Annotated in this window: 50 protein-coding genes and 3 tRNA genes (1 of these 53 cut by a window edge); 34 read left to right on the plus strand and 19 right to left on the minus strand. The window is 67.8% G+C overall.

The annotated features are described in order from the left end of the window. On the minus strand, positions 1-360 hold the beginning of the coding sequence (gene deoC, locus ACW9TB_RS27550; protein WP_472751019.1) for a deoxyribose-phosphate aldolase. The gene continues 579 nt to the left of window position 1, outside the view; only the first 360 of its 939 coding nucleotides appear in the window; its start codon is at positions 358-360; its stop codon lies beyond the left edge, outside the window. Positions 361-535: 175 nt separating this feature from the next. Then, the gene (locus ACW9TB_RS27555) at positions 536-838 is read right to left on the minus strand and encodes a hypothetical protein (RefSeq protein ID WP_472750972.1); all 303 of its coding nucleotides are present in this window, start codon (positions 836-838) and stop codon (positions 536-538) included. Positions 839-1,660: 822 nt separating this feature from the next. Here ACW9TB_RS27555 and ACW9TB_RS27560 point away from each other — a divergent pair. The 3 genes from ACW9TB_RS27560 to ACW9TB_RS27570 all read left to right on the plus strand — a co-directional run bounded on the left by ACW9TB_RS27560 (position 1,661) and on the right by ACW9TB_RS27570 (position 5,712). After that, a complete protein-coding gene (locus ACW9TB_RS27560) occupies positions 1,661-1,822 on the plus strand; it encodes a hypothetical protein (protein WP_472750973.1) in 162 nt (53 codons plus the stop codon). A 124-nt stretch (positions 1,823-1,946) separates the two neighbouring features. After that, the gene (locus ACW9TB_RS27565) at positions 1,947-4,835 is read left to right on the plus strand and encodes a helix-turn-helix transcriptional regulator (protein ID WP_472750974.1); all 2,889 of its coding nucleotides are present in this window, start codon (positions 1,947-1,949) and stop codon (positions 4,833-4,835) included. A gap of 250 nt (positions 4,836-5,085) precedes the next feature. After that, positions 5,086-5,712 (plus strand): hypothetical protein, encoded by a 627-nt coding sequence (locus tag ACW9TB_RS27570; RefSeq protein ID WP_472750975.1) that lies wholly within the window; start codon positions 5,086-5,088, stop codon positions 5,710-5,712. Here ACW9TB_RS27570 and ACW9TB_RS27575 read toward each other — a convergent pair whose 3' ends face one another. The 8 genes from ACW9TB_RS27575 to ACW9TB_RS27610 all read right to left on the minus strand — a co-directional run bounded on the left by ACW9TB_RS27575 (position 5,713) and on the right by ACW9TB_RS27610 (position 10,895). After that, positions 5,713-6,282 (minus strand): TMEM165/GDT1 family protein, encoded by a 570-nt coding sequence (locus ACW9TB_RS27575; protein WP_472750976.1) that lies wholly within the window; start codon positions 6,280-6,282, stop codon positions 5,713-5,715. Between the two features lie 382 nt (positions 6,283-6,664). Continuing rightward, the gene (locus ACW9TB_RS27580; protein ID WP_472750977.1) at positions 6,665-7,702 is read right to left on the minus strand and encodes a UDP-N-acetylmuramate dehydrogenase; all 1,038 of its coding nucleotides are present in this window, start codon (positions 7,700-7,702) and stop codon (positions 6,665-6,667) included. 41 nt (positions 7,703-7,743) lie between these two features. Then, entirely contained in the window at positions 7,744-8,979 is a 1,236-nt protein-coding gene (locus ACW9TB_RS27585) for a glycosyltransferase family 2 protein (RefSeq protein WP_472750978.1), read from the minus strand. 139 nt (positions 8,980-9,118) lie between these two features. After that, positions 9,119-9,547, minus strand: a complete 429-nt coding sequence (locus ACW9TB_RS27590; RefSeq protein ID WP_472750979.1) for a MaoC family dehydratase — start codon at positions 9,545-9,547, stop codon at positions 9,119-9,121. Between the two features lies 1 nt (position 9,548). Further along, the gene (locus ACW9TB_RS27595; protein WP_472750980.1) at positions 9,549-9,995 is read right to left on the minus strand and encodes a MaoC family dehydratase N-terminal domain-containing protein; all 447 of its coding nucleotides are present in this window, start codon (positions 9,993-9,995) and stop codon (positions 9,549-9,551) included. 298 nt (positions 9,996-10,293) lie between these two features. Beyond that, positions 10,294-10,458, minus strand: coding sequence for a 50S ribosomal protein L33 (gene rpmG, locus ACW9TB_RS27600; protein WP_030921771.1), 165 nt, complete (start codon positions 10,456-10,458; stop codon positions 10,294-10,296). Positions 10,459-10,536: 78 nt separating this feature from the next. Continuing rightward, positions 10,537-10,610 (minus strand) — tRNA-Met (locus tag ACW9TB_RS27605). Between the two features lie 212 nt (positions 10,611-10,822). Next, positions 10,823-10,895: transfer RNA gene (locus tag ACW9TB_RS27610), tRNA-Thr, on the minus strand. Positions 10,896-11,239: 344 nt separating this feature from the next. Between ACW9TB_RS27610 and ACW9TB_RS27615 the strand changes: the two genes are divergently transcribed. The 3 genes from ACW9TB_RS27615 (at position 11,240) to ACW9TB_RS27625 (ending at position 14,500) form a co-directional block, all read left to right on the plus strand. After that, positions 11,240-12,826: a molybdopterin-dependent oxidoreductase gene (locus ACW9TB_RS27615; protein WP_472750981.1), complete on the plus strand. Its 1,587-nt coding sequence runs from the start codon at positions 11,240-11,242 to the stop codon at positions 12,824-12,826. Positions 12,827-12,879: 53 nt separating this feature from the next. Next, positions 12,880-13,518 (plus strand): fasciclin domain-containing protein, encoded by a 639-nt coding sequence (locus ACW9TB_RS27620; protein ID WP_472750982.1) that lies wholly within the window; start codon positions 12,880-12,882, stop codon positions 13,516-13,518. A gap of 340 nt (positions 13,519-13,858) precedes the next feature. After that, complete coding sequence (locus ACW9TB_RS27625; protein ID WP_472750983.1) at positions 13,859-14,500, plus strand: hemerythrin domain-containing protein; 642 nt, start codon at positions 13,859-13,861, stop codon at positions 14,498-14,500. 27 nt (positions 14,501-14,527) lie between these two features. On the opposite strand, the gene ACW9TB_RS27630 is transcribed toward ACW9TB_RS27625, so the two are convergent. Continuing rightward, positions 14,528-17,920 carry a BTAD domain-containing putative transcriptional regulator gene (locus tag ACW9TB_RS27630; RefSeq protein ID WP_472750984.1) on the minus strand — a complete coding sequence of 1,131 codons (3,393 nt, stop codon included), beginning with the start codon at positions 17,918-17,920 and terminating at the stop codon, positions 14,528-14,530. A gap of 96 nt (positions 17,921-18,016) precedes the next feature. Here ACW9TB_RS27630 and ACW9TB_RS27635 point away from each other — a divergent pair, with 96 nt between their 5' ends. The 3 genes from ACW9TB_RS27635 (at position 18,017) to ACW9TB_RS27645 (ending at position 20,516) form a co-directional block, all read left to right on the plus strand. Next, complete coding sequence (locus ACW9TB_RS27635; RefSeq protein ID WP_472750985.1) at positions 18,017-18,328, plus strand: hypothetical protein; 312 nt, start codon at positions 18,017-18,019, stop codon at positions 18,326-18,328. Between the two features lie 417 nt (positions 18,329-18,745). After that, on the plus strand, positions 18,746-19,867 hold the full coding sequence (locus ACW9TB_RS27640) for a glycosyltransferase family 2 protein (protein ID WP_472750986.1): 1,122 nt from the start codon (positions 18,746-18,748) through the stop codon (positions 19,865-19,867). Between the two features lie 400 nt (positions 19,868-20,267). Further along, positions 20,268-20,516: a hypothetical protein gene (locus ACW9TB_RS27645; protein ID WP_472750987.1), complete on the plus strand. Its 249-nt coding sequence runs from the start codon at positions 20,268-20,270 to the stop codon at positions 20,514-20,516. A gap of 100 nt (positions 20,517-20,616) precedes the next feature. On the opposite strand, the gene ACW9TB_RS27650 is transcribed toward ACW9TB_RS27645, so the two are convergent. Then, complete coding sequence (locus tag ACW9TB_RS27650) at positions 20,617-21,609, minus strand: zinc-binding dehydrogenase (protein WP_472750988.1); 993 nt, start codon at positions 21,607-21,609, stop codon at positions 20,617-20,619. Positions 21,610-21,709: 100 nt separating this feature from the next. Here ACW9TB_RS27650 and ACW9TB_RS27655 point away from each other — a divergent pair, with 100 nt between their 5' ends. From ACW9TB_RS27655 to ACW9TB_RS27685, 7 genes are all read left to right on the plus strand, one after another. Next, positions 21,710-22,411 (plus strand): TetR/AcrR family transcriptional regulator, encoded by a 702-nt coding sequence (locus ACW9TB_RS27655; RefSeq protein ID WP_472750989.1) that lies wholly within the window; start codon positions 21,710-21,712, stop codon positions 22,409-22,411. 146 nt (positions 22,412-22,557) lie between these two features. Further along, positions 22,558-23,853: a PP2C family protein-serine/threonine phosphatase gene (locus tag ACW9TB_RS27660; protein WP_472750990.1), complete on the plus strand. Its 1,296-nt coding sequence runs from the start codon at positions 22,558-22,560 to the stop codon at positions 23,851-23,853. Between the two features lie 397 nt (positions 23,854-24,250). After that, positions 24,251-25,504 carry a glycosyltransferase family 2 protein gene (locus ACW9TB_RS27665; RefSeq protein WP_472750991.1) on the plus strand — a complete coding sequence of 418 codons (1,254 nt, stop codon included), beginning with the start codon at positions 24,251-24,253 and terminating at the stop codon, positions 25,502-25,504. Position 25,505: 1 nt separating this feature from the next. Next, positions 25,506-27,812: a right-handed parallel beta-helix repeat-containing protein gene (locus tag ACW9TB_RS27670; RefSeq protein ID WP_472750992.1), complete on the plus strand. Its 2,307-nt coding sequence runs from the start codon at positions 25,506-25,508 to the stop codon at positions 27,810-27,812. After that, positions 27,809-29,779 carry a right-handed parallel beta-helix repeat-containing protein gene (locus tag ACW9TB_RS27675; protein WP_472750993.1) on the plus strand — a complete coding sequence of 657 codons (1,971 nt, stop codon included), beginning with the start codon at positions 27,809-27,811 and terminating at the stop codon, positions 29,777-29,779. The genes ACW9TB_RS27670 and ACW9TB_RS27675 overlap by 4 nt, the downstream gene beginning before the upstream one ends. Continuing rightward, positions 29,763-30,953 carry a right-handed parallel beta-helix repeat-containing protein gene (locus ACW9TB_RS27680; RefSeq protein ID WP_472750994.1) on the plus strand — a complete coding sequence of 397 codons (1,191 nt, stop codon included), beginning with the start codon at positions 29,763-29,765 and terminating at the stop codon, positions 30,951-30,953. The genes ACW9TB_RS27675 and ACW9TB_RS27680 overlap by 17 nt, the downstream gene beginning before the upstream one ends. A gap of 36 nt (positions 30,954-30,989) precedes the next feature. Next, the gene (locus ACW9TB_RS27685; protein ID WP_472750995.1) at positions 30,990-32,321 is read left to right on the plus strand and encodes a UDP-glucose dehydrogenase family protein; all 1,332 of its coding nucleotides are present in this window, start codon (positions 30,990-30,992) and stop codon (positions 32,319-32,321) included. 239 nt (positions 32,322-32,560) lie between these two features. On the opposite strand, the gene ACW9TB_RS27690 is transcribed toward ACW9TB_RS27685, so the two are convergent. The 3 genes from ACW9TB_RS27690 to ACW9TB_RS27700 form a co-directional block, all read right to left on the minus strand. Further along, positions 32,561-33,757 carry a hypothetical protein gene (locus tag ACW9TB_RS27690; RefSeq protein ID WP_472750996.1) on the minus strand — a complete coding sequence of 399 codons (1,197 nt, stop codon included), beginning with the start codon at positions 33,755-33,757 and terminating at the stop codon, positions 32,561-32,563. Further along, the gene (locus tag ACW9TB_RS27695; RefSeq protein WP_472750997.1) at positions 33,754-34,275 is read right to left on the minus strand and encodes a SigE family RNA polymerase sigma factor; all 522 of its coding nucleotides are present in this window, start codon (positions 34,273-34,275) and stop codon (positions 33,754-33,756) included. The genes ACW9TB_RS27690 and ACW9TB_RS27695 overlap by 4 nt, the downstream gene beginning before the upstream one ends. 137 nt (positions 34,276-34,412) lie before the next feature. Next, entirely contained in the window at positions 34,413-35,039 is a 627-nt protein-coding gene (locus ACW9TB_RS27700) for a TetR/AcrR family transcriptional regulator (RefSeq protein WP_472750998.1), read from the minus strand. 82 nt (positions 35,040-35,121) lie between these two features. On the opposite strand from ACW9TB_RS27700, the gene ACW9TB_RS27705 reads away from it, so the two are divergent. From ACW9TB_RS27705 to ACW9TB_RS27715, 3 genes are all read left to right on the plus strand, one after another. Further along, entirely contained in the window at positions 35,122-36,294 is a 1,173-nt protein-coding gene (locus tag ACW9TB_RS27705; protein ID WP_472750999.1) for a DUF418 domain-containing protein, read from the plus strand. An 890-nt stretch (positions 36,295-37,184) separates the two neighbouring features. Further along, on the plus strand, positions 37,185-37,562 hold the full coding sequence (locus ACW9TB_RS27710; RefSeq protein WP_472751000.1) for a cupin domain-containing protein: 378 nt from the start codon (positions 37,185-37,187) through the stop codon (positions 37,560-37,562). Positions 37,563-37,626: 64 nt separating this feature from the next. Next, entirely contained in the window at positions 37,627-37,926 is a 300-nt protein-coding gene (locus tag ACW9TB_RS27715) for a hypothetical protein (RefSeq protein ID WP_472751001.1), read from the plus strand. Positions 37,927-38,127: 201 nt separating this feature from the next. Here the strand turns inward: ACW9TB_RS27715 and ACW9TB_RS27720 are convergent, their stop codons facing one another. Next, positions 38,128-38,349, minus strand: coding sequence for a hypothetical protein (locus ACW9TB_RS27720; protein WP_472751002.1), 222 nt, complete (start codon positions 38,347-38,349; stop codon positions 38,128-38,130). 852 nt (positions 38,350-39,201) lie between these two features. Between ACW9TB_RS27720 and ACW9TB_RS27725 the strand changes: the two genes are divergently transcribed. From ACW9TB_RS27725 to ACW9TB_RS27740, 4 genes are all read left to right on the plus strand, one after another. Further along, a complete protein-coding gene (locus tag ACW9TB_RS27725; RefSeq protein WP_472751003.1) occupies positions 39,202-39,549 on the plus strand; it encodes a hypothetical protein in 348 nt (115 codons plus the stop codon). Between the two features lie 1,209 nt (positions 39,550-40,758). Further along, positions 40,759-43,758 carry an HD domain-containing protein gene (locus ACW9TB_RS27730; RefSeq protein ID WP_472751004.1) on the plus strand — a complete coding sequence of 1,000 codons (3,000 nt, stop codon included), beginning with the start codon at positions 40,759-40,761 and terminating at the stop codon, positions 43,756-43,758. Next, a complete protein-coding gene (locus ACW9TB_RS27735) occupies positions 43,751-44,365 on the plus strand; it encodes an SLATT domain-containing protein (protein WP_472751005.1) in 615 nt (204 codons plus the stop codon). Before ACW9TB_RS27730 ends, ACW9TB_RS27735 begins: the two co-directional genes overlap by 8 nt. 241 nt (positions 44,366-44,606) lie before the next feature. Further along, the gene (locus ACW9TB_RS27740; protein ID WP_362515015.1) at positions 44,607-45,167 is read left to right on the plus strand and encodes an NUDIX hydrolase; all 561 of its coding nucleotides are present in this window, start codon (positions 44,607-44,609) and stop codon (positions 45,165-45,167) included. Here ACW9TB_RS27740 and ACW9TB_RS27745 read toward each other — a convergent pair. After that, complete coding sequence (locus ACW9TB_RS27745; RefSeq protein ID WP_472751006.1) at positions 45,148-46,152, minus strand: XRE family transcriptional regulator; 1,005 nt, start codon at positions 46,150-46,152, stop codon at positions 45,148-45,150. The two genes, ACW9TB_RS27740 and ACW9TB_RS27745, sit on opposite strands and share 20 nt — an antisense overlap. Before the next feature lie 333 nt (positions 46,153-46,485). Between ACW9TB_RS27745 and ACW9TB_RS27750 the strand changes: the two genes are divergently transcribed. The 3 genes from ACW9TB_RS27750 to ACW9TB_RS27760 all read left to right on the plus strand — a co-directional run bounded on the left by ACW9TB_RS27750 (position 46,486) and on the right by ACW9TB_RS27760 (position 48,000). Next, positions 46,486-46,893: a hypothetical protein gene (locus ACW9TB_RS27750; protein WP_344915006.1), complete on the plus strand. Its 408-nt coding sequence runs from the start codon at positions 46,486-46,488 to the stop codon at positions 46,891-46,893. A gap of 143 nt (positions 46,894-47,036) precedes the next feature. Beyond that, positions 47,037-47,192: a hypothetical protein gene (locus tag ACW9TB_RS27755; RefSeq protein ID WP_472751007.1), complete on the plus strand. Its 156-nt coding sequence runs from the start codon at positions 47,037-47,039 to the stop codon at positions 47,190-47,192. A 91-nt stretch (positions 47,193-47,283) separates the two neighbouring features. Continuing rightward, entirely contained in the window at positions 47,284-48,000 is a 717-nt protein-coding gene (locus ACW9TB_RS27760; RefSeq protein ID WP_472751008.1) for a GntR family transcriptional regulator, read from the plus strand. Here ACW9TB_RS27760 and ACW9TB_RS27765 read toward each other — a convergent pair whose 3' ends face one another. Further along, a complete protein-coding gene (locus ACW9TB_RS27765) occupies positions 48,001-48,513 on the minus strand; it encodes a DUF4265 domain-containing protein (RefSeq protein ID WP_472751009.1) in 513 nt (170 codons plus the stop codon). It abuts the gene before it with no gap. Between the two features lie 188 nt (positions 48,514-48,701). On the opposite strand from ACW9TB_RS27765, the gene ACW9TB_RS27770 reads away from it, so the two are divergent. The 8 genes from ACW9TB_RS27770 to ACW9TB_RS27805 all read left to right on the plus strand — a co-directional run bounded on the left by ACW9TB_RS27770 (position 48,702) and on the right by ACW9TB_RS27805 (position 54,538). Beyond that, entirely contained in the window at positions 48,702-49,151 is a 450-nt protein-coding gene (locus ACW9TB_RS27770; RefSeq protein ID WP_472751010.1) for a plasmid replication, integration and excision activator, read from the plus strand. Beyond that, positions 49,148-49,474 (plus strand): hypothetical protein, encoded by a 327-nt coding sequence (locus ACW9TB_RS27775; RefSeq protein ID WP_472751011.1) that lies wholly within the window; start codon positions 49,148-49,150, stop codon positions 49,472-49,474. Before ACW9TB_RS27770 ends, ACW9TB_RS27775 begins: the two co-directional genes overlap by 4 nt. An 87-nt stretch (positions 49,475-49,561) precedes the next feature. Next, entirely contained in the window at positions 49,562-50,974 is a 1,413-nt protein-coding gene (locus ACW9TB_RS27780; protein ID WP_472751012.1) for an FtsK/SpoIIIE domain-containing protein, read from the plus strand. After that, positions 50,971-51,174: a hypothetical protein gene (locus ACW9TB_RS27785; RefSeq protein ID WP_472751013.1), complete on the plus strand. Its 204-nt coding sequence runs from the start codon at positions 50,971-50,973 to the stop codon at positions 51,172-51,174. Before ACW9TB_RS27780 ends, ACW9TB_RS27785 begins: the two co-directional genes overlap by 4 nt. Further along, entirely contained in the window at positions 51,167-51,325 is a 159-nt protein-coding gene (locus ACW9TB_RS27790) for a hypothetical protein (protein WP_472751014.1), read from the plus strand. Before ACW9TB_RS27785 ends, ACW9TB_RS27790 begins: the two co-directional genes overlap by 8 nt. Next, entirely contained in the window at positions 51,322-52,983 is a 1,662-nt protein-coding gene (locus ACW9TB_RS27795) for a replication initiator (protein ID WP_472751015.1), read from the plus strand. The genes ACW9TB_RS27790 and ACW9TB_RS27795 overlap by 4 nt, the downstream gene beginning before the upstream one ends. 23 nt (positions 52,984-53,006) lie before the next feature. Continuing rightward, the gene (locus ACW9TB_RS27800) at positions 53,007-53,177 is read left to right on the plus strand and encodes a helix-turn-helix transcriptional regulator (RefSeq protein WP_362515482.1); all 171 of its coding nucleotides are present in this window, start codon (positions 53,007-53,009) and stop codon (positions 53,175-53,177) included. Next, the gene (locus ACW9TB_RS27805; protein ID WP_472751016.1) at positions 53,174-54,538 is read left to right on the plus strand and encodes a tyrosine-type recombinase/integrase; all 1,365 of its coding nucleotides are present in this window, start codon (positions 53,174-53,176) and stop codon (positions 54,536-54,538) included. The genes ACW9TB_RS27800 and ACW9TB_RS27805 overlap by 4 nt, the downstream gene beginning before the upstream one ends. 230 nt (positions 54,539-54,768) lie before the next feature. Here ACW9TB_RS27805 and ACW9TB_RS27810 read toward each other — a convergent pair. After that, positions 54,769-54,853, minus strand: a tRNA-Tyr gene (locus ACW9TB_RS27810). Positions 54,854-55,179 lie beyond the last annotated feature (326 nt).

A 55,179-nucleotide genomic window follows, 5' to 3' on the forward strand; every position in this document is an offset into this window, starting at 1 on the left:
CGCGACGCTGGCCACCTTGACCCCGGAGCCCTTCAGGGCCGCCGCGGCCCCGGCGACCATGTCGGGATAGACGCACACCGCGGCCACCTTGGGCACGGAGGGGTCGGCCGGGTCGGGGTGGACGGCCTTGGCGCACATCGCGCGGACCTTACCCGGGGTGTCGGCGCCCTCCAGGGTCGTCAGGTCCACCATGCCGATGGCGAGGTCGATGGCCCGGGCCTTGGCGGTGGTCTTGATGGATCGGGTGCCGAGCGTCGCGGCGCGCTGGTCGGCGCCCACGCGATCGACACCGGGCAGGCCGTGCAGGAAGCTTCGCAGCGTGACGTTGGACGTTGCCACGTCGGCGAGCGAGGTCGTCATAGTTGACACCACTCCAGCATGCCTACTGGTGTGATTACTTCCAAACTGGACCCTGCACAGCAGGCTTGCCGGTTTTCGTCAACATCCGCCGATCGGCCCGCGCCCGGCGCGAACACCACCGGGCCCTCGTGTCACACGAGGGCCCGGTGGCAACGGCGTCAACGCGAAGGCGTGCTCAGACGAGACAGGCGAGAACCTGGGGCACCGTCACACCGGTGAGGCCGGCGATGAGGTTCAGAGCCGTGTTGAGAGGGAGCAGTCCGGCTCCGACCAGGGCGAGAATCGGCCCGGCAACGGTCTTGATGGTCGCGCACAGGTCAATCTGCGAGAGAGCCGGGTTCGGAGCCTCCGCGGTGGTGCTGGAGATGGCCGGGTTGGGAGTCGCAGCGGCGCTGGCGACAGAGGGAGTGCCGAGCACAGCCAGGCCGAGAGCGGCGACCGCGGCGGTGCGGACAGCGATTTTCTGAAGACGCATCATGAGAGTTCCCTTTCAACGAGACGGGCACCTTTGGGTGCCCGCACTGGTTGTGCTCATCACGTTGCCAAGGAAAACGAGCGCGAAGCAATGAATTAGAGTTATTTTATCCGGACGATCCAATATTTCGGGCCAAACATATAGATGTCGGCCTTCCCGATGAGACCATCGCGACACGAATTCACGCCCAACACCTGGCGACAGGGTGTCGTTCGCACAGAAACCTGCAGCTCAGGGCCATGTTTTCGGGAACAGGCGGGGACAGAACAACACCAATCCCACACGCCTTCCCGAGGAAACGGCGAACGGCGGAACGCCGGGAAGTCCTCCGGCTCGCCACGTTAAAGCACACTGCCATGTCATGAAATAGCAGCCTTACGGATAAGGGCTCGGCGATTACCGTAAATCGACGACAAGAATCCCGCCGACGACCGTCGCCTTTCGCTTTTCCGCACCGGGCGAGCCTTTCCTCGCCGCCTCCGGAGAATCCCCGCCGTCCCCGGGGAAAGCGCGCCGGGGCGGCGGGGGCTCCCCCGCGAGACACGCCCCGCCGAGGGCCGCGGACCCTCCCGCGAAGCCCTCACAAGGCCCTCCCGCGAGGCTCCCGCGAGGCCCTCCCGCGAGGCTCCGTAAGGCCCTCCCGCGAGGCGGATCCGCGTCGTCTAGGTAGTGCCGGGACACCCTAGGCCCCACCTAGGTAGTCGCCGGGCGGGAAGCGTCCGGGAGATAGGACATCCTCCCGATGTGGGACCGGGGGCCTTAGGACGAACCTTGAGTGTGTAAGGAAAGCGCGCCGCGAGGCGCCACACCAGGAAGGAACCCATCATGGGTCCCGAGCTCCACCTTCAGATGATCGCCCATCGGACCAGCGAACTCCGCGAGCAGGCCGACAACTACCGCCTCGCCCGTGAGGCCCAGGAGGACAAGAAGACCCACTCCCCCGAGAAGCGCCGCAGGGGCCTCTTCGGAAAGATCATCCCGGCATGACCTCGCCCCGAGAGCCCGGCCGCCCCCACTCGCCCGGCCGGGCCTCCCTGCCTCCCTGAGCCACTGATTTCACCAGGCGAAAAATAGGGAGATCACACCTTTAAGGCATGACATGCTGGCAGACATGGTGGGTCGGGCGGTAAGCCCCATCTTCGTGGGGCGGGAGAGGGAGCTCGCGGACCTGACCGAGGCATTCGAGCAGGCCCGCAAGGACGCGGCGGTGACCGTGCTGCTCGGCGGCGAGGCGGGCGTCGGCAAGTCACGGCTGATCGGGTGTTTCGCGGAGCGGGCCACGGCCGACGGCGCCCACGTGCTCAACGGGGGCTGCGTGGAGTTGTCGACCGAGGGCCTCGCCTACGCGCCGTTCACCGCGGCGATCCGCCAGCTCGTCCGCGAGTACGGTGCCGAGGGGGTCGCGGCCCTGCTCCCCGAGGGAGGGGCGCGCGACCTGGCCAGGCTGCTCCCCGAGTTCGGCGAGCCGAGCGGCGACACGGAGAGCGACACCGCCCGCGCACGCCTCTTCGAGCAGATCCTCACCCTGCTGGAACGGCTCGCGGAGCGCCAGCCGGTGATCCTCCTCATCGAGGACGTCCACTGGGCCGACAGCTCCAGCCGCGACCTGATCGCCTTCCTCAGCCGGAACCTCCGCGGGGCTCCCGTGCTGATGGTCCTCACCTACCGCTCCGACGAGCTTCATCGCCAGCACCCGCTCCGGCCGGTGCTCGCCGAGCTGAGCCGGCTGGACGGGGTCGTCCGGATGGACCTGCCCCGGCTCACCCAGTCCGAGGTGGCGGCCCAGATGGCCGGCATCCTCGGCACCGCGCCCGAGTTCGTCCAGGTCGAGAGGGTCTTCCAGCGCAGCGAGGGCATCCCGCTGTTCGTCGAGGCGCTGATGGAGCGCGGCGGAAACTGCACCTTCCCCGACTCCCTGCACGACCTGATCATCGGATCCGTGGAGCGGCTCCCCGAGGAGACGCAGCGGGTGCTGCGCATCGCCGCCGCCGGTGGCATCCGGGTGAGCCACGCCCTGCTCGTCGCGGTCAGCGCGCTGTCGGACGTCGAGCTCGACGACGCGCTGCGCACCGCGATCGCGGCCAACGTGCTGCAGGTCGCCGACGGCCGCGCCTACGTCTTCCGGCACGCGCTGATCCGCGAGGCCGTGCACGACGAGCTCCTGCCCGGCGAGCACGTACGGCTGCACGCCCGCTTCGCCGAGGAGATCGGCAAAGACCGCACGCTGGTGCCCACCGGCCGGGCCGCCATCGAGATCGCCCACCACTGGCACTCCGCCCGCGACGACCTCTGGGCCCTCATCTCCGCCTGGGAGGCGGCGGGCAAGGCCGCCAAGACCTTCGCCCACAAGGAGATGATGAAGCTCCTGGAGCGGGTGCTGACCCTGTGGAGCAAGGTCCCCGACGCCACCGAACGCATCGGCGTGGACCACACCACCGTCCTGGAGCACGCCGCCGAGGCCGCGAGCGCGTGCGGGGACGTCGACCGGGGCAGCAAGTTCGTCAAGGCCGCGCTGCACGAGCTCGACGAGCGGACCGAGCCCGCCCGGGTGGCGAACCTGGTCGTACGGAGATCGCAGTTCAAGAAGGCCAAGCGGCGGCCCGGGGTGCTCGACGATCTCCGCTACGCCGAACGGCTGGTCCCCGAACCGGGGCTGGAGCGCGCCGAGGTGCTGTCCAAACTGGGCTCGTACCTGATATTCAGCGGCGAGCTGGAGGAGGGGACGGCGCACACCGAGGAGGCGCTGCGGATCGCCCGCGAGCACGGGGAGGAGACCCTGGAGGCGGAGCTGCTGCTCAACCTCGCGCTGGGCCACTCGATCGCGGGGCGCATCGACATCACGATCGAGCTCAACGAGACCGCGCAGGCGATCGGCGAGCGCGTCGAGTCCGGCCGCAGCGTCCTGCGCGCCATCGCCAACAACGTGGACGCGCTGAACAACATGGGCCGTTCCACCGAGGCGATCGAGCTCGCGATCGAAGGGGAGCGGCTGGCGAGGCAGTACGGCCGATACCGGGACCAGGGCACCTTCATCGCCAACAACCGGGCCGAGGCGCTGGAGGCGCTGAGCAGGTTCGACGAGGCGGCCCGGCTGGTCGAGCAGGTCCTCGGCACGGACCCCAGCGTGCGCACCCGCCACCACCTGCGGCGGGTGCGCGGGGACGTGGCGGTCGCCCGCGGCGAGACGGACGTGCTCAGATCCGTCCTGGACGAGTTGAGCGCGTTCGGCACCGTCCCCGAGGAGTTCATGCAGGAGCTGACCACCGACGCCCGGCTCATGATCGGCCTGCACATGCTCAGCGGGGAGCCGCTGGCCGCGCTGGAGGTCGCCGAGCGGGTCGCCTCCGAGGCGCAGATCACGAGCAAGCCCATGCTGGGCTGGCGGACGCTCGGCCTGCTCGGGGGGATCTGCGAGACGGTCGAGACGCTCGCGCCCGAACGGGTGGCGGCGCTGCGCGCCCACGTCGGGAGGGCCACGGCGGCGATGACCGTGGACAGTCCCGTCGCCGAGGCCTACCGGCTCGGTCTCACCCGCGACCACGACGCCGCGGCCACCGCCTGGGAGCGGCTGGGCCGCCCCTTCCCCCAGGCGAAGTCGCTGCTCCACGGGGGACGGATGGCGGCCGGCACCGGTGACCGCGAGGGTGCCGCCCTCCGGCTGCGCGCCGCCTACCCGATCGCCGTGGCGCTCTCGGCCCGGCCGCTGGCCATCGAGATCGACGCGCTGGCCCGCCGGATCGGGATCTCCTTCACCGAGCAGGCCGGAACCATCGGGCAGGCCGGAATCTCCAGGCAGGCCGGGGAGCCGCCGCTCACCCCGCGCGAGCTGGAGGTGCTCCGGCTGGTCGCTCAGGGACGGTCCAACCGCGAGGTCGCCACCGAGCTGTTCATCTCGGCCAAGACCGTGAGCGTCCACGTCTCCAACATCCTCGGCAAGCTGGGCGTCTCCACCCGCGGCGAGGCGGCCGCGGCCGCCCATCGCCTCGCCCTGATCGGCTGACCTCCCGCTTCCCGCCCCGGAAGCGATCACTGACCGGTGGTACGACGGGAGCGGACGCGGTAGGCGGTATCACGGACGGACAACACGGCGGCGTTACGGCGGGTGACGGACGGCGCGGCGGAATGGGTCCGCTGGCCTTTTCACATCGGTCACCCGGGCGAATCCCAGCCCTACAAGGCATCAAAGACGCACAAAAGACCCTTATCCCGATATATACGCACAAGATTGTACGGTTGCGTAGCTTGATCCCATGGAATTCTTCAGCGCACCATCGGCTCGTGACCGGGAGCCCGAAGAGGAGAAAACGCTTCCCCCCTGGATCGGCCCCCCGGACACCGTGCTCGGCCGCAGCGTCGACCTCGGCCGGACGCTGTTCCACAACGAGGCGCTGGCCATCGTGCTCACCAACGCCGTCGCCTTTCCCGAAGGGGCGAAACTCTACATCCGGGTAGCGGCCCGTCCCGTCGAGGGCGTGAACAAGGACACGTGGTGGGAGCAGCGTGACCTGATGTTCGAGAGGGGCCACCGCAGGTTACGTCCAGGAAAGTCCCTGGACGACGAGATCCTCCGCTTCGGCGTCCGCTTCTCCGACGGCGGCAAGGCCACGACCGTCGACGGCAGGCCCCACTACGACGGCGAGTGGCCCCCGCCGCGTCCCGACGGCCCGGTCCTCCAGCACCGGGGCGGGGGAGGCGGAGGGGGCGGTGACCGTTTCATCTCCCTGAGCTGGAGCCTGTGGTTGTGGCCGCTGCCTCCCGCGGAGCCGTTCGAGGTCGCGGTCGAGTGGCCCGCCTTCGGCGTACCGCTGACGTTCACCGAGGTCGACGGGGCGGCGATCGCCGCCGCCGCCGAGCACGCGCGGCCGTACTGGCCCTGATCAGGCGAACAGCGGTTCGAGCAGCAGGAGCACCCCGAAGACGGCGAAGGCCGCGGCGGCCCCGTACCGGATGACCTTCTCCGGCAGGTGCTTGCCGAGCATCCGGCCGACCACGATGGCCAGGGCGTCGGCGGCGACCATACCCACCGTCGAGCCGATCCAGGTGCCGAGCCAGCCGTACTGGGTGGCGAGCGTGATGGTCGCGAGCATCGTCTTGTCACCCAGTTCGGCGAGGAAGAAGGCGACGGTCACGGCGATGATCGCCGACCGGGTGGTGCGCTGCGCCTTCTTCGACTCCTCATCGGTCAGCTCGTCCCCGCGCAGCGTCCACAGCGCGAAGCCCAGGAAGGCGATCCCGGCGATGATCGTGATCGCCGTGGTGGGGAGGAAGTCGCCGACCAGCCCGCCCAGGCCGACGCTGAACAGGTGGACCACCGCGGTGGCCAGGGTGATTCCGGCGAGGACCGGCCACGGCCTGAACCGGGTGGCGAAGGTCATGGCCATGAGCTGACTCTTGTCGCCGAGCTCGGCGACGAAGATCACGACGAGACTGATCCAGAACGCTTCCAACGAGGGTGCCCTTCCGCGTACGCAGCCGGGCGGAAGGGGGATACCCGGGGAGTCTCGGGCACGTCTTCGGCCCGGCGGCATCCAACAATGCCTGCCAGGCCGAAGGTCTCGTCCGCCACGGAACCGGGCTGGCCGGATCCGGGGCCCGCGCGACCGGGCACCTGAGGCGCCAGCATGTCGATCACGCGATTGGGACTACTCCCCTTCGGGTCTTTCCAAAAGACCATAGCAGCAGAAATCGGATGCCCATTCCCGCCCCAGAGGACTCCGGAGGACCGCGGGGGTCCTGGAGTCCTTGGAAAGCCGTGAAGTGCCCTGAGCCTTGGAGTTCTCGGAAGACCCTGAGCCTTGGACTCTGGAGTCCTTGGACCCCGGAGAATCCTCAGAGACGGGTGCCGACCATCACGGGCTCGTTGACCAGGGTGACGCCGAACTTCTCCAGTACGCCGTCCCTGACCTCGCGGGCAAGATCGAGGAGCTCCTCCGTCGAGGCCACCATTTCCGGATTTGTCATGGCAAGGGTGTGCTTGGTGGAGATACGGGCCGGACCGCGCCGGTAGCCCTTCGGGAACCCGGCGTTCTCGATCAACCACGCCGCCGGGACCTTCACCGTCCCGTCCGGCACGTCCCAGCGGGGGAACCCCGGCGCCCGCAGCTCCAGCTCGGCGGCCTGCGCGGCGGTCAGGACCGGGTTGGTGAAGAACGACCCCGCGCTGCGGGTGTCCGGGTCGGCGGCGTCCAGGACCATGCCCTTGCCCGCGCGCAACTCCAGCACCGCCGCCCTCGCCTCCGCCGGTGGCACCCGGTCGCCCAGGGCGACACCCAGCCGGGAGGCCAGCTCCCGGTAGGCGACCGGGCCGGACAGCGCGTCCGAGGCCAGCTCGTAGGTGACCGCGAGCACGACGTACCGTCCGAGATCATCCTTGAACGCGCTGTGCCGGTAGGCGAACCCGCACTCCCGCGCGGCCAGGTCCCGCACCTCACCGGCCCGGCGGTCGTAGGCCCGGACGGCGATGATCGTCTGGGAGACGTCCTGCCCGTAGGCGCCGACGTTCTGGATCGGCGTGGACCCGACCAGCCCGGGGATGCCGGACAGGCACTCCACGCCCGATCGGCCCTCCCGTACCGCGCGCTCGACCAGGGCGTCCCAGTCCTCGCCCGCCTGCGCGGTGACCCGGTCCCCCTCGACCTCGACGCCCCGGGAGGCGACGCGCACGACCAGGCCGTCGAAGCCCGCGTCGGAGACGACCAGATTGCTGCCGCCCCCCAGCACGAGCACCGGCTCGCCCGCCCGGTCGGCCGCCGCCACCAGCTCGACGATCTCCTCCGACGACCCCGCCTCCACGAACGCCCCGGCCGGTCCCCCCAGCCCCAGCGTCGTGTACGGCGCCAGCCGCACCCCCGCCACCCGCTCCGTCATGTGCTTCCCCACCCGCCACCCGGCCGAAATCCGCGACCAGCCTACGGGGAGCGCAGCAGCTTCAGCACCCGGTCATAGGTCCGCCGGGACTCCTTGTCGCGGTATTCGGGGTCCACGCCGTCGTCACGGCGGTGCCGCTCCCGGTGGACCGGGAGATCCTTCCCCAGGGCGACCAGGGTGCCGGGCAGCCTGAGCGAGAACTCCAGGTCGGCGTTGCGGTAGTAGCGGGCGTCGGCGGGGAAGCCACCCGCGGCGAGCGCGGTGTCGCGCCTGACCGCGAACAGGTGGCCGAGCAGCCCCCGGACCTCGCCGGGCTCGGCCTCCAGCCATTCCATGTCGTCCTCGCGGGGGTTCACGCCCTTCCACCCGGCCGCGGTCACGTCGTCGTCCAGCGCCTTGACCAGCTGGGTGACGGCGTCGCCGTCCAGGATCACGGAGGCGTCCATGACGACGTGCACGTCCGAGGTGTCGAGGCGCAGCAGCTTGTCGCGGCTCTCGCCCCACCCCGCGGAGCCGCCCCTCCAGTGCGGTGCCTCGGCCACGTGCCAGGCCTCCACCCGCCGGGGGAACTCCTCCGCCAGCTCCTGAAGGACCTCTCCCGCGCCGTCCACGTTTCCCAGGTCGAGGGCGAGGATCCTGGCCTCCGTACGGGCGACCAGGGCGCGTACGCACTCGCGCAGCTCGTCGGGACGGCCGTCGGCCAGCAGCGCGACGGTCACCGTCGGCCGGAGGGCCTGCTGCTCCTCGACGTCGGCCGGGGGAACGATGGTCTCGTCGAGCCGGGAGACGGACAGGCTGGCGTCCCACAGCAGCTGGGAGGAGACCATCCGCCCGGGATGGCCGTCGAGATCGTCGGCCCGGCCGACCAGCTCGGAGCCCTCGGGCTTCTGCTGGGGCGCCGCCTCGCTCTCTGCGACCTTCTTCGCGTCCAGGTCACCGAGCCGCCCGGGGTGGCGTCCGGGATCCGCGGCCTCGGCGACCCGCCCGGCGTCGGCCGAGTCGTCCCGCCCGGCGTCTTTGGTGTCCCCTGTGTCGGCCCGTCCCTGGGCCGTGTTCGAGTCGTCCCGCTCCGTCCCCTCGGGCAGGGAACTCACCGTGGGCCACACCTCGAAGGAGGGAGAGGGGATGAGCTCGAAACCGTCGGCGGTGTCCCGGACGAGCCAGCCCTCGGTCCTGATCTCGTCACGGAGCGCGTCGGCGGCGGCATGATCCTGCTCGGCTCGCGCCTTGGCCCGCCGCTCGGCCAGGCCGGTCACGTTAGGAGGTACTTCGCTCATGCTGGGGAGCTACCCCCGGACAGGAAGAAGATTCGGCCCCGGCCCACGAGCATGCCACGAACCACGCCGCGAGCCGCGAGTAGCGCCGATGGACCACGTCCCGCACCGGCGCGGGCCGCACCTGGCCGCGACGGGGCGCCTACGACAGCTGGACCACCGCGCGAGCCTTGGACAGGACCCGGGAGTCGTTGGACTTGGCGGTCAGGGCGACCACCACCCGCTTGTCCTCAAGCTTCTCCTCGATGATCCCGCTCACCGTGATGACGGCGCCCTGGTCGTCGTCGGGGACGACCACCATGGAGGAGAACCGCACCCCGTAGTCGACGACCGCGCCGGGGTCGCCCACCCAGTCGGTGACGAACCGGCCGCCCTGCGCCATGGTGAACATGCCGTGCGCGATGACGTCCGGGAGCCCGACGGTCTTGGCGAAGCGCTCGTTCCAGTGGATGGGGTTGAAGTCGCCCGAGGCCCCGGCGTACATCACCAGGTTGGCGCGGCGCACCGCGTAGTCGGCGGGCGGGATCTGCTGACCCGTCTCGACCTCGTCGTACTTGACCGTCGCGGCCATGTCAGCCCGCCCCTCCACGCTCGACGATGGTGTTGTAGGTCGTGCACACGGGCTCGCCGTCGACGGTGCTGACGTCGCTCTTGACGGTGATCAGCTCGTTGCGGCCGACGCTGCGGATGTCGGTCACGGTGGAGACGCTGACCAGCTCGTCTCCGGCGTGGATCGGCCGCCGGTACTCGAAGCGCTGCTCGCCGTGGACCACCATGGCGAGGTTCAGGCCGAGCTCGGGGTCGGTCAGGATCGACCCTCCGGCCAGGCTGAACACGATGGGGAAGGTCGGCGGCGCGATCACGTCGGGGTGCCCCGCGGCCTGGGCGGCCTCCCTGTCCCGATAGATCGGGTTGTCGTCCCCGATCGCCGTCGCGAACTCTTTGATCTTCACGCGACTGACCTCGTACGACGAGGAGGGCGCGGACGCCCGCCCGACGAAGTCACGGTTCAGAGCCATCGTGCTCCTTTTCGGATAACCGAACTGGTGGGCCGACACCGGCGGGTGGAACGAGACACTAACAGAACAAAATTCCAGGACCCGCTCTCGGACAGATCACCGGGAAGCGGGCCACCAGGAAACCGTAGCCCGGCCCGCTCTCCCACCGGCTCTCTTCCGAGGCCAACGCTCGCGGGAGAAAACTATGCGGATACGACAAACCGGCGCCTCGTCTGAGGACGAGGACGCCGGTTTTCGTGGAGTATGTGCGTGCCGATGAAGCACTCATCTCCCGCCTCGGCGGAAGGCTTCGCGCAGACTAACGAGTCTCGCGGTGCGCCTGGTGCGTCTTGCAGTTCGGGCAGTACTTCTTCAGCTCAAGCCGATCCGGGTCGTTGCGCCGGTTCTTCCGCGTGATGTAGTTGCGGTGCTTGCACTCCTGGCAGGCCAGCGTGATCTTCGGCCTAACGTCGGTGGCAGCCACTTGGGAGTGCCTTTCTACGTTCGGGACAGTGGACAACCCACAAGGACCTCTCCGGTGGGAGAAGTCCCGGGTGGGTAGTAGCGGAGGCCGGACTTGAACCGGCGACACAACGATTATGAGCCGTTTGCTCTGCCTGGCTGAGCTACTCCGCCTTGAGGCCGACAAAATCGACCGACCTCGCAAGGATACCCGACCCGCAGAGTGCCTGCGTACTTGTGCAGGTCAGGGCGATCTCTTCTGGGTCGCCCCAGTATGCCCGCTCACGCGTCAGGAACCTTGAGTATTTTCTGGCCCGCCTTTACCTGTCCTTAAGGCCAACCAAGCCGAAAGCCCTAACCAGAAGGTTAGGGCTTTTAGGCTGTTGAGCCCCTTTACGGAATCGAACCGTAGACCTTCTCCTTACCATGGAGACGCTCTGCCGACTGAGCTAAAGGGGCCTGTCCGTGTCGCTCTCGCTTGCGGACAGGTGTAACCATACACGGCTCCGCAGCGGGATGCGAAATCAATCGAGGTCCACCCGGACCACCACACGTTCCCCCCGGAGTGCCCGCCCCGCACCCCGTGACGGCACCCATCCAAGATCCGGCCCGCCCCCTCGAACCCCGCCAGGGAAGACCGGAGAACACGACCCCGTCACGAGGTACGACGAGCTCGACGAGTAGGCATATCTCGCCTTCGTTCTCGCAGGTCAGGAGGGGTTCGCTCCTCAACGCGCCGCCTTCGCCCGAGATCGCGACGGATCCGCACCAATCCTCGGCCGCGAGGTCTCCGAATACGTTGCGTGGCGAATCTGAGACATGCGGTAAAGGCGGCCGGGGCGGGACTCCTGCCGGCGCTGGCCGCGCTCGGCGGTGGAGAGCTGTCGGCGGGGTTGCTCCGGCCGCAGTCCTCCCCGCTCGTCGCCGTGGGCGGCACGGTCATCGACCTGACGCCGACCCCGGTGAAGGAGATCGCCGTAAGCACCTTCGGGACCTACGACAAGCTCGTCCTGATCGGCACGATCGTCGCCGTCCTGCTCACCACCGCCGTCCTGCTGGGCTTTCTCGCCCGGACCGGGCGACGGCTCTGGGCCGCGGCGGGGGTGGCCGGGCTCGGCGCCCTGGGCGCCCTCGCGGCGGGAACGCGGCCCGCGACGATTCCCCTGGACGTGGTGCCGTCCCTGGTGGCGGCGGGCGTGGGAGCCCTCACCCTGCTCCTTCTCACCCGCGCCGCCACCGGGACGGCATCACCCGTAAAGGACGGCGGGGCCTCCACCACCGGGACGGCAGCGCCCGCGAAGGACGGCGGAATCTCCATCGGGAAGGCACCGCCCGCGAACCCCGCCACCGGGAAGGACCGCAGGGCCTTCCTTGTCACGGGGGCGGGTGCCGGGGTGGCCTTCACGGCCGGTCGCCTGCTCTCCTCCCGTGTCCCCGCCACCGCCGAACTCGCCCTGCCCGCGCCCGCCTCCCCGGCACGGCCGCTCCCGGTGGGAACCGATCTTCGCGTCCCCGGCCTGAGCCCGTTCGTGACCCCCGCCGCCGACTTCTACCGCGTCGACACGGCTCTGGTCGTACCCCGTCCGGACCTGGCGACCTGGACGCTCCGCGTCCACGGCACCCGGACGATCGAGCTGACGATGGCCGACGTGCTCGAACGAGGGCTGATCGAGCGCGACATCACCCTGACCTGCGTCTCCAACGAGGTCGGCGGGCCGTACGCGGGAAACGCCCGCTGGCTGGGCGTGCCGCTGCCCGTCCTCCTCCGGGAGGCGGGTGTTCCGGCCGGTGCCGACCAGCTGCTGAGCACCTCGGCCGACGGCTGGACCTGCGGCACCCCCACGGAGGTCGTCATGGACGGCCGGGACGCGATGCTGGCCGTCGGCATGAACGGCCGGGCCCTCCCCGCCGAGCGCGGCTTCCCCGCCCGGCTCATCGTGCCCGGCCTGTACGGCTACGTGTCCGCCACCAAGTGGGTCGTCGATCTCCGGCTGACCCGCTACGCCGACGAGCGCGCCTACTGGACCGAGCGCGGCTGGGCCGTCGACGCGCCCATCAAGACCATGTCCAGGATCGACGTCCCGGCCCCTCTCAAGCGCCTGCGGGCCGGAACCGTACAGGTCGCCGGGGTCGCCTGGGCACAGCACCGGGGTGTCGCGGCCGTCGAGGTCCGCGTGGACGGCGGCCCCTGGCAGGAGGCCACGCTGGCCGCCACCCCCGGCCCCGACACCTGGCGGCAGTGGACCTGGACCTGGCCTGCCACCCCCGGCGCCCACACCTTGGAGGCCCGCGCCACCGACGCGGCCGGGCGCGTCCAGCGGTCGTCCCGGGTGACGCCGTTCCCCGACGGCGCGACGGGCTGGCACTCGGTCGTGGTCACCGTCGAGTGATCGACCTCACACACCAATGAGAACCAACGAAAACCGACAAGAGGAGCATTCCCATGAAGAGCACGGCATTCGCCGCCACCACCCTCGCCATCCTGGCCCTCACCACGGCCTGCGGAAGCGACACCACGGCGACCGGCGGCACGGCGGCCCCGGCGACGTCCTCTCCCATGGAGAGCGCGACGCAGAGCCCGATGGAGACCCCGACCGAGAACGCCATGGCCGACGCCCCGTTCGGCGCCTCCTGCTCCGCCGTACCGGCGTCGGGTGAGGGAAGCTTCACCGGCATGGCCGACGACCCGGTCGCCACCGCCGCGTCCAACAATCCGGTGCTGTCCACACTGGTGACGGCGGTCAAGAAGGCCGGTCTGGTCGACACGCTCAACTCCGCCAAGGACATCACGGTGTTCGCGCCCACCAACGACGCGTTCGCCAAGATCCCGAAGGAGACCCTCGACAAGGTCCTCGCCGACAAGGCGACACTGACCAAGATCCTGACCTACCACGTCGTCTCCGGCAGGAAGACCCCGGCGGACCTGGGCGACGCCTCGCTGGAGACGCTGCAGGGCGGCACGCTGACCGTCGCGGGATCGGGTGAGGACTACACCGTCAACGATTCCAAGGTCGTCTGCGGGAACGTCCCCACCGGCAACGCCACCGTCTACATCGTCGACACCGTGCTCATGCCGAAGTAGACACCCCGTTCGCGCCCCGGGACCGTACGAGGGGGCAGACAAGAGGACGTGAGAGGCGCGGGCCCCGTACCGGGGTGATCCCGGTACCGGCCGCGCGGAGGGACGCCCACGGCGGCGCCCCTCCGCCGGGCCCGCCGGGCGAGCCCGCCAAGCCGGGCGGCCGGTCACGCACCAGGCCGATCTCGTACCAAGCCGGTCACGCACCAGACCGGTCGCGTGCCAGACCGGTCGCGTGCCAGACCGGTCGCGTCGCGCCGCCAAGTGGCTGCCAAGTAGGTCATAAGAGGGCCACCGCATCGTGGTCGGGTAAGCGGCCCGCACCGACCGAGGAGCCCTCGACATGACCCCAGAACTGCTGGGATTCCAGCTCACCCATCGCGCCATGCGCGGTGAGGTCCGCCGCCTGGCCACGCTCGCCACCCAGCTGGCCGACGGCAGGCAGTCCGCCGGGCGGGCCCGCGCCGCCGCCATCGCCGGTTTCATCACGAGCCTGAACCAGGGCATCCACCACCACCACACGATGGAGGACGAGCTGCTCTGGCCCGTCCTCGAACGTTCCGCCGGAGCCGAGGTGGACCTGCGCGACCTGAGTGACGACCACGCCGACCTCGACCCGCTGCTGGCCAGGATCAACGGCCAGGCCGCCGCGTTCGCCTCGACCGGCGACGCCTCCGCGCTCGCCACCTCCCTCACCCGGCTGGCCGACATGCTCGACGAGCACATCGCGGAGGAGGAGCGGCTGCTGTTCCCGATCATCAGGAAGTACGTGTCCGTCGCCGACTGGCACCGGATCGAGACGGCGGTCCGCAGGGGCGGGAGCGCCAGGATCGACCTGCCGAGGATCGAGGAGTACGCCAGGCCCGACGAGCTGGCCCGGCTGCGCGAGCTCGCCGGTCCCCCGCTGACGGTGATGCTCTCCCTGTTCCGGCGCGGCCACCGGCGACGCCAGCGGCTGGTCTTCGGCCCCCTCGCCGCCTCCTGATCCCGCCCCGGTCCGTACGGTGATCCGCTACGCCCCGTCCGGAGGCCGAAGAGCAGCCTCGCGCGCCGCGGCCGCCCAGTGCGGCGAGCCGATCCGCTCGGCGACCCGCACCGCCCGCTCGTAGTGGGCGGTCGCGTCACGGCCGAGGAAGACGGCCAGGTCGCCCAGGATCAGGGCGACCGGTCCCAGGGTGATCGAACCGGAGTGCATCCCGGCCGGTTCGCCGTCCCAGGGCAGCAGGAGCCGGTAGCACCGCTCGGCCGCCCGCCGGTCGCCGAGCGCGATCGCGTTCTCCCCGCGCAGGCCCTGCCAGAAGAGCCAGTAGTAGTCCAGGTGGGGCTCCTGGCCGGGCCGCCAGTACGTCCGCGCCTCGTCCACCCGTCCCTCGGCGACCAGCGCCCTGACCAGAATGTCCGCCACTCCCTCGGGGACGAGCGCGTACAGCGCCAGCAGCTCCGGGATGTCCTGCGGCAGGCCGCCCGCCAGCCGGGTCACGAACCGGCCGAGGGGTCCGATGACGTGGGCGTTGGCCCCTCCCGCGGCCATCATGCGCTCGGCGATGGCCAGGTAGGACCGCTCCGCGCCCTCGAAGTCGCCCCTGATCAACAGGACCAGCGTGTCGAGCATGGACAGCACGCCCAGCGCGAGACCGAGCTGGCCGGTGGTGGAGTGCTCCAGGGCGCGGTCCGCGTGGTGCCTGGCGGTGGCCAGGTCACAGCGGCCCAGGCTGACCATGAACAGCGCGTGGTGTCCCTGCATCGCGTACCCGGGCAGTTCCGCGCGATCGCCCAGCTCGACCAGCTCGCGGGCCACGACCTCCAGCTCGTCGCGGCGGTCGGGTGTCAGCAGCACGAAGTAGCGGGCGTTGAGTGCCAGGCAGGTGAGGTCCGTACGGCCCAGGCGCCTCGCGATCTCCACCGCCTCGGCGCTGTAGGCCCGGCAGCGCTCGTCGTCGTGTCCCTCCAGTTCGAAGACGAGCGTGGCCAGCAACCGGCAGCGGACCTCGTCCCCGGCACCGTCCAGCGCCTCCACCAGCGCGTCGACGAGCGGCTGGTCCACGTGACGGCTCGGCTGGATCGACCAGGTCACCGGGGCGTCGTACGCGGTCAGCGCCCGGTTCAGGCCGCTGCCCAGCCTCCGCGCGACGGCGACGGCCCGCTCGCGGTTCTCCCGGGCGGCCAGCACGTCGCCCTCGTGCGCCTGTACGGCCACCAGCGAGCAGAGCAGGTCGAGCCGGAGCGCGTCGTCGTCGGCGTGCTCCAGCGCTCCCCGGTAGAACGCCCCCGCCTCCCGGTAGGAGTGCATGCCCCGCGCCTGCTCGGCCGCCGCCCTGGCGTAGGGCACCGCCCGCCCCGCCGAGGCCGGGGTGGCCGCGGCGAGCGCGTGGTGGCCCAGCGCGGTGATCTCTCCGGGCCGGACCCGCTCCAGCGCGCCGACGACCCTGCCGTGCAGGCGGGTACGACGCAGTCCGGGCGTGTCCTCGTAGAGGGTCTCCCTGACGAGGACGTGGGCGAAGCGCACCCGGCCGGGCGCGGGCTCGGTCAGCAGCCCGGTCACCACGCCCGCCTCCAGCGCTTCGAGGGCGGCGTCCTCGTCGGTGCCCTCCAGGGCGAGCAGCACGTCGACGTCGACGTCCCTCCCGACGACGGCCGCGTCCCGCAGAATCCTCTGGGCCGTCGCGGGCAGCCGGGCGATCCTGCGGCGGATCAGGTCACGCACGCCAGGCGGCAACGCGCGGGCGGCCGAGGTGCCGTCCGTGGTGATCAGCCGCGCGGTCTCGCAGACGAACAGCGGGTTGCCGCCGGTCCGCTCGGCCACGGTCCGCGCGGTCGCCGCGTCCACCTCCCGCCCAGAACGCTCGCGCAGCAGCAGCGCCACGTCCTCGTCGCCGAGCCCGCCCAGGTCGAGCCGGTGGGTGTCGCGCCCGGCCAGGGCCGCCCAGGTCGCCCCCAGGTGGTCGACGGCCTCGGTGGGCCGGTAGGTCGCGACGATCATGATGTCGGCCCCGGCGACCCCCGTGGCGAGGTGGCGCAGGAGCTGGAGGGTCTCGCTGTCGGCCCGGTGCACGTCCTCCATGACCACCAGCAGCCGGGTGCCCCGCCCGACGACCCGGGAGAGGTAGTCGCCCACCGCCCGGGCCAGCAGGAACGGCCCGGCCGGTGAGGCGTCGTCGTCCAGCAGCGGCGCCAGCCGTGCCGCCAGCTCCCCCTCCGGCGGCCGGTCCACGGCCAGGGCGCGCAGCACCTCGCTCCACGCCCACGCGGGCGGCGCCCCGCCGTCGGTCTCCGGACACTGCCCGGTCGCGGTCAGCCAGCCGCGCGCCGCCAGCCGCCGGGCGAACGCGGCGGCCAGCGCGCTCTTGCCCGCCCCGGGATCGCCGCCCAGCCACACCGTGCGCAATCCGCTTTGGTCCGCGACCGCTTTCAACGCCGCCAGCTCCTCCGTACGGCCCACGAGACCGAAAACGGACCCGTCACCGTCTCTGTCCCTGTCGCGGACACTGTCGCGGTCCTGGCCTCGGTCCCGGTCCTGAACCCGGTCCCCGTCCCGGTCCCTGGCGTGGTCGGGGCCTGTCCGGTCCGGCTCTCGCCGCCCGGTCCCGGCGGTGTCCGGGAGCGGTGTCCGTACGGGGCCGGGGGCCGCTGTCCGGTTCGGGGAGGCCGTCCGGTTCAGGGAGTCGGCGTGGGCCAGGATGTCTGCCTCCAGCGCGCGCAGCGCGGGGCCCGGGTCCACCCCCAGCTCGTCGGCGAGGGTCTCGCGCGCCCTCCTGATCGCGCCCAGGGCGTCGGCCTGCCGCCCGGCCCGGTAGTAGGCCAGGGCGAGCAGCCGTACCGCGTTCTCCCTGAGCGGGTGGGCGCGGACGTGCCGCTCAAGTTCGACCTCCGCGTTGCGGCCGAGCGCCAGCAGCGCCTCCGCCCTGTGCTCCACGGCGACCGTCCGCAGCTCGTCAAGCCGCGCGGCCTCGGGCTCCGCCCACTCGTCGTCGGCGAACTCCGCGTACGCGGGTCCCTGCCAGAGCGCGAGTGCCCGGTCCGCCACCTCCAGTGCCCGTACCCCGTCCCCCTCGGCGAGCGCGGCCCCGGCGGCGTCGACCAGGCGGGGGAGGAGCCAGGCGTCCACCTGCTCGGGTTCCAGCCGCAGGCGGTAGCCGGGGACGGCGCTGACCAGCACCGTGGCGGGCGTGCGCGGCGGCCGTGCGGGTTCGAGCACCCGCCTCAGGTTGGACACGTAGACCTGGAGGGCGGCCAGCGCCTTGGGCGGCGGTTGCCCGCGCCACAGGTCATCGATGAAACGATCGGTGGAGACCACGTGCCCGCCCGCCGCGACGAGCCTGGCCACCACGGCCCGCTGCCGGGAGGTGCCCAGGTCCACCGTACGGCCGTTGATCTCCGCCTGAAGCGGACCGAGAACACGCAACATAACAAAAGGCAGGGTATGCGCCCTTCAGCGTCTTTTGGTGAACGCCAAGCCTTTCTGGGCGAAGACCGGGCCTTCCAACGAACACCGAGGAGCACGATGCCGCAGGATCGCCGCAGGGACACGATCCGGGCGCTCGACGAGAGCGACCGGCCGCACCTGTACTGGCACGGGGTGGACGGCGACGGTCACGTGTGGCTGTTCGAGACCGTCATCGACAGCGGCGGGGAGTACTGGCCGGTTCGGCACGCCGAACTGGGCTCGGACGGCATCGCCCGCACGTACTCGTGGCGCCACATCGAGGACGAGCACGGCTTCCTGGCCGAGGGCCCGATCTATCCCGGCGACTTCGGCCTGAACGCCCTGACCTCCGAGGAGTTCGACACCCTGTGGGCCGCGCTCAACGGGTGAAAACACTCTCGCCACACCCCCGACGTACGGCCCGCCCCGGTCGTCCGCGACCGCGACCGGGGCGGAAGACGGCCAACTCCTCGTCGAAGACTGGCAAGAAACCACGCCGCTGCCCACTTCACGCAGGTCAGCTCGTCAAAGCCACCTTCGTTCCCAGGCCCGCGAAGCGGAATGAAATACGTTCAATTATGTCCGGGTGAGACAGCCGGTCACCCGGCGATACCGTCCGTGACGCGATTGTGCCGACAATGAGCTTTGCCCAGCATATTGCCGTCGGCCGATCGACCGATTTCAGCACGCGTAGAACCACTCTCACAATCATTGCACCGAACTTGCGGACGGTTGATAATTCTGGTTGAGAAGGCGTTCGACGTGACCGCACCGGTCATCCTTTGTCGCCCATTCACAGGAGGTTCCGTGAAGGTCAGCGTCGTCATTCCAGCCTTCAACGTGCGGAGCAAGTTGCGCCTGTTGCTGTACACCCTCGCGCACAGCGTGCTCGATCCGGAGGACTCCTTCGAGATCGTCGTCGCCGACGACGGCTCCACCGACGGCACCGGCGAGATGGTCGCCGAGCTGCCGGGCCGTGACAACCTGACCTACCTCTACCTCCCGCGCACCGACCGGTCGAGCCGGGCAGCCGCCCGTAACGCGGCCATCGCCAAGGCCAGCGGGGAGCTCGTCGTCATGGTCGACGCCGACACGGTGGTCGGGCCGACCTATCTCGCCGAGCACGTTCGTTATCACCGGCTCAGGAATGATCTCGTCGTGATCGGCCCCCGCCCGGACCTCGGAGAAGGAGAATTCGACGAGGAGCGTCTCAGCCGCGAATTCACCTTTGACGCCATGCCCGCCGTCGGCTGGGGTGATCCGCGCGAGAAGGTGCTGGCCGAATTCTCGGGCAACATGAACCGGCTCGCCATCTGCTGGCATCTCCTGTTCACCTGCAACGCCTCGGTGCGCGTCGAGCACCTGCGCCGGCTCGGTGGTTTCGACGAGGCGTTTCTCGGCTGGGGACTTGAGGACACCGACCTGGGGTATCGCCTGCGGCAGGCGGGACTGGCCTTCGCCTTCAACGTCTCGGCCGTGGCCTACCACCAGCGGCGCCGGGGAATAGACGCCGGAATGTACAACGACTGGGTCCGCAATCTCGCCTACATGATGGCCAAGCACCAAGCGCCCGAAGTGGCGATCCAGTCGATCGTCGGCCTGGCCATGAACCCCGCCGGTCAGCGGATCGGCTGGGTGGAGGCGATGCGCTGCTTCGAGGTCTCCGCGCGGGCCCTCGACGGCCGGCTGCCGGTGCCCGTCACGTACCGGCTCGTGGTGGTCGAGGAGGACACGGTCGACGCCGCGACGGCGGAGCTGGTGGCTCGCGGTGCGACGAGCGACCTTCTCATCATCGACGAGACCCCCGGCGCCGAGCTGGCCGGTCTGGTCCAGTGCGTGGACACCCCCGGCGAGCTGCTCTACTTCCACCGGCCGTCGGCGACGCAGCGAGCCGAGATCCTCAGCCGCTACCCGGTGACCGGCGGATGAGTCTCCCGCTTCGCGGGCCTGGGGGACGAGGGTGGCTTTGACAAGCCGACCCGCGCGCACGATGTGCCAGGTCTTCGACACGGCGTCGGCGCGGCGGAGCCCGGCGTGGAAGGAGTCACGACAGAACGGCACCTCGAAGCCTCCGGTTACAGGTTGATCCCGGTCGACGACCCTTCCGCCAGGGGGCCTCTCCATTTCGGAGCCAAGACCGGCGAGTCACAACGAGTCCGCGACCCGCGACATCGGGTTGGGGTGAGCTCGCTATTCGCTATCTCTTTCCATCTGTTTTCGACTGTTTTCGACCACTGGTAAGCCGTCGTTCCGGCTGCGCCATAACATCGCCACATCGGGATGACAAAGTGGGTTATTTCGCATATATGCATAGGAGTAAGTTGCTCGCATGAGCGGAACGCCCGGCCTGAGGATGGCAGCCTCGGACATGACCGCGCTGAGCCTGTGGACCGCCGACGCGGTGGTGCTGTTCGACTGGCTCCTGAGCGTGGATCTCGACCAGCTCCCCGTCCAGCACATGGCACAGAAACAGGCCCTGATGGACCTTCTCCAGCAGCTTGACCGGAGCATTCCCGGTTACACCACCGAGGACATCGAACAGGCGCGCCTGCTGCTGACCCGCGAGATGGGCCTGTAGTCGTCCTGCCCTTAGAACCCGCCACTCCGCCTCCCGCCGGAGGCGCGTACCGGCGGGTGCGGGGAAACCCACGCCCGCCCCGATCACCCCGTACGAACGCTCACGGCACGAGCAAGGTCTTGCCGACGGTCTCGCGGTTCTCGATCGCCCGGTGCGCGGCGGCCGCCTCGGCGAGCGGGTACGTCTGGCCGATGGTCGGCCGCAGCCGTCCGGCCACCGCGAGAGCGAGCGCCTCCACGGTCAGTTCGCGCAGCTCCGCCGGAGTGGGGGGCGCCTTCCTGCCGACGACGGTGATCGAACGCGCCCCAGCGCCGCCAATGCCATCAGCGTCGGTACGGTCGCCGACCCGGGACCACGAGCCGCTCGCCATCCCGTAGACGCTCACCCGTCCGCCTTCCCGCAGGGTCGTCAGCGCCTCGGTGCCGATGTCGCCGCCGACCCCGTCGAGAACGAGGTCCACCCCCGTACCGCCCGTCACCTCGACAACCCGTCGCGCCCAGCCGGGCCGTGAGTAGTCGACGTAGGCGGTCGCGCCGAGGGACGTGACCAGCCCCTCCTTCCCCGATCCCCCGGCGGCGCCGACGACGCGGGCCCCCGCCCCCGCCGCGAGCTGCACGAGCAGGCTGCCGACCCCGCCACCGGCGGCCTCCACGAGCACCCACTCGCCGGGCCTCACCTCCGCCTGCCGGTGCAGGCCCACGGCGGTACGGCCGTCGGCCAGCAGCGCGACCGCGTCCCCGAGCCCGAGTCCCTCCGGGACCGGCACGATGTCGGCCGCCCCCGCGAGGGCGAGTTCGGCGTACCCGCCCTCGCCTCCGGTGGTCGTCACCACGACGGTGCCCACCAGGGCGGGCTCGACGTCCGGCCCCGTCGCGACGATCCGGCCGCCCACGCCGTTGCCCGGTACGCGAGGCAGCGCGGGCCTGCGGGGAAAGGCCGGTCCGCCACCGGCGCGCACCTGCGTCTCGACGAAGGTGACGCTCGCGAACTCGACCGCGACGAGCACCTGCCCGGAACCGGGGACGGGGTCGTCGACCCGCCGGATCCGGAGGACTCCCGGATCCCCGAACTCTTCCATCACCACCGCGCGCATGACGGGCCTCCCGTTCCACACCAAAACGGATTAAACCACTCCGATTAGCGGGACAATATAACGGAGTGATTCGTTCCGCAACGCGGGTAAAGTGGGGCGCGTGACCGAGCACGCCCGCAGGGCCCCGCGGCAGGCCGAGGCCGAGCGCAACGACCGCGCCCTGCTCGACGCCGCGAGAGAAGTGCTCGCCATGGACGGCGCCCACGCCTCGGTGGCGGCGATCGCCGCCCGCGCCGGAGTGGGGATCGGCAGCCTGTACCGGAGATACCGCACCAAGGACGAGCTCTTCCAGCGCCTGTGCGAGCTCTCCCTCGACCAGTGGATCGAGGCCGCGGAGGTCGCCCTGACGCACGACGACCCGTGGGCCGGGCTGGCCTGGTACGTCACCGCCAGCGTCAACTCGGGCGCGGGAACCCTCGGGCCGATCGCCGGTTCCATCGCCGTCACCGAGGAGATGGAGGCCAAGGTCAGGAGGTCCGACGAGGTGGCGGAGGCGCTCGTGGCCCGCGCGCACGCCGCGGGAGTCCTGAGGCCGGACGTCACGTCCGTCGACATCTCGCTCCTGATCGAACAGCTCGGCACGTCCCCCCTGATCGAGCAGCTCAACCGGCAGGGCCACGTCGAGCTCGCCGGGGCGGCCCTCAACGCCAGGGAGCGGATCATCGCCATCGCCCTGGACGGCCTGCGGGCGGGCCCGTCCACGCCCCTCCCGGGATATCCGCCGGGCGACGAGCTCTTCACCGCGCGCTGGATCCACAACCCCCCGGGCCGAGAGGGGACGTCGCCGTCCCCCGGGCGCTGACCTAGAGTCAGACCGGCAGTTTTGTTCGTACTGCTCTGTTGGGCGCGACCGTCTGCCCCGGGCTGATTCCGGCGGTTTCGGGTATGAGCGGCGTGATCGTGGACGACGTACCCGGTACCCGGTATTCCGGAAGAAAGCGGTTGCGCATGGGTGTTGAGATCCCCTCGGCGGTGCTCGACCCCAAACGCCTGTCGGCGGTGTGGGCCACCGGCCTGCTCGACAGCGAGCCCGAGCCGTCGTTCGACGACCTCGCCCGTCTGGCCGCGCGGGTGACCGGGACGCAGCGGGCGTTCGTGACCCTGGTCGACGACCGGCGGTCGTTCTGGAAGAGCGCCATCGGCATGGGAGAGCTGTCCGTGACCGAGCGGCAGAACCCGGTGTCCGACAGCCCCTGCCACATCCTGATCGCGACGAACGAGCCGCTGCTCGCGAACGACGCCGTCGCCGACCCCCGCGTACGGGACCTGCCCGCGGTGGAGCGGCTGGGGATCGGCGCGTGGGCCGGGTATCCCATCCACGGCCCGGACGGCGAGGTCCTGGGCGGGCTCTGCGTGGTGGACTCGGCGCCGCGCGTGTGGTCCGACGCCGACGCGCAGACGCTGGCCACCCTGGCGCGCGCCGTGTCGGGCGAGATCCGGCTCCGGGACGCGCTGGCCCGTTCGGAGCGGCACGTGCTGGAGCTGCGGGCCGCGGGTGAGGTGTCCGAGAGGCTGGCCCGCACCCTCCAGGACAGCCTGCTGCCGCCGATGATGCCGACGGTACCGGGCCTCCAGGCCGCCGCCACCTACATCCCGGCCGCGGGCGAGGTGGACGTGACCGGCGACTTCTACGACCTGTTCCTGGCGAGCGGTTCGCGCTGGTGCGCGGTCCTGGGCGACGTGTGCGGGCACGGTGTGGAGGCCGCGCAGATCACCGCCCTGGCCCGGTACACCCTGCGGGCCGACGCGCCGCGCCACGTCTCGCCCAGCAGGACGCTGGAGCAGCTGAACCGGGCCCTGCTGGCCCAGCGGGTCAGGGACGGACGGTTCCTGACGGTGGTGTGCGCGATCTTCCGTCCGGACGGGGACGGTTTCACGGGAATGCTGTCCACGGCCGGGCACCCCTCCGCCCTGCTGCGACGGGCCGACGGGAGCGTGGAGTCCCTGAGGACACCCGGCGTCGTGCTGGGCATCATGGAGGAGACGAGGCTCGGGAACGTCCGTTTCGACCTGAGGCCCGGTGACACGCTGGTGCTGTACAGCGACGGCGTCACCGAGGCGCATCCGCCGGGACGGCAGGACCTGTTCGGCGACGAACGCCTGATCGCCCTGCTGGCGGGATGCCGGGACCTCGACTCGGGCGACATCGTGCGGCGGATCGGGGACGCCGCACGCGACCACAGCCAGGGGCACATGACCGACGACATGGCCATCCTGGCCCTTCGCGTCCCGGCGCCGTCCTGAGACGAGCCGTACCGGACCTGCCCCGATGCGAGGACCGGCTGGCGTGAGCCGCGCCAAAACATCCGATGTAAGCCGTAGCGAACCATCCGGTATGAGGCGCGGTGAGCTATTTTGTGTGATCTATACCACACCGGCTCGCGGGAGCCGCGCCAGAGGAGCCGGAACAGGACGTATCGGTCCGACCTGCGGAAGCCGCCCTGCTCAGCGGCACCGTAACGACACCTCATCGACCCCTGGCGCACCCTGTGCAAACTCCCTCAATCCTGTAACATTTGTACCGTTCCAAGATATTTAGAGAGGTGGGACCAGTAATGTCCCCACCTACTCGGCCACGGATCTTCCCCCTGGCCGCATGGGCATGTTGGCGCGATTCGCCCAGGAGGATTCGGTGGAGTCGGTGTTCGATTGGTTTGATGCTGCCTATGAATGGGTCGTTCGCTCCAGCGCCAACGGGACCTGGCGGGACCTGATCCCCCTGGGTCTGGCCGGTTTGCTCGTCTGGGGCCTGTGGATCTATCGGGTGGTGTTGTCCCGGCTGGCCAGGCCGATCGTGAACGGCTACCGGACCACGGTCTCCGTGGTCGTCCCGTCCTATCGGGAGGACGCCGAGATCCTGGTGCGCTGCCTGGACAGCTGGCTGGCCCAGGACCCGCAAGAAGTGATCATAGTTGTGGATGTCGCGGACACCGACTGCCATGCCAAACTGCGTGAGGTGACGGACCCCCGGCTACGCGTCCTGGTGTACGAGCACTCGGGCAAGCGTTCCGCGCTCGGGGTGGGCATCCGCGCGGCCAGGGGCGAGATCGTGGTCTTCGCCGACTCCGACACCTGGTGGCAGCCCGGCCTGCTGGCCGCCGTGCAGATGCCCTTCGAGGACCCGGCGGTCGGCGGGGTCGGCACCCAGCAGAACGTGTTCCAGCGGACCAGCAGCGTCTGGCGGCGCATCGCGGACTGGCTGGTCAACCTGCGCTACTACGACTACGTACCGGCGATGGGCAGCAGGGGCGGGGTGGCCTGCCTGTCCGGCAGGACCGCCGCCTACCGGCGCGCGGCCATCCTCCCGGTCCTCACCCACCTGGAGAACGAGTTCTTCCTCGGCCGCCGGTGCATCGCCGGCGACGACGGCCGGCTCACCTGGCTGGTCCTCGCCTCCGGGTACAAGACCGTGCACCAGTCCTCGGCCCGCGCCATCTCGATGTTCCCCGACTCCTTCCGCGCCTTCGTCAAGCAGCGCGTCCGGTGGAGCCGCAACTCCTACCGCTGCTACCTGACCGCGCTGTGGAAGGGGTGGCTGTGGAAGACCCCGCTGGTCACCAAGGTGACCGTGCTCCAGATCCTGCTCACCCCGGTGACCATGGGCGTCACGCTCGCCTACCTGTTCTTCAGCAGGCTTGAGCTCACCCCGCTGGGCATCGGGCTCGCCGTCGGCTGGCTGCTCCTCGGCCGGGGTGTCCGCGGCTGGTCGCACCTGCGCCGCCACCCCGCGGAGATCCTGCTGCTGCCGCTGCTCTGCCTGGTGGTCATCATGATCGCGCTGCCGATCAAGCTGTACGCGTTCCTGACGATGAACAAGCAGGGCTGGCTCACCCGCACCTCCGACCAGGTGGGCGGAGCGGGTCAGAGCGCCGCCACCCTCAAGGGAATGGCCTGAGATGAGACGTCTCGTTCCCGTGCTGCTGGGCACCGCGGTGCTGGCGGCCGGGCTGGGGGCCGGACCGGCCGTCGCCCTCTCCTCCCCCGACCCGGCGGGTGAGTCCGAGGTGCTCCCGGCGTCCAGCCCGTCTCCGGCGGGCAGCGCGACCCCGGACAACAACCCGTTCCTGAACGAGCCGACTCCCGAGAACAAGCCCTCCCCCGAGGACACCCCTCCTCCGAAGGCGAGCCGGACCCCGACCGTCAGACCGACCCAGACGACCGGCACGACCCGGACGGCCGACCCGGACCCGAAAAACAGCGCGAGACCGACGACCGGCCCCGCCTCGACCTCCGGCCCCGTGCCGACCTCCGGCCCGGCCCGGACGGCCGACCCGGCCACGGAGGACTCCCCCGCTCTGGTCGAGGACGCGATCATGGCGGACGACGCGATCCTGGAGGCGGGCCTCACGGCGGGCGACGCCGAGGCGCAGGCGACCCTGGTGGACGTCGAGGACCAGCGGATCATCCAGACCCGTGCCGCGCTCACGGCCATGCTGCAGACCGGTGGCATCGCGGCCGCCCAGCGCAAGCAGCCCCAGGTCTTCGTGTCGGCGCACGGCAGGACGCTGGTGCTGCCCGCGCGCGCCACCGAGATCCCGTACACCCTCAAGGACCTGATGGCCGTCGAGAAGGGCCGCTACCTGCGGCGGCTGAAGGACGGCTCCTACCTGCTCGGCGTCCACGTCTTCGTGGCCGACGGGGCGCGGCTGCAGTTGCGCGGCCCGCTGACGCTGCGGATGGGCAGCCTGCCCGGCTCGTTCAGCTCGATCATCGCGTTCGGCGGCGACATCGAGATCAAGGGCACCGCCAAGCGGCCGGTGCGGATCACCAGCTGGGACGTACGGACCCAGAAGCCGGACACGACCACGACCGACGGCCGCGCCTACATCAGGGCGGTCGGCGGCGAGTTCGAGATGACCCACACCGAGGTCTCCGACCTGGGATTCTGGAGCGGCCGTACGGGGGGCATCGCGCTCACCGGCACCGAGCGACCGGCCAGCGTCTACCGGCACCGGACGAAGGACCAGCGCCACCAGGACAAGCAGGAACGGCTCGCGAACACCAAGAAGGGCGAGCGGAGCGGAAGCAACTTCGGCGACGTGGAGACCATCCCGATCGGCCCCGGCACCGCCTCGCACGTGCTCGCCGACGAGCTGGTGTCCGGGTCGATCAAGGACAGCGTCATCACCGGCGACGCCTACGGGATCTTCGTCTCCGGCTCGAACCAGACGCAGATCATCAACAACAAGATCATAAACAGCCTGGTGCACGGCGTGTTCATGCACCGGTTCGCCAAGAACGCGACGATCGAGGCGACCGAGGTGATCGGCAGCGGCGGCGACGGCTTCGTGCTGTCACGGGCGACCGAGAAGGTGAAGGTCATCGACTGCGTGGCCGAGCAGAACAAGCGCAACGGCTTCACGCTCAACGGGCGGGCGCTCGCGAGCGGCCCGTCCGCGAGCGGCGAGTCGCTCGCCGTCTACGGCGACAGCTCGGTCAGCAACAGCACCGCCCGCGACAACGGGAGGTACGGTGTCGAGGTGCTCGGCGGCAGCCGCCTCGCCGTGCAGACCAGCGAGATCATCGGCGGCGACATGGGCATCGTGGTCCGCGAGGGCGCCAGCGGGGTGCAGATCTCCGGCAACAAGCTGACGAACCAGCGCCGCCAGGCGATCGCGCTGCGCGACGGGGCGACCGGCGCGCACGTGGCCGGTAACACGATCACCGGGACCGTCACCGGGATCTATCTCCGCGACTCCGCGGGCATGATCGTCGGAAACAAGATCACGACCCTGTCGACGCCCAAGGCCCACGGGATCACCGTGGTCGGCGACGCCACGGGCTCCGAGATCACCCGCAACACCGTCATCGGCGCGGGGACGAGCGCGATCAGCGTCGCACGGGCCGCAGACACGGTGAACAAGCACAACAACGACGAGGAACAGTGGAATGACACGTCGTCGTTCTGGGTCAAGGCCAAACGCTACGTCAAGCCCATGAACGTGATCTGGGCCGGGGTCATCCTCCTGGTGGTCGTGTCGGCGATCCGGTCCCGCGGCGTCCTCGAACGACGGCAGCGACGCCGGGAGATCCGCAATCCGTACGAGCAGCAGCGGCTGCTCACCGAGGGGCGGTTCGTACAGCTGCGCCCCGCCGCTCCGCCCGCGCCTGACCTCCCGGCGCCTCCCACCGGACATCCCGCGTGGCGCCGGCAACCGGCGTCGCCGCACGCCGACTCGGCCCCGGTGGGAGGCAGGGGATGAGCCGCCCGCGCCGGAAGAAGGGCCGCACCCTCCTCATGGTCCTGGTGCTGAGCCTGTCCGCGGCCGGTACCTGGGCGTACCTCGCCTACACCGATCGCGCCGTCCCGATCCCCGGCGTCAACGAGGTGTCCCAGGCGGAGGCCCAGCAGCAGTCGGCCCTGGTCGACCAGGAGGATCTGCGGATCATGCAGACCCGCGCGACGCTGTCCTCGGCGCTGGCGCGGGGCGGGCCCGCCGCGGCGAGATCCCGCGTGCCGCACATCTCCAGCTCGGCCAACGGCCAGACGCTCGTGCTTCCGCAGCGCCGCGAGCCGTACCGGGTCGCCGACCTGGAACGCCTCGGCCAGGAGTACTTCCAGAAGCAGTCGGACGACTCCTACGTGCTCGGCATCAACCTGTTCGCCGGCCCCGGGGCCAAACTGGTGCTCCAGAACGCGACCGGCCCGCTGGTGATCCGGATGCGCAGCGACCCCGGCGGCTTCGTCTCGATCGTGGGCTTCGGCTCGAACATCCGGATCAACGGCTCGGCACGGAACCCGGTGCGGATAACGAGCTGGAACGCGCAGGACAGGACGGCCGACACCAAGGTCTCCGACGGCCGCGCCTACCTGCGCGTGGTCGGCGGAGAGCTCACGATGAGCCACGCGCAGGTGGAGCACCTCGGCTTCTGGAGCGGCCCGACCGGCGGGCTGGCGCTGACCGGCAGCGACCGGACGACCCAGAACGCGGACCTGGTGACCGCCCCCGTCGCCGCCACCCTCCCGAGGTCGTCGCCCACCGCGTCGCCGAAGCCGACCGCCTCCCAGCCGCGAGCGCTCCTGCCCAACGGCCTCCTCGTACCGAGCAGGGGCGGCAGCAACGAGATCGAGATCACCAACGGGGCGGCCAAGGGCAGGGTCACCTACCGGCTGCCCGAGGCCAACCTGGTCACCGGCGACATCACCGACACCAAGATCACCGGCAACGCGTACGGGATCTTCATCACGGCCTCCAACGAGACCCGGATCATCAACGTCACGGTCACCGGGAGCCTCGTCCACGGGGTGCTGCTGCACCGGTTCGCGCGCAACGCCTCCATCGAGAACACCACCGTGACCGACAGCAGGGGCGACGGCTTCGTCCTGTCCAGAGGCACGCAGAACGTCACGATCACCGGCTCGGAGGCCGCGCGCAACAGCGGCAACGGCTTCACCATCAGCGGCCTGCCGCTGGCCAGGGGGCCGTCGGCGTCCGGGGAGTCGCTGCGCAGCTTCGGCGGCAGCTCGGTGACGAGCAGCACGGCGCGGGACAACGGCCGCTACGGCGTGGAGATCCAGGGCGGCGTCAAACTCGTCGTGCAGACCACCGAGGTGATCGGCGGGGAGATGGGCATCGTGGTGAGCCAGGACGCCACCGGGGTCCGGGTCTCCGGCAACCGCCTGAACGGCCAGCGCAGCCAGGGAATCGCGCTCCGCGACGGGGTTCGGGGGGCCAGGATCAGCGGCAACATCGTGCGGGACACCCAGACCGCGATCTACCTCCGCAACTCCGAGGCCACCATCTCCGCCAACACGGTCGAGTCCGCCTCACTGCACGCGATCTCACTGCTCGGCACGGCCAAGGGCACCAAGATCACCGGAAACACCCTGGGAGGTGCGGGCCGCAGCGCGCTCGACACGAGCCGGGCGAAGGGAACCACGACCGTCACGCAGAACAACACCGCCGGCTGGCAGGACACGGCCGGTTTCTGGACGACGGTCAAGCGGATCGCCAAACCGATGAACCTCATCTGGCTGGGAGTGATCTCTCTGATCGTGCTCTCGGCGCTCCGGGCACTACGTGGCGACGGCCCGAGGGTCGGCCACCGATTCGTTCATCCGTACGAGAAGCAGACACTGCTGGAAGAGCGACCGGCCAAGTTCCTGAGGACCGCCGGCGCCAAATCCCCAGCGGAGAGGAGCCGAGCGAGCGATGCGCCTGGACATTGACAGGAAGACCCTGGTCGGGATGCTGGCCGGGGCGGCCATCACGGTGGTCGTCGTGGTGCTGCTGCGCGGGCTGTTCGGCGGCGCGGACGGCCCGAGCACCGCGATCGAGGACATCAGGCCGAGGAGCGCGGACGCGCCGGCCTCGCAGTCGTCGGAGTCGGACTCGTCGGACTCGTCGAATTCCGGGGACGACGCCAGACAGGCGGAGGAGAAGGAAGAGGACGTGGAGGAGTTCGTCGCGTCGCAGGATCCGCCCGACATCGCCGTCCCCGTCGGGAAAGGGCTGATCGACTGCCCCGAGGCCACGGTGACCGTCGCCGACGCCGCCGGGCTCACCGAGGCCCTGGAGGCGGCCGAGCCCGGCACGGTGATCCGGCTGGAGCCCGGCGTCTACGGCGGCCGGTTCGTGGCGGCGGTCCCGGGCACGGAGAACGAACCGATCTTCGTCTGCGGCCCGCCCGAGGCGATCATCGACGGCGGCGGGGTCAAGAAGGGCTACGCCTTCCACCTCAACGAGGTCAGCCACTGGCGGCTGATCGGCTTCACCGTCCGCAACAGCCAGAAGGGAGTGATGGCCGACCGCACCACCAACACGATCATCCAGCAGTTGACCGTCCACCACATCGGGGACGAGGCCATTCACCTGCGCAACTTCAGCACCGACAACACCGTCCAGTACTGCATGATCTACGCGACCGGCCTGCGCCGGGAGAAGTTCGGCGAGGGCGTCTACCTCGGCACCGCGGAGAGCAACTGGGCGGAATACTCCGGCGGTCAGATGGACCGCAGCGATCGCAACATCGTGCGTGGCAACGTCATCCGGGCCACCGCCGAGGCGATCGACATCAAGGAGGGCACCTCCGACGGCCACATCGTCGGCAACATCTTCGACGGTTCCAGCCTCGGCGGTTCCAAACACAACGATTCCTGGGTCGACGTCAAGGGCAACGGCTACCTGATCCAAGGTAATACCGGCAGCAACACCAACGCGGACGGCTTCCAGACCCACAAGATCGTGGATGGCTGGGGCACCGGCAACGTGTTCCGGGCCAACATCATCGACCTTGGCAGTTCAGGCGGCATCGGCATCAACGACACGGCCGGCGGAAACACGATCGCCTGTGACAACAAGGTCACCGGCGGCGCGCTCTCCAAGGCCGACAACTGCTCCTGAAGACGAGCCCACGGACAAGTAGATAGGAATACGGATATGGGCGAAGCCGAGCTCCCCCGATTGACTGTGATCGGAACCGGCTATCTCGGGGCGACGCACGCGGTCTGCATGGCGTCGCTGGGCTACGACGTGGTCGGCCTGGACGTGGACAGCGGGAAAATCGCGAAACTGCAGGCCGGGCAGGTGCCGTTCTTCGAACCTGGCCTGCCCGAGATGCTGGGCAAGGCCCTGGAGTCGGGCCGGCTCCGGTTCACCACCTCCTACGAGGAGGCCGCCGAGCACGGCGACATCCACTTCGTCTGCGTCGGCACCCCCCAGGAGCCGGGCTCGGACGCCTGCGACCTGACCTACGTCGACGCCGCCGTACGCGACCTGGCCCCCCACCTGACCCGGCGCTGCCTGGTGGTCGGCAAGTCGACCGTCCCGGTGAACACCGCCGCCCGCCTGGCCGGCATGCTGCGCGAGCTGGCCCCGGCGGGAGACGAGGTGGAGCTGGCCTGGAACCCGGAGTTCCTGCGGGAGGGCTTCGCGGTCGACGACACGCTCAAGCCCGACCGGCTCGTGTTCGGCGTCACCTCGGAGTGGGCGCGCGAGCGGCTGGCCGCGGCGTTCCAGCCGATCCTCGACCTCGGCACCCCGGTGGTGGTCACCGACCTGGCCACCGCGGAGCTGGTCAAGGTGGCCGCCAACTCGTTCCTGGCCACCAAGATCTCCTACATCAACGCGATGGCCGAGGTCTGCGAGGCCACCGGGGCCGACGTCCGCGACCTGGCCAAGGCCCTCGCCTACGACGACCGGATCGGCGGCCGGTTCCTCCAGCCCGGCCTGGGCTTCGGCGGCGGCTGCCTGCCCAAGGACATCCGCGCCTTCGCGCACCGGGCGGAGGAGATCGGCGTCGGCCAGGCCGTGTCCTTCCTCCGCGAGGTCGACGCGATCAACCGGCGCCGCCGTTCCCGGACCATCGACCTGGTCAGGGAACTCCTCGGCGGCCAGCTCGACGGCAAGAGGGTCGCCTGCCTCGGCGCGGCCTTCAAGCCCAACTCCGACGACATCAGGGACGCCCCGGCGCTGAAGGTGGCCCAGACCATGCACGGGCTGGGCGCCAACGTCCGGGTGTACGACCCGGCCGCGCTGGACAACGCGCGCCGCGCCTATCCGGAGCTCAGGTACGGCACGAGCGCGATGGACGTGGCCCGTGACGCGGACGTGGTGGTCCTGCTCACCGAGTGGGCCGAATTCCGCGAGATCGAGCCCTCGGCGCTGGCGAAGGTGGTCAAGCACCCCCGGATCGTCGACGGCCGGCACGCGCTCGACGCGGACGTCTGGCGCGCGGAGGGCTGGGAGTACCGCGCCCTGGGCTGCCCCTGACCCGTCGTCGCCGTCCTTGAAGCCACACGGCCGGAGCATGACCGTGTGGCCAGGACGCGGACCCCGGCGGCGCCTTTCACGGTCCTGTCCCCCTTCCCGTTCGCCACCGCCTTCCAGCCCCGAAACCGGGTCACCGGTGTACGAGCGACCTCGTACACCGGTGACCCGACCCCGCGAAGACACCTCGCGCCGCGGCCCACGGGGACCCCTGCCCGGCCGGGGTCGGCTGGGACCTGAGGTCACAGCGCCCCGGGGGGGCCGGGCAGGACGATCTCGAAGAAGCCCTGCGCCCTGTACGTAGCGAGCTTCCTGGCCCTACCGGTCCTGACGTTCACCGCGTAGGCGGTTATGGTCCGGTACGGCGGATCGATGACCGTGGGCTCGTCGTCCGGCACCTCGGACGACGGCCTGCACCGCCCGGACATGGTCAGAGCCGTGACCTCCTCGGCGCTGAGCCAGGTGCGCAGCGAGATCTGGGAGACGCCGGAGGGCAGCCCGCTGACGGCGGTCGCCTTGCGCCTCTTGCCGGTGAGCGTGTCCATCAGGGCGAGGTCGCCCCTGCGGCACGGCCGCTCGGCGGTGCTGCGGTTCTCGATCACCGCGACGGTCTTCCCGTCGGGGGCGAGCGGGCTGAAGTGGTAGTCCACCGGCAGGATGACCGACGTGGAGTCGCCCTTCGAAGAGCTCGGCCACAGGTTCGAGATCGTCCGCAGCTGTGATCGGGGCGAGTATTCCGCGAGCGTGATGGTGGCGCCGTCCGGTGACAGGCCGACGGGGACCCAGCGGTTCGGCAGCTCGCGGAAGACCCCGTCGCGCATGTCGATGAGCAGCGCGGGATCCTTGAAATCCGGGACCTTGCTGAAGGCCACGAACCGCCCGTCGTCCGACAGCATCAGACGCGAGACACTTCCCAGCCAGGCCTGCGGCACCTCGCTCGCGGCCGTCGTCTTCTGGCCCGAGGCCAGGTCACGGACCTGGAAGGTGCCCTCCTCCGCGCTGTAGTAGGCGATCTTCCGGCCGTCCCTGCTGATCGCGAGCGGGCTGTCGCGCAGGCCGGTGCGACCGGGGGCGAGGCTGGGCAGCGCCTCCGGCACGTGGTAGGTCCTGCCGCTCCGGGTGACCACCCGCCAGCCTCCGTCCCGGCAGTCCTGCGGCACCTTCCCGCCGTCCGGCCCGCAGAAGGTCTTGTACGCGTGGCTCAGCGGCCCCACCCCGCGCACCGGGAGGTCGCCCTGGGAGGCGACCTCCCGCGGCTCGTCCGGCAGCAGCCGCATGGTGGCCGTCGTACCAAGGGCGACGACCACGACCATCGCCGCCGCGAGGAGCGAGATCACGGTACGGCGCCTGCGGTCACGCGTCGCGATCGTACGTTCGGCCAGGTCCACCTGTGGGGAGTCGTCGGCCAGGTCGACAAGCACGTCCCGTAGCCAGGTCATCGGTAGACCTCCTCGGTCTCCAGGTCGGCGAGCTTCGGTGCCAGGTCGGGCGCCAGGTCGCGCAGGCGGGCCAGCGCGTAGTGGGCCTGGCTCTTCACCGTCCCGATCGAGCAGTTCAGCAGCTCGGCCGTCTCGCGTTCGGTCCTGTCCTCGTAGTAGCGCAGTACGATCACCGCCCGCTGCCGGGGCGGCAGCCGCATGAGAGCCTGGCGCATGACGAGCCGCACGATGGTGGAGTCCTCGCCCGAGTACGGCCGGTCAGGCGGGTCGGCGGTCGGGAGCTCGCTCCTGACCCGGCGCCGCCGCCACGAGATGTACTGGTTCAGCAGCGCCTTACGCGCGTACGCCTCGGGGCGCTCGACGCGCGACAGCCTGGACCAGCGTCCGAGCACCTTGAGCAGGACGCTCTGCAGCAGATCCTCGGCCTGGTGGGCGTCTCCCGTGAGCAGGTAGGCGGTACGCATCAGCGCCTGCTGATGGTCGGCGACGAACCCGCGGAAGCTGTCATTGCGGTCCAAGGCGACTCCTTTCAACCGTTACCGACGCCGGTGACATGTCGAAAGGTTCGGTCCCGCCCGGCGAGAACTCCGGATCGCGTCCGAGCACACCGCCGACCGGCGATCCGCCGGTCAGCGTGGAGCGGAAGACGAGATCGTCAACGCGATCCTTCACCGGGGCCGGACCGGCCGCCGGGGGAAAGCCCGATCGCGGGCAGGATCGCCTGGTCGACTATCGCCGCGAGGTCCTCGTCGCCGGGCGGTGTCCCGGAGTCGATCAGTCGCTTGGTGACGAGGGCCTCGCCGATGTCGGCCACGACCGGGGTGAGCAGCTCGGCCGGGAAGTGGCCCCGGTCGGCGTAGTGCCGCAGCACGGTGCGGGTGAACGTGCCGCCCCGGTTGGCGAAGACCCGCTCGAACAGGGCCTCGGACATCAGCGCGGCGCTCTTCGGGTCGGTGAGGATGGCCGCGACGGCGCGGCCCGCCGGGCTGAGGGCCCAGTCCGCCATGAGGCGCAGGGCGCGGATGAGGTCACCGCGCAGGTCGTCGGCCCCCGCCGTCGGCTCCTCGACCGGGTGCTGGTGGTAGAGCGCGTCGAGGAGCACCTCCAGCGGGTCCGACCAGCGGCGGTACAGGGTCGTACGGGGCGTGGCCGCGCGCCGGGCGATGCCGTCCATGGTCAGCCGCCCCGCACCGACCTCCACCACCTCTTCCAGCACCGCATCGTGGATGGCCTTCAGCAGTTCTTCTCCGCGCCGGCGCATCCGGGCGTTGTGATCACTCATCGCCCCACCTTGCTTAGCTGCACGGGTGTATCTTACTCTCAGCATTAGCTACACCTCTGTATCTAATTTCAAGGGGACAACCATGTTCGTCGCCCCACCGGCCCCCGTTCACGGGGCCACTCCCATCACCCAGCGCGCGCTCGCGCCCGATCTCGCACGCGGGCTGATGCTGCTGCTCATCGCGCTGGCGCACTCGCACATGTACCTGTCGGGCCACGAGGCGGGCTTCCGCGGCTACGCGCTCGACGGCAGCCCCCTGGACCGGCTGGTCGCCGGGGTGCAGATCCTGCTGGTGGACGGACGTGCGCTGCCCATGTTCGCCGCCCTGTTCGGCTACGGCCTGGTGCAGATCGCCGACCGGCAGCTCGCCACGGGCAGGAGCTGGCCACAGGTGCGCACGGTGCTGCGCCGGCGGAGCCTGTGGCTGCTGGCGTTCGGGTTCTGCCACGCGCTGCTGCTGTTCTTCGGTGACATCCTCGGGGCGTACGGGCTGGTCGGGCTCGTGCTCGTCGGGTTCATCCGGCGCGAGGACAGGGTCGTGCTGCGGGCCGCCGTCGTAGGGCTGGTGCTGCACGTCGTGATCCTGTTCGGCTTCGGGCTGCTCACCATCTCCGCCCCCAAGGGCGACACGCCCGCCGCCATGGCGGACCCGATCGAGGCGACCGTGATGCGGCTCATCGGATGGACCGGGATGACGCCCACGTACTTCGCCGCCAGCGTGGTACCGGCCTTCCTGTTCGGAATCTGGGCGGCAAGGCGCCGCCTGCTGGAAGACCCCGTCTCGCACCGGGACCTGCTCTCCCGGGTCGCCGTCCTGGGCACCGGGCTGGCCGTCGCCGGCGCGGTGCCGCTGATGCTGATCGACACCCGCCTCTGGACGCCGTCGGACATGGTGGCCGTGTCGATGTACGCACTGCACAGCGTGACCGGCATCGCCGGCGGGCTCGCGTACGCGGCCATCATCGGACTCGCCGTCGGCCGGATGCGGCGCGGCCATCCCGGCCCGGTCGTCAGGGCCCTGGCCGCGTGCGGCCAATGGTCGCTGACCTGCTATCTCCTCCAGTCAGTGGTCTTCGTAGCGGTGTTCGCACCGTACGTCGGAGGGCTCGGCACGCGTGTGGGCGACGCCGCGGCGTCCGGCATCGCCGTGGTGACCTGGCTGGCCACCGTGGTGCTCGCCGCGCTGCTGGCGCCCGGCGGGCGAAGAGGACCGGCCGAGGCCGCCCTGCGGCGCCTCACCTACTCACGCCGCTGACTTTCCCGTACGCGGGCTTAACGGGTCGCGGCGGTCGGCCGGCGAACATCCGGAATGCCGACATCCGCTTCCAACACCCTGAAACAACCTTCAATGGGGATGAGCGACTCGTCACCAAGGCGTAGGGGGGGCCGTACCGGCTCGATCCCGGTGCCGGTGCTTGTCAGCAATGCTTCAATCCCGACCAGCGGTTTCGCCGACGTGCTGAATCTCTGCACAAAGTCCTGAGCGACAACACACCAACTGAGCACGACCTGAGGCACTGCCGAATTGTTCCTACGGGCATCAAGGGGCGACTGGGTATCAAGGGGCGGCGGCGCTGCGCGCCGTCGCCCGGCCCTGCGCCTGCGGCGCACACCGGACATGCGGCCTGAGGCCGGTCCCCGCGCGAGCAGGACTCCGGGCCGTCGCCGCACACGTACCGCTTCGTACCTCTTCATACCTCCGCCATCCACCGGCCTTTGGCCGCGCCACCGCCCCGATGCAGCACGACGATCGCCACGGGGTAGCCGCCGATGTCCGCCGGGGGCGGGGCAGGGGCGATCGAAGATCCAGGAGGTTCGTTTCGCACCCCGGCTCACCGAGTAACGTGGCCGATCACCGCGTACCGCGCGAGGTGGTTCTGCCCCTCCTCGGAGCCTGACAGAAGCATGAGGAAGAGCGTGGCGATGCCCGGATACAGGACTGATGCGCATGCCCGGCGCGAGGAAAGAGCAAGAAACGGCCTCTGGGGCCCCGTTCCGGCGAACCTCGGACTCGGTGTGCCGCTCTATCTAGCCTAGTGGCTGCTGACCGACCTACATTTACAAGATCTCGGTACGCGACCTGTGAGCTGCTGCGGCGCTGGTCAGAGGCGGCGTCGGACGGCTGCCGTGCTAGCGTCGCGGCTCGTGTTGGAGAACGTATATGTGGGGAGCGCCGACGTGGACGCGGCCGGTGACCGCGGTTGGCTACTCGGGCACTTCAAGCCGGTCGGCGATGTTCGGCACAGCGACGGCGTCGAGATCAAGTGGGGCGTGCATCCGCGTGGCGACGAGCGCGCGCAGTGGGTCACCGGCGAGAAACGTACGGCGTTGCTCATGCTGATCAGCGGCCGTTTCCGGGTGGAACTGCCGGGACGTAGCGTGCTGCTGGCCAAGCAGGGGGAGTACGTCGTGTGGGGTCATGGCGTCGATCACTCCTGGTACGCCGAGGAGGAGTCGGTGGTGCTCACGGTGCGCTGGCCTTCGATCCCTGGCTACGCGGTCCCCGAGCGGGAACCCGGATAACCGCCGGGCGGCAGTGGTTCGCGGATGGCATGCTGGGAGGCCGGCGATCACAAGGAGATCAGCGATGCCCCACCCTCCCGGCACGCAACCCGCGCTCCGGCGCACCCCTCTCGACGCAGAAGAGAAGGCCAGGGCCGAGGCGAACTTCACCCCCCTGGTCGCCCAGAGCCTCGTCGCCGACGGGCGGTTCAGGATAACCGCCGACACCCCGGAGATGGTGGAGCTGTGGCAGAGGGTCGCCCGCAACGTGGGTGACATGCTCCAGCGGCCCGTGATCAGCTACGCCAACGGCAGATACATCGTGATCGCCTTCGACCAGGACGAGACCGCGGCCTCACCGGCATCACGGCACGAGCGGACATAGCGACTCCCTCGCGGGGCCTGTGGTCACGGATGACGAACGATCCCAGGCCGACCGTCAAGCATCAGGTGGTGCCGCACAGTCACGACATCGTGCTCTGAACCCGCCTCACCCTGTCCGTGGGTCCCCGTCATTCCCCCTTGTTCCCCGGCCTGCTCGGCTTGCCCTGGGACGACGACGACGGGAAGGTCCGGCCTCAGCCATCTACGAACCCGACTCGTGCTCCTGGCGATCGTCCTGGAGCTGGAGCGCCCCCGCCGGAGGCACTTCACCACGACGTCGATCAGCCAATACGCAGACACCGGCTCCGATGAGAAATGCTGTCCCAGCATTGATCAGAACATTCATGGCGGCAAGGTTGAGAACAAGCTCATATCCATAGAGAGCTCGAAACACCAGCCAAAAGCCGATGATCAGGAAAGTCATCGCAACTACCCGAAGCACAGAGGGCCATGAACTCCTGCGAACGCGGTAGATAAGCGTAATCAAAAAGGGGAGGAGGATAATCGACAAGTGGAACGGCCAGGACTCACGTAGGAGGAATCTCGCCACATAGTCAAGAAGAGTCGGTTCGAAGTCGGACATAGCGCATGATCGTAAAGCACGATGTTCCACGAGCGATAGGCGCTTCCGAAGGATTGACATAGAGCTGCGGCGGCGCGGCCTGCGTACGACGGGTTGGCGAGGTACGGCGCGGCGCGGGTGCGACGACGGCCCAGAGTCCTGCCCGCGCGTCGGAACCGGCCCCCGGGCCGCATGCCCGGCGTGCGCCGCAGGCGCAGGGCCGGGCGACGGCGCACAGCACCCCCGCCCCTTGACGCGCTCGCCCTGCTCCTCAACGGCAACGCGGCGGCTGCGAACACGATCCGGCGCAAGCGGGCCGTCTTCAGTACGCGGTGGAGCTGGAGGAACTGCCCGCGAACCCGGTGACGAAAGTCCACTGGAAGCCGGTGAAGGTCGCCGAGACGGTCGATCCCCGCGTGGTCGTCAACCCCGAACAGGTTCGCGAGCTGCTGACCATGGTGACCTACGTGGGCAGGCGCGGCCGTGGTCGTCGACTCATGGCACTGTTCGCCTGCATGTACTACGCGGGCATCCGGCCGGGTGAGGCGGTCGCACTGCGCAAACAGGACTGTCGTCTTCCGGCAACCGGCCGGGGTCGGCTCCCGTCCCGAAGTGAACACCCGGTGGACCGATTCCGGGGATGCCCACGAGGCGCGCGGGCTCAAGCATCGAACGCAGGAGGACACGCGGCCTGCCCCGATCCCTCCGGTCCTGGTGAAGATCCTTCGCGAGCACCTCGACGAATTCGGGACCGCCGAGGACGGCTGGCTGTTCCAGAGCGAGCGCGGCGGCATGGTCGCCTCGACGGCCTATACCGAGGTGTGGGCCGCGGCTCGGCTCCTCGCGCTGACACCGGAACAGGCCGCCTCTCCCCTGGCTCGCAGGCCGTACGACCTGCGGCACGCGGCGGTATCGCTCTGGCTCAACGCCGGGGTGCCCGCTCCGGAGATCGCCAGGCGGGCCGGTCACGGCGTTGACGTTCTCCTCCGCGTCTACGCGAAGTGCATCGACGACCAGGAGGAGACGGTCAACCGCAGGATTGATGACGCGCTGGCCGCGTGAAGATCACCTCTGCCGTGGGGCTCTGGGACACACTCCCGGAGCCCCTTCGGCATTCCGGGGTCCATCCCGCGAGCGCTGACATGCGGCTGCTTCCGGCTGCCTATGGCTGCACACCCCGGAAACGCAAAAGAGGCCCCGGAGGGCCTCTGAGCTGCCAGTTTGGCTGGTGGCAGGTGCAGGACTTGAACCTGCGTAGGCTGAGCCGACGGTTTTACAGCGGGCCGACGATTCCGACTGCGGCGCGCCTTTGAACTGGCCGTACGGTTCCGCTCGGAGTCCTGGCGGGCGAGATCATCCCGCACGTATCCCGGATCTTGGTATGCGCTCCCACATGCTCTTGTGTTGGGCGATCCACCGGGATCGGACTACCTACGCCGGAAGCTCCTACTTCTCGATCCCTCTCGGTGCAAAGGCGCTCAACCTCGTTCCCCGGTGAGCCAGGGTGAGGAACGAACCCTGGATCTTCGATCGCCCCCGACCATGGCAGACCTCAACCACGATGAGGCGATCGTCGGGCTGCATCGGGGCGGCGGCGTAACCAAAGGCCGGCGGGGGCGTGGGTACGGCGCGGCGCGTGTGCGGCGACGGCCCGGAGTCCTGCCCGCGCGTCGGGACCGGCCCCCAGGCCGCATGCCCGGCGTGCGCCGCAGGCGCAGGGCCGGGCGACGGCGCGCAGCGCCGCCGCCCCTTGATACCTATGAGAACAATTCGGCAATGGTCTGGGGACACTCGCATTAAGAGGGCGGGCTGTGCAGTCGACTTACGTAGCGTGAGCTGCTCGAACGCCTCGCGCAGCCGGTGCCACTTTCAAGATCCATGCCCGCTAAGTTGGGCCACCAAATCACTTACAGCAAGAGAACCCGCCTCATGGAACTGCTAGCCCGAAGAGAGGGAGCCTCATGGCAGCACGTTTGCATCTGTTCGGCGAGAACCGGACAAACCTCGTTCAATCATCTTTTCATGCGTAACTATGACTTACATGTTCATATGTATATAAACTGTGAAAATTAGGTTTTGGCCTACGCGAGGGTGGGACACGAGTCATACTGAGAGTTACTCAAATAGGTGTACGCAACACGGTTGCCGGAGGTTCTCACAATGAGCTCGCTTTTCCCCTCACAAGCAGAGCAGCAAGCTGCCCTAGCTGGTGACCTCCCAGCGTTCGGAGGCTTTAGTCTGACACAGACTCGACGCGACTTAGCTGAGCTAATGAACAGGATAGGCGGGCTCGGCATATTTGAGGATTACACAAAGCATGATATTAGTCACGTAGATGCGATGCTGGCTAATCTTAAGTGGATAGTGCCTCCGGAAACTCTGAATGTAATGACTCGCGCTGACTGGCTCCTCATCGTCCTATCAGCATATTTTCATGACTTTGGGATGCTGGTTACTAAAGACGAGTATGAGCGACGCAAGGAGTCTGCGTTTCCTGAATATTGCAATGAACTCTTAAATAGCAAAGACGATATCTCACGCGACTACAAGGCACGCATTGAACGCCTTGATTTCGACACTCGTGAGCGATTTCTTTATCAGGAATTCGTAAGACACAATCACGCTTCCAGAGTCCGAACCTGGATCGAAGGGCAACCTTCGGTTGATCTAGGCATAACGCAGGCTGTGGCAAGCGAAGTTGAACGTTTACTCAGTCCGTTGAATGAAGTCTTTCGTGATGATTTGGCAATCGTATGCGAGAGCCATCACCTAGACGACCTTCACGACACTCGAAAGTACCGAGTGCGACGCAGCTATGGTCAACACGAGGAAGAGACAGCGAATGTTCAGTACGCAGCCGTTTTACTAAGAACTATAGATCTACTCCACATCACTAGTGATCGGACCCCCTCCGTCGTATACCGCGTAATTAATCCAAGAGATCCCGTAAGCCAGGCAGAATGGGCTAAGCAGTGCGCAGTCAGAGAAGTTAGATCGAAGGTAGGAAAGGACGCGGATGGGAATGTTTCTGAAGACGCCCCTCGTGACACCGTGGAAGTGCATGCACGCTTTTCGGACGCGGAAGGGTTCTTTGGACTAACATCCTATCTATCATATGCCGAGAATCAGCTTAAAGCGAGCCACGAATGGATCAGTCAGACTAACAAAAACGAAGGGACGAAGCATTATTTCCCGTGGAGGAGAATAGATACCGAAAATATTGAGACCAAGAATTTCCTTTCTCAGCCATTCGAGTTCACTCTCGATCACTCTAAAATATTGGACCTTCTCACCGGGCACACGCTTTATAACGATTCCAGCGTTGTGCTGCGTGAACTTTTGCAAAACTCCATAGACGCAGTTCGCTTGGCTCATGAAAACGATTCCCGTACTGCCGGGAAAGTGGAAGTGCGGTGGAACAGCGCTGAGAGGACACTGGAGGTTTGGGATAACGGAACTGGGATGACGCAGGAGATTATCGAGGGCAACTTTCTGCGAGCAGGTTCAAGCCTCTACCAAGATCCACAATTTCGTAAGTCAAAACCAAATTTCAACCCTATTAGCAGGTTTGGGATCGGCGTTCTTTCGGCTTTCATGGTGGCAGATCGAGTTGAAGTCGTCACGTGTCATAAGGATGATCCCAAAGGGCGATATTTGTCCCTGCGGTCTGTCCACGGCAAGTATCTAATTCGCCTGCTGCACAAGCAGCAAGACGAGCTCGCGAAAAGCATCGGACCGCATGGAACTATGGTGCGGATTAGAATAAGGCCGAGCGCTGAGATCCCAGATGTTCTTAGTTTAGCGCGTAGGTGGGCTGTAATCCCTGGCTGCAATCTAGTTGTTCAAATAGATAATGAATCCCCTGTTTCTGTCGGCTTCTCTACGGTATCGGAAGCACTGCGTTGCTCCCTGGAAGATCTTGGCTATTCGGTCGATACTAGCACTGGGCCTGTCACCGACAAAGGGCGCAATATTAGGGTCGTAGAGCGATGCGAAGGCGGGGTCGCCGTTGCTTTCGCCGTAGTTTGGAACCCGTACTTTAAGGAATGGAGCTTCTTCTCATTCCCCAGTGCTTTACTGCGTGAAAATAGGATAACAGATCCTGTGATTGGAATCTGTGTAGAGGGTATCCGCGTAGGGTTCGAGAGTCCAGGCTATTCAAATGGATCGCCAATATATGCGATCGCTAATGCAACAGGACGTACTGCGCCCAAAACCAACGTGGCACGGTCTGCCCTTGAAATGACCGATGAGTATAAGGAGACTCTCAGTACAATCTATAAATCCTACTGCAGTCACGTGATTGATGAGGTGGCCAGTATAAGCGAGACAAGGTCGCATTCTCTTACATGGGCTACCGATGAAGCGCCTTACCTATTAAGCCCTTTACTTAATTACAGAGAAGGGCGGCCTGTTGCGCCTGATATTTTGCGCAACGCTGTACGTAAGGTCCCTCTCTTTGTCGTGGAAAATGACGGCAGGCGCATTCAATGCTCAGCTGAAGACTTAGAGCTCAATGATGCCTTCTGGACGACTGAGAGCGGAATTGCCGAACACATTGAATACTTACTCCGAGAGGCGCCCGGACACGCTTCATTCTCTGACATCGTCAAGATTTTTGGTGGTGAAACGAAAGCTTTTCCGGAAGGACCCTTACTGTGCACTCGTATAGGTCGATCTATACCCGCTGACCTTCTACTTTCTACATGGCAGATTGTAGAAATTCGAGGAAATCAAGAACAGCGACGATGCGACGCGCGATGGATTAAGACATACTCGCGTAAATCTTCATGGAGCGATATGCGCGCCATTAGTAGGGATACAGAGTGGGCGCGGATCATTGATAGAATGGAGCGGGATAACGTTTTGCAACACGCTCGATATTCGCGATGGTTTGTTCCTATCGGCCCTGTGTCTGCGAGCGGCTTCAAGCCGAACGAGATCGCAGTCGTTATTGGTGACCGAAACTATCTCTTGCCAGGACATCCATGGGAAGAGATGCTGTCAGATGTCGGCGAAAGCTTGGACTATTCGGCTGGTCTATCCCCAACGGATAACCGAGTAATTGCACTGTCCTTACTTGCAGGATTTGCTATGAGTTCCCAACCTCGCCAGTTAGATGAAGTCGGGCGGAGGTTGTTGAGCTTTGGCCTCGATGACTTCTTCGATTGGGAAAAATTCGCGGCCATCTGTCTAGCGAAAAAGTGGGAGGCCTTCGATACGCGCAAGTGGCGACGGTGGCAGCCCGAGGGAGATCAGTTCGTTGGATGAGGTCCTGCAACCCAAAATAGAAAATATTGGGCGCCGCGTTTCTGCCAATGGAGATCTCATACTTCACCCTCTACCGGAACTTCCATGGCATTCGGGTATAAATGTATGTGCGGATATGTTGTTCCGCTGGTTAGAGGATACGGCTATTGCCAACCTGAACTGGTATTATGAGGAGAAGCGCAAAAAGGCGCGCTGGTCGCGTCGTTTACGGGTATTAGCTTCAGTATTTATCACTACAGGTACTCTAATTCCACTCGCCGCCACAGCTGGAGTTAAACCCGAATGGGCTCTCTGGGGATATCTTTTTCTAGGGGCAGGCGCTGCTGCCATCGGCTTAGATCGAGCGTTTGGGTTCACATCTTCCTGGACGCGGTACATGAGTACAGCAGTTGCAATTCAAAAACTTCTTATAGATTTTCAACTTGTGTGGGCAGTCAATCATGGTCGCGAAATTCCAAACAACAGCACTGATATTGATCTAGCATTAAGTGCGTTGCGTGAATTTGCCAAGGAGCTGAATAGTCTGATAGAAAATGAGACCGCATCATGGGCTGGCGAGTTTGATGGACATATTTTAACTCTCGAAAAGCAGTTGCCGAATTCCTGATGACTTTGCCTTTGGTATGGTTTGCTGGAAAGCAACTACCGACGTCTAGCCTGTTAGCACCTCAGTTGTTGAAACGTTAGCGGTGCTGACCACGACCAATTGCAGTGCAGTCCACACCGCCTAGCGGATCTCGCCATAAACTGTCGAGAAGGCTCTCGTTTCGACTACCGGTTTTCGTAGAACGTATGATTCTGTGCTGATGTCTGTGTACGTCAGGGATGTTGGCCTGTAACTTCGCTGTGTGGCTACCAACGAAGAGCGGTCGCGGTGGATCGTGCACGGGGAACGGCTCATCTACGACAACCGGTGGATCCGGCTGGGCCTCGTCGATGTGGCTATCCCGGACGGGGAGCGGTTCGAGCATCATGCGGTGCATCTGGATCGGGCGGCGATCGCCGTGGTGGTCGACGAGCAGAACCGGGTGCTGATGATGTGGCGGCACCGGTTCCTGTTCGACCGGTGGGGCTGGGAGTTGCCCGGCGGCCTGGTCGACGCCGGCGAGGATGCGATCACGACGGCTGCTCGTGAGGTTGAGGAGGAGACAGGGTATCGGCCCAAGGAGATCGAGCCTTTGATCACCTACCAGCCGATGGCGGGCATGGTCGACTCCGAGCACAGTCTCTTCCTGGTACGGGGTGCCGATCTGGTCGGGAGTCCTACCGGAGAGATCGAGGCGGATCTCATCGAGTGGGTGCCGATGGCGGAGATCCCGGCGATGATCGCCCGCGGGGACATCTGGACGTCGGGGACATTGATCGGTCTGTTCGCGGCGCGGGATCGGCTCAGCGCAACGAGCGGCTGACTGCTCGGGCGAGTTCCTCGACGCGTCGGCGCTGCCGACTGGATCCGGTCATCGTGGCGAGGTGCTGGGCGCGCTGGATGTGGGGTTGGGCGGCGTCTGGCTCTCCGCGGGCGAGAAGAGCATGGCCCAGGTCGCAGCGGACGCCGGATTCGGCGCGGTTGTAGGTGCCGTCCATCCCGGCCAGTGCTGAGCGCAGGTCCTCGACGGTTCCCGGATCGCCGAAGCGCACCAGGCAGCTCCCCCGCCAGCGGGCCAGGTGGTGGGCGTTGACCGACAGGTAAGGCATGTCGGGGTCGGCGTCGCCATCGGGCAGGAGTGCGGCGGCCTGTTCCAAAGCGGTGCGACAGGTCGTCTCGTCTCCGAGGATCGCGGCGCCTTCGGCTTCGGCTGCGGACATCCAGGTGCGGAGCCGGGCGGGGATGCGGTCGCGGTAGGTGGCGTGGATGTACTGGAGGAGTTCGGTGCCTTCGGCGGGGCGGCCGAGTTCCATCAGGACGTATGCCTGTTCGCCGGAGACGTAGGCGATGAGGGCGGGGTCACCGGCTTCGCGGGCGGCGGCTTTGGCGTGCTCGTAGTGGTTCCAGGCGTCGTTGAGCGCTCCGGTGTGGATGGCCTGCCATCCGGCCAGTGAGGCGGTCTCAGCCAAGACGTGGGCGAGTTGGGCGCGGATGCCGGGGCGTACGGCGTGGCGGTGGGCGTCTTCGACGTGGGAGATCTGGGCGCGCATCTTGTCGGCGATGGCGATGCCGCCGAGGCGGCGGTCCATGAGGCGCAGGTTGTTGGTGTCGGTGGTGAGGATCATGACCATGGTGGGGTCGACGGCGGCGGCTGCCTCGATCCGGGCCGTCAGTTCTTCGCTCTGCTCCTGGTGGTAGTCGCCGTGGTTTCCGGTGGGAGATGCGGTGTCGAGAGGGGCCAGGCCGAAGAGCATGCGGGCGTGGTCGGGCAGGCCGAGACCGGTGGCGATGCGTTCGTAGACGTCCAACTCGGTGATGTGGGACTGGTTTCGGCTGATCCGGCTGACGCGTCCCTGGGACAGGCCGGTTGCCGCGCCGATGTCTACCTGACTGGCGCCTGCATACTTTGCGGCGAGTTTGAAAAGACCGGCTACGTCACGATTTTTGAGGATTTCTCTACTGTCTTCGCGGTCCCATACTTCGGCCGGGATCTTGATCGGCGCGAAAGCGCTCCCGTGCATTCCGCCCTCCGGTCATCGGTTCCCGAGGTGGTGCGTCGCTACATGTCAAGACCCTATATGCCGTGGTGGAATATACGCGTGGGATAGGTCTGAGAAGTTCTTCCATCGATCCTTTCCGGTATGACAACGCCGGTTAAGTGCGAGGAATGCGATGGGCGCGGCTGGAAGATCGTCACGCGGCGCGGACATGTCGCGACCTCGTTTCTAGGAGGTGCGGTCTCCTCCCAGGAGGACTGCCTGTACTGCGATGGTCCCGAGCCCATTGTCGAGATGTTCGAGTGGGAGGTCTTCACCTCTGAGGGCGTCGAGCGGCTCGGGCCGTGCGGCACCAGTTCGGGGCAGGCGACCGCGATGGACGAGCTGCGCAAGGCGCTGCGCAGGATGGAGCCGCAACCGGCTCTGTGGGGACGGGTCACGCGGCGGGTCTATGACTTCGGCTTGGCGCCGGGCGACTGGTCACGAGAGGTGATCTTTCACGCCACCGTGGATCTGGCAGGGTCGGTGCGTTTCGAACGGCAGGAACCATGAGTGGGAATCCTCCCCAGCGGGGAGCGTCGTGCCTCGCTGAGCATCTCGTGCCGGCCGCTCCCGGATGCATGCCGTTGACCTGGCATAAGGCGCAGCGCTTCGGGCGAGTCCGAGTGGTGGCCTGGACCTGCCATGAGCATCGGGTGACATTTTACGAACTGTGCGACGCGGGTGGACTGTCGTTCATCCGCAAGACGGTTCAGGGCAAGGGGCAGGCGACGGTGCTTCACAGCGATCCGTGGCCGCCTGCTCAGGCGCGGGTGGTGTGGATCAAGGTTCTGGCTGGGCTGGCCCGATAGCTGTTTTCCTGTTGGTGCGGGTCCTGACAGAACTAATCTCAGCCAGTAGTCTGCTTATGCAGACAAGTGGAAGAGCGATCAGGCGGTCAAGATGAGCAAGGATTTCGCCCCTCCGAAGTACGCCCAGGTGATGAGCACGATTCAGGAGCGCATCGAAGCCGGGCAGTACGCGGCCGGTGACATGCTGCCCTCGGAGACACAGCTCGTCCGTGAGTTTGGCGTAGGTCGCACGACGGTAGTCCGGGCGCTTCAGACGCTGGCCATGCAAGGCTGGATCGAGCGTGAGCACGGCCGCGGTTCGTTCGTGAAGGGCCGCCCGGAGAGCGCCGCTGATCGCATCCGACCGGGGCTGGCCGTGACCGAGCAGGCCGAGAGCGGCGACACGGTCACCGACGTTGCTCGCGTTCCGGCTCCCCGCCACATCGCTCGTCTCCTCGGCATCGAAGACAAGACGCCGGTGATCTCGCGTCGGCGGGTGGTCAGGCAAGGAGGGCGGCTGTCGGCGGTGGAAACCCTGTGGTTCCCGCTGGAGATCGCGTTGGGCACCGACGTCGACAAGCCTGAACCGCTGCCCCGGGGAGTGCGCCACCATCTCCAGGCGGTCAAGCACCTGCGCTTCGATCACGTCATCGAGCGGCTGACCGCGCGCAACCCCACCAAGGAAGAGGCCGAGTTGCTCGCCTCCCCCAAGCCTGTCCTTGGGGTTTTGGCCACCGTGCACGACGCTGCGGGGGCTGTGCTCCTGGCGATGAGCGTGGCACTGCCTGGTGACCTGCACGAACTTCAGGACATCTACCCGGTGAGCTAGCTAGGCGTTGCGCCAAGCATCAGTGACGCAAGACGCCTCGAAGTGCCACCAACCGTCTTCCTCGCCACGTGTCAGTAGCGCCTTTATCCGGCCGAGTTCTGCGCGGGCAGGCACGTTGAAGGCGACCAGCGGCAGTTCCTTACTGAAGACCTCTCCGCCCAGGCTGAACGGTGCCAACCGCTCGTGCACGGCCTCGGCGCTTGCCCCGAGTGGACCGCTGGGAACGGGCAGGACCCGAACGGTGCAGTTTCCCGACGCCTCCACCCGCTCCGCGGACCAGTGAAGACCGTCGGCATCGGTAACGAACCGCACGACATCTCCCTCGGCCACCCCCTCCTGCAGGAAGGGGACGTTCTCCAGACGCGCGGTGTCCTCGCTCATCCGTGTGGCCCAGATCCCCTCGGTGCTGTAGGGAAGCCAGCCTTCTCGCGGCACGAACCGGAACCAGACCTTGATCCGGTTGTTCTCGGTGGTGTCGTGATCCAGTGAAGTCATGGAGACCATAACCGACATGATCGCGCATCCTCCTTGAGCGTCGAGCACCGTTAGGACGCCCGAGGGGCAGGCTGGCACATCCGGCCGTCCCCTCTCCATCGACCCACTCATTCACTTGTGCGGACGAGTGAGTATAGGCTACTCTCAACTTAAGCGGACAAGTGAACAACCGGACATCTGGTTGCCGCTGAACGAGAGGAAGCGACATGGCCATCCAAGGCCCCATCCCCGTCCACTTCGGACAAGTCTTCCCGCACGGCTGCTTCATCGTCGGTGAGGTCGAGCAGGTCAAGGACTTCGACGCCTCGTCCAAGGGCCGCACCGTCTACGCCAAGGACAAGAACACCGGAGAACTGGTCTGGCAGGTCGCGGTCATGGACGCCGACCCGACCGTGAAGGCCGGCCAGAAGACGGTCTCGGTCAAGATCCTGTCCCCCATCCAGCCGACCGTTCCGGCCGCGCTGCCGGGCCTGCCGTTCGTACCGGTGGAGTTCGACGGCATGACCGCCACCGCCTACGTCGCCCAGAACACCGGACGCCTGGCCTGGTCCATCCGAGCAACTACGATGCGCCCTCCCCGCACCGCTGCGGCTCCCACTCGGCAGAGCGCTCCGGCGCCGATCAAGGAGACGGCCGGTAAGGGCGTGACGGCGTGAGCGAACACGAGCCCTACACCTACGTCACCGCGTCGATTCACGAGGGCGTCACCCGATTCAACGTCTCCTTCTACACCTCGGACATGTCGGCCAAGGCACTCGGAGGCGACGGTGGGCGACCGTTCCTGACCTTGTCCAGCACTGAGGCACAGATGACGATCACCACTACGGGCGGCGGGCCGGTCACCGAGCAGGACGTGACCCTCGCGCGGGAGATCTTCACCGCCTCCGCACGCTACCTGGCCAACTGCGAGCGCCTCCACGCGGAACAGCCGACCAACCTCACCGACCAGACCACACCGCCCGGTGAGGTCGCGGCCTGACACGTAAGCGGGGCCGCCAGAAGCGCCAACTTCCGGCGGCCCCTCGGTTCTCCCTCGGACGCAAATTCAAGGAAGGCCCCCAGCCTAATGTTCAAAAAACTGCCCGGCGACGAGGCGCAGAACCTCGTCTCCACCACCCCCGATACCGCCGTCGTCTTCCGCCCGGCCGTCCTCCGCACCCCGGCGATCGTCACCATTGTGATCTTTGCGTGGCGATTGCTGGCCGGTGCCCTGCGGCTGCTGTGGCGCCACCCCATCGCCTCGGCCGTCGCGCTCACCCCCGTTGCAGTCACCTACTGGTACGGCTGGCGTTGGGGCCTCGGCCTGGTCACCACAACTCCTCTCGGTCTCACCGCCTGGTTCTTCCTCGCTCGTCCCTCGTTTCTTCACCTGCTGGGCTGGCGACTGCTGGCCTGGTGGCGACTGGTGTGGATCTACCGGCGGCACTGGCAACCGGTGATGATCATCTCTGGACTCGGACGTCACTTACGCGGCCGGGACTACCTGCCTCGCGTCGTCCGCGTCAGCTGCACCTCGTGGGCCGACGTGGTCACGGTGCGGATGCTCACCGGGCAGGCGGTCAAGGACTGGTCCGACCGCACCGAGCACCTCGCCCACGGGTTCGGCGCTCGCTCCTGCCGGGTCTCCATCGCGCGTTCGGGCCGGCTGCTGCTTGTCTTCCCTCGCCGTGATCCCCTCGCCACTCCGCTCCCGGCCGTACCGATCCCGGATGAGGCATCGGTGGGGCCGGTGGAGGTCGGCAAGTGCGAGGACGGCAATCCCTGGCTCCTGAAGGTCCACGGCACTCACGTCCTGGTCGCCGGGGCCACCGGGGCAGGCAAGGGATCGGTCATCTGGTCGGCGATCCGCGGCCTGCTGCCCGCCACCCGTGCGGGCCTGGCGCAGGTGTGGGCGCTGGATCCCAAACGGATGGAGCTGTCCTACGGGCGTGACCTGTTCAGCGACCGCTACGCCGCGAGCCCGGCCGACTGCGCCGATCTGCTGGAAGCGGCGGTGAAGATCATGCAGGAGCGGGCCGACCGCTACGCCGGACTCCAGCGCTCCCACACTCCCTCCGTCGATGACCCGTTCGTCCTGGTGGTGGTTGACGAGGTGGCGTTCCTGACCGCCTACCAGTCCGACAAGGGCCTCAAGCTCCGCATCTCCGCCGCCCTGGCGACGCTCACCACGCAGGGCCGCGCGGTCGGCTTCGGTGTCCTGGCCGCTCTCCAGGACCCGCGCAAGGAGGTCATGAACATCCGCAACCTGTTCCCCGACAAGATCGCGCTCCGCCTCGACGAGTCCGAACAGGTCGACATGGTCCTCGGCGACGGCGCACGGGACCGGGGGGCACTGGCTGATCACATCTCCCCGATCCCCGAGCAGGGCGCGGGTGTCGCCTACGTCCGCTTGGAGACCTCACCCGACCCGATCCGAGTCCGTGCCGCCTACGTCTCCGACAGCGACATCCGCGCGATGGCCATGGAGGTGACCGCGTGAGGGTCTGCTTCTACGGCACCGACGAGGAGATCACCCGCATCTGCGAGCGGCCCATCCTCGCCCTCCTAGGACGGCACCATGCTCAGCCTGTCCTGGCCTTCGAACTGTTCAACGTCCGCGTCACCGCCGACCCGTACCAGACCACGTTCCGGCTGGTGGCCGACCTGTCCGAAGTTCAGGAGAGGGGCGACCATGACTGAGCTGGCCTACATCCTCGACGGCCTGCGCTGCTCGGCCTGCCACGCGGTCAACACGCTGTGGCTGGACCTGATCCGCGGGCTGGTCGAGTGCCGCGAATGCGGACAGGGCGCGCTCCTCGACCCCGGCGACACGTACGAGGAGGGCGTGTGAGCAACCCGAACGACCGCAGCCTGTCGCGCGCCGAGCGTCAGAGGATGCCGCTCGCGCTGGATGTGGCGGTGGAGATCGCCAAGCACAACGGGGTGTGCATCCGGCCGGTGGTCCTGCGACGACTGGACACGCGCACCGGGCTCACCGAGGACGTCAACGTGCCCTGCGGGGCCACTATGGAGGCCAAGTGTCCTTCCTGCGCCCGGCGCAACCGCTACCTGCGGATGGCCCAGTGCCGGGAAGGCTGGCACCTGGAAGCCGAACCCTCGACCACCCCGGATGAGCCCAACGAGGAACAGCTCTGGCTGGTGGAGTTCCGCGCCGACATGCAGGCCCAGCGCGATGCCGCAGAGAAGGCCAGCGCCGACACCACCAACCTGGACGCGATCCTCACCGGGCTCGACGACGAGATCAACGCTGCCGGGATGCGCGGCACCCTGCTCGGTCGTGCTGCGGGCAAGCGCAACCGCTCGACCCGGCGGCGTCAGGACGCCCCTGATCTCCCCAAACGAGTCCGGCAGAACACCACGCTCGGGCGGACCTTCACCGGCTCGGACGGAACCACCTACCGGCCGTCGCTGTTCCTCACCCTCACGCTTCCCTCGTACGGCAAGATCCGGGCAGGGCAAGGCGTGCCCGTCAATCCAGACGCCTACGACTACACGCGGGCCGCTCGGGACGCGCTGCACTTCTCCAAGCTCGTCGACCGCTTCGTGCAAAACCTTCGCCGAGTCGCGGGCTATGACGTGCAGTACTTCTCCTCCGTCGAACCGCAGAAACGGCTCGCTCCTCACCTGCACATGGCAGTCCGCGGCACCATGCCTCGCGCTGAGGTCAAGCAGATCGCGGCTGCGACCTATCACCAGGTGTGGTGGCCATCCACCGATGAGATCAAGTTCGACGGCGACCACCTGCCGGTGTGGACGCAGCGGACCGACCTCCCCGACGAGGAGACCTATCCAGACGGACAGACCGGCGACTATCTCAACCCGACCACGGGGGAACTCCTCCCGACCTGGCATGAGGCACTCGACCACCTCGGCACCGACGACGAGGCCGAACCTCTGCATGTGGTCCGCTTCGGTTCTCAGGTCGACGTTCAGGGCGTCCTGTCCGGCACCCCGGATGCCGACCAGTGCGTCCGCTACCTGTCGAAGTATCTGACCAAGAGCCTCGGCGACGCCCTCGACCCTGACAACCCTGCTCAGCGAGCGCATGCCGCGCGGATGGCCGAAGCACTCCGTTACGAACCCTGCTCTCCGGCCTGTCCGAACTGGCTGCGCTACGGCGTGCAGCCCAAAGGCGCCAAGCAGGGCATGACTCCGGGCCGGTGCCGGAGCAAGGCGCACAAGCCCGAACACCTCGGCTACGCGGGCCGTCGCGTCCTGGTCTCGCGTAAGTGGTCGAACAAGACCCTGTCCGAGCACAAGCGCGACCGCCGTACCTGGGTCATGGAGGCGCTCGGCCTGGCTGACGAGGTCCCCGATCCGCACCGCTATGTCTGGAAGCCCGTCCCGGCCGGTGACAGCGACATCCCCTCTCTGGCCCTGCGGCTGCTGCGCATGGTCGCCGAACGCCAGCGCTGGCGAGCAACCCTGTTCGCACTCCGAGAGAAGGCGACCGGACAAGATCTTTCGGCAATCAGGGAGGCGGCGTGAAGAAGAAGGACGACGACAAGCTCATGACCGTCCCCGAGATCCTCGACAGGCTCGGCGGGATCTCCGTCCGGACCCTCTATCGCTGGCGTGAGATCGGCAAGTTCCCCCGCGGCCTGCGACTGCCCAACGACGAGATCCGCCTCTATCGCAGTGAGTTCGAGGCGTGGCTTGAGAGCCTCAGGGAGGCGGCGTGAACACCTCGTACGACGTGAAGTTCTGGGAGATCCGCCGGAACAAGTCCAGTAAGGCCGCGTCCTATGAGGTCCGGTGGAAGGTGGGCGGCCGGGAGAAGTCCAAGAGCTACCGGACCAAGGCTCTCGGCGAGAACTTCCTGTCCGACCTGCGGCAGGCTGCCAAGCGGGGCGAAGCTTTCGACATGGAGACGGGCCTCCCCGAGTCGATGATCCAGGCCAAGGAGGCGCAGAACTGGTACGCCTTCGTCCTGGCCTACATCGACATGAAGTGGCCCCACGCGGCGGCCAAGACTCGGGATGCGATGACCGATGCCCTGGCGACGGTGGTCCCCGCGCTAACGCGAGACATCCCCGGCAAGCCAGAGGTCTCCGTCCTCCGTACGGCGTTGCGTCACTACGCGCTACCTCCCAACGCTCGGGACAAGGCGCGGCCTGTTGAGATCGCCAAGGCGCTGCGCTGGCTCGACACGGCATCTGTGCCTCTGTCTGAGCTTCAGGAGGCCAAGACCGTCCGGGCCGGGCTCGACGCGCTCGCTCTGCTCCTCAACGGCAAGGCGGCGGCTGCGAACACGATCCGGCGTAAGCGGGCCGTCTTCTACAACGCCCTTCAGTACGCGGTGGAGCTGGAGGAACTTCCCGCGAACCCGGTGACGAAAGTGCGCTGGAAGCCGGTGAAGGTCGCCGAGACGGTCGATCCCCGCGTGGTCGTCAACCCCGAGCAGGTTCGCGAGTTGCTGACCATGGTGACCTACGTGGGCAGGCGCGGCCGGGGTCGTCGGCTCATGGCGCTGTTCGCCTGCATGTACTACGCGGGCATCCGGCCGGGTGAGGCGGTCGCGCTGCGCAAGCAGGACTGTCGTCTTCCGGCAACCGGCTGGGGTCGGCTCAGCCTCGATGTCTCCCGTCCCGAGGTGAACACCCGGTGGACCGATTCCGGGGATGCCCACGAGGCGCGCGGGCTCAAGCATCGGGCGCAGGAGGACACGCGGCCTGTCCCGATCCCGCCCATCCTGGTGAGGATCCTCCGCGAGCACCTCGACGAATTCGGGACCGCCAAGGACGGCCGGCTGTTCCAGAGCGAGCGCGGCGGCGTGGTCGCCTCGACGGCCTATACCGAGGTGTGGGCCGCGGCTCGGCTCCTCGCGCTGACACCGGAACAAGCTGCCTCTCCCCTGGCTCGCAGGCCGTACGACCTGCGGCACGCGGCGGTGTCGCTCTGGCTCAATGCCGGGGTGCCCGCCCCGGAGATCGCCAGGCGGGCCGGTCACGGCGTTGACGTTCTCCTCCGCGTCTACGCGAAGTGCATCGACGGCCAGGAGGAGACGGTCAACCGGAGGATTGATGACGCGCTGGCCGCGTGAAGATCACCTCTGCTGTGGGGCTCTGGGACACACTCCCGGAGCCCTTTCGGCGTTCCGGGGTCCATCCCGCGCATGTCCCGCAACCCCCGGCGCTACCTGGGGAAATGCCTCATGATCCATCCCGCGTATATCCCGCGAACGCTGACATGCGGCTGCTTCTGGCTGCCTGTGGCTGCATGTCCCGGAAACGCAAAAGAGGCCCCGGAGGGCCTCTGAGCTGCCAGTTTGGCTGGTGGCAGGTGCAGGACTTGAACCTGCGTAGGCTGAGCCGACGGTTTTACAGACCGCTCCCTTTGACCACTCGGGCAACCTGCCATGTCCTCCGCTTGCGGCGGCGACAGGAAGAAGAATAGCGGACTTCCGGGTGTGACGTGACATCGGTGGAGGGCACCCCCCGATAGCCGGTTCCATCAGGACTTTTGGTGCGTACAGCGCCGCTCGTACCGGTGTTTCCTGGGAAGGGAGGGGCGTCAGAGGCGTCGTGGTGTCGGGGGAAGACAGGGCTCGATGGTGGGGGCCGGAGGGGTGGGAAGCGGTGTGAGAGGAGAAGCGGAGGAGCAAGACACGGCAGGGAGACACGTCAAGGTGGGCGGGTGGGGCAGGAGAGGCACGCTGAGGGGGGACAGGGGGCACGCTAAAAG

The organism is Streptosporangium sp. H13245 (genome assembly GCF_055690525.1).

Excerpts from the sequence above, each read along its gene's own strand:
- ACW9TB_RS27555 (WP_472750972.1), bottom strand. The coding sequence starts at position 838 with ATGATGCGTCTTCAGAAAATCGCTGTCCGCACCGCCGCGGTCGCCGCT.
- ACW9TB_RS27560 (WP_472750973.1), top strand. The coding sequence starts at position 1,661 with ATGGGTCCCGAGCTCCACCTTCAGATGATCGCCCATCGGACCAGCGAA.
- ACW9TB_RS27565 (WP_472750974.1), top strand. The coding sequence starts at position 1,947 with ATGGTGGGTCGGGCGGTAAGCCCCATCTTCGTGGGGCGGGAGAGGGAG.
- ACW9TB_RS27570 (WP_472750975.1), top strand. The coding sequence starts at position 5,086 with ATGGAATTCTTCAGCGCACCATCGGCTCGTGACCGGGAGCCCGAAGAG.
- ACW9TB_RS27580 (WP_472750977.1), bottom strand. The coding sequence starts at position 7,702 with ATGACGGAGCGGGTGGCGGGGGTGCGGCTGGCGCCGTACACGACGCTG.
- ACW9TB_RS27585 (WP_472750978.1), bottom strand. The coding sequence starts at position 8,979 with ATGAGCGAAGTACCTCCTAACGTGACCGGCCTGGCCGAGCGGCGGGCC.
- ACW9TB_RS27590 (WP_472750979.1), bottom strand. The coding sequence starts at position 9,547 with ATGGCCGCGACGGTCAAGTACGACGAGGTCGAGACGGGTCAGCAGATC.
- ACW9TB_RS27595 (WP_472750980.1), bottom strand. The coding sequence starts at position 9,995 with ATGGCTCTGAACCGTGACTTCGTCGGGCGGGCGTCCGCGCCCTCCTCG.
- ACW9TB_RS27620 (WP_472750982.1), top strand. The coding sequence starts at position 12,880 with ATGAAGAGCACGGCATTCGCCGCCACCACCCTCGCCATCCTGGCCCTC.
- ACW9TB_RS27625 (WP_472750983.1), top strand. The coding sequence starts at position 13,859 with ATGACCCCAGAACTGCTGGGATTCCAGCTCACCCATCGCGCCATGCGC.
- ACW9TB_RS27630 (WP_472750984.1), bottom strand. The coding sequence starts at position 17,920 with ATGTTGCGTGTTCTCGGTCCGCTTCAGGCGGAGATCAACGGCCGTACG.
- ACW9TB_RS27635 (WP_472750985.1), top strand. The coding sequence starts at position 18,017 with ATGCCGCAGGATCGCCGCAGGGACACGATCCGGGCGCTCGACGAGAGC.
- ACW9TB_RS27645 (WP_472750987.1), top strand. The coding sequence starts at position 20,268 with ATGAGCGGAACGCCCGGCCTGAGGATGGCAGCCTCGGACATGACCGCG.
- ACW9TB_RS27650 (WP_472750988.1), bottom strand. The coding sequence starts at position 21,609 with ATGCGCGCGGTGGTGATGGAAGAGTTCGGGGATCCGGGAGTCCTCCGG.
- ACW9TB_RS27660 (WP_472750990.1), top strand. The coding sequence starts at position 22,558 with ATGGGTGTTGAGATCCCCTCGGCGGTGCTCGACCCCAAACGCCTGTCG.
- ACW9TB_RS27670 (WP_472750992.1), top strand. The coding sequence starts at position 25,506 with ATGAGACGTCTCGTTCCCGTGCTGCTGGGCACCGCGGTGCTGGCGGCC.
- ACW9TB_RS27675 (WP_472750993.1), top strand. The coding sequence starts at position 27,809 with ATGAGCCGCCCGCGCCGGAAGAAGGGCCGCACCCTCCTCATGGTCCTG.
- ACW9TB_RS27680 (WP_472750994.1), top strand. The coding sequence starts at position 29,763 with ATGCGCCTGGACATTGACAGGAAGACCCTGGTCGGGATGCTGGCCGGG.
- ACW9TB_RS27685 (WP_472750995.1), top strand. The coding sequence starts at position 30,990 with ATGGGCGAAGCCGAGCTCCCCCGATTGACTGTGATCGGAACCGGCTAT.
- ACW9TB_RS27690 (WP_472750996.1), bottom strand. The coding sequence starts at position 33,757 with ATGACCTGGCTACGGGACGTGCTTGTCGACCTGGCCGACGACTCCCCA.
- ACW9TB_RS27700 (WP_472750998.1), bottom strand. The coding sequence starts at position 35,039 with ATGAGTGATCACAACGCCCGGATGCGCCGGCGCGGAGAAGAACTGCTG.
- ACW9TB_RS27705 (WP_472750999.1), top strand. The coding sequence starts at position 35,122 with ATGTTCGTCGCCCCACCGGCCCCCGTTCACGGGGCCACTCCCATCACC.
- ACW9TB_RS27715 (WP_472751001.1), top strand. The coding sequence starts at position 37,627 with ATGCCCCACCCTCCCGGCACGCAACCCGCGCTCCGGCGCACCCCTCTC.
- ACW9TB_RS27720 (WP_472751002.1), bottom strand. The coding sequence starts at position 38,349 with ATGACTTTCCTGATCATCGGCTTTTGGCTGGTGTTTCGAGCTCTCTAT.
- ACW9TB_RS27730 (WP_472751004.1), top strand. The coding sequence starts at position 40,759 with ATGAACAGGATAGGCGGGCTCGGCATATTTGAGGATTACACAAAGCAT.
- ACW9TB_RS27750 (WP_344915006.1), top strand. The coding sequence starts at position 46,486 with ATGACAACGCCGGTTAAGTGCGAGGAATGCGATGGGCGCGGCTGGAAG.
- ACW9TB_RS27760 (WP_472751008.1), top strand. The coding sequence starts at position 47,284 with ATGAGCAAGGATTTCGCCCCTCCGAAGTACGCCCAGGTGATGAGCACG.
- ACW9TB_RS27765 (WP_472751009.1), bottom strand. The coding sequence starts at position 48,513 with ATGTCGGTTATGGTCTCCATGACTTCACTGGATCACGACACCACCGAG.
- ACW9TB_RS27770 (WP_472751010.1), top strand. The coding sequence starts at position 48,702 with ATGGCCATCCAAGGCCCCATCCCCGTCCACTTCGGACAAGTCTTCCCG.
- ACW9TB_RS27780 (WP_472751012.1), top strand. The coding sequence starts at position 49,562 with ATGTTCAAAAAACTGCCCGGCGACGAGGCGCAGAACCTCGTCTCCACC.
- ACW9TB_RS27790 (WP_472751014.1), top strand. The coding sequence starts at position 51,167 with ATGACTGAGCTGGCCTACATCCTCGACGGCCTGCGCTGCTCGGCCTGC.
- ACW9TB_RS27800 (WP_362515482.1), top strand. The coding sequence starts at position 53,007 with ATGACCGTCCCCGAGATCCTCGACAGGCTCGGCGGGATCTCCGTCCGG.